Source organism: Metapseudomonas resinovorans DSM 21078, assembly GCF_000423545.1.
Lineage (GTDB): Bacteria > Pseudomonadota > Gammaproteobacteria > Pseudomonadales > Pseudomonadaceae > Metapseudomonas > Metapseudomonas resinovorans.
This window is the reverse complement of the sequence record NZ_AUIE01000037.1, coordinates 1-53,379: the sequence shown is the minus strand read 5'-3', so window position 1 is coordinate 53,379 and position 53,379 is coordinate 1. Positions and strand designations below refer to the sequence as shown.

Below are 53,379 nucleotides of genomic sequence, written 5' to 3'. Positions count from 1 at the left end.
CCAGAAACCATCCTGGCCCGCTTCATACACCACGACCACTCTGGCGGACGCCGGCAACGCCCAGAGCGCGCGCGTCTCCGCGATCGTTTGCACCACCTGCTCCAGGCGCGCCAGGGGCTGCGGTGCGTCGACTGTCTTCAGCCGGGGGTTGCGCCGGGCATCGCTCAGCGCCACTTTCCAACTGGCCTTGGCCAACTCCAGCGCCACTGCCAGGACCGGTTCATTCGCACTATGCTGTTCAACGTAGGCCGTTCGCATGTCGATTCCTCCTCTGGGCCAAACCTTCTATCCCCCGGATTAAGAATCGGCGTGCGGGCGGCCTTTGCATAGGATCTACAAGGTTTGTGTTCTGCTTCGAGTAATTTTGTAGGAGCGAATTTATTCGCGAAGGGCGGTGAATCCGAGCCAGCAAGCCACAACTGCGAATCGGAATTGACCAGTCCGAGATTTGATGTGTACGGTACACACCAAGGCGCAAGCCATGGAGTGCAAGGATGCGAAGTCGGGAGTTGATCAAATTGATCGAGGCGGATGGCTGGTTCGAGGTGGATGTCAAAGGCAGTCATCACCAGTTCAAGCACCCAGCCAAGAAGGGCAGGGTTACGGTGCCTCACCCCAAGAGCGATTTACCGGAGGGGACTGTCCGCAACATTCTCAAGCAGGCAGGCCTCAGATGAAGCCCAGGTCCAGCAACAGCAATCAGATGGTGGAGTTCATGAAATTTCCAGTTGTACTTCATAAGGACCCTGGTTCCGACTACGGCGTGACGGTTCCGGATGTGCCTGGATGTTTTTCTGCCGGTGAAACCGTCAGTGAGGCGCTGGACAACCTCACGGAGGCGTTGGCCCTGCATTTCGAAGGGTTGATGGCGGATGGTGAACCCATTCCCCAGCCGCAGGAAGTGGATGTTCATCTGGCCAATCCTGACTATGCCGGCGGTGTCTGGGCGGTCGTGGAGTTCGATACCACGCCATATCTCGGCGCTTCCGTACGTTTCAATGCGACCATGCCGGAGCATCTGTTGCGTCGCATCGATGAGCGGGTGAAGAACGATAGACGTTACGCTTCGCGCTCCGGCTTTCTGGCCACCGCTGCATTGCGGGAGTTGCAACATCCGCATTGAGGATTGAAGGGCGAACCTGCGGTTCGCTTGGCGATTGAAATCGCCCCTACAAGGTTCTCGCCATGGGTTTCGTGCTCCAAAAAACAAAGGCGCCTTTCGGCGCCTTTGTCGTTTCCGCTTCAGACCCTCAGAAGTCCCACTTGGTGGTGAGCATCAGGTTGCGCGGTTCGCCGTAGAACACGGTGGAGAAGTTGCCCATGCCGGTGTAGTACTCCTTGTCCAGCACGTTGTTGGCGTTGAGGGTCACGCTCAGGTGCTCGTCGTGCTGGTAGCGGGTCATGAGGTTGACCAGGGCGTAGCTGCCTTGCTCCAGGATGGCGTTGTCGTTGAGGGCGGGATTCCAGATCTGCGCGTAGAAGCCGCTCTGCCAGTCCACGCCGCCGCCCACGGTGAATTTGTTCAGCTCGCCGGGAAGGCGGTAGGTGGTGAACAATTTGACCAGGTGCTCGGGCTTGGTGGCCGCCAGGGGGAAGCCGAACACGCGCTGCTCGTCGGCGTCGCGGGTGCGGGCATAGGTGTAGCCGGCGGTGATGTTCCAGCCGTCCATGACTTCGCCCACGACTTCCAGTTCCAGGCCCTTGGTGGTGGCGCCATCGATGGCGCGGTAGATGTCGATGAACTCGGGGTTGGTCTCGACGTACTGGGCGAAGTTGTCCTGCTCGATGCGGAAGAAGGCCAGGGTGGCATTCAGCTTGCCGTCGAAGTAGGCCGCTTTCAGGCCGGTCTCGTAGGCGTCGCCTTCGACCGGTTCGAGGGTTTGCAGGTCAGCGTCCTTGAGGGACTGCGGCTGGTAGATCTTGGTGTAGCTGGCATAGGCCGAGTAGACGTCGTCCAGGTCGTAAACGATGCCCGCGTAAGGCGTGACCACACCGTGCTGCTCGTAGCTGGAGCGGTTCAGGCGCGGGGTGCCGTCGAGGTTGTCGTGCTTCTCGTCGTACTTGAAGTCGCTGACGCGGGTGCCGAGGATCAGCGACAGGTCGTCGGCCGGCTTGAAGCGTGCGGCCAGGTAGCCACCGTTCTGGCGCTGGTTGATCTCGTAGTCGCCGATCTTCGGGAAGCCCTGCTTCGGGTAGTTGCCATCCCAGTCGTAGATGTTGCCGGGGACTTCCACGAATGCCGAATTATCGAAGTCGTCGCCGGTGGTCTTGGCGGCGGCGGTGGTGAAGCCGGCCACCAGCTCATGCTCGCGGCCGAACAGCTCGAAAGGGCCGGAAACGTTCACGTCGAAGGTGTTCTGGACGCGCTTGCCTTCCCAGTGGCCCCAGTAGAAGAAGGCACCTTGGCCGGTGGCCGGGTCGGGGTTGCCGCCGCTGGCGGAGCCGAGCAGGGTGTCGTGCTCGTTGCGCATCTGGTTCACGTTCACCTTCAGCTTCCAGTCGTTGGCCAGGTTCTGTTCCAGCGAGGTGAAGTAGGTGTAGGACTCGAAGTCGCGGCGGCTCCAGTCGGTGCCGGGGTTCCAGGAGCGGCTGACGTCGATTTTCGAACCGTCGGCGAAGTACACCGGGTTGCCGGTCCAGGAGGTGCCGCGCGGGCTGACGTTCTGGTGGTCGATGCCGAAGGTCAGCAGGGTGTCCGGGGTCAGGTCCCACTCGAGGATGCCGTAGGTGATGTCCTTCTTCTGCGAGTAGTGGTCCAGGTAGGACTGGCGGTCCTGGTAGGCGCCGACGAAGCGGCCGCGCACGGTGCCTTCGGTGTTCAGCGAGCCGGAGACGTCGCCCTCGGTGCGGTAGTTGTCCCAGGAGCCGGCCATGCCGGTGATGGAGGCCTGGAAGTCACGGGTCGGGCGTTTGCGCACGAGGTTGACGGTGGCCGACGGGTCGCCCGAGCCGGTCATCAGGCCGGTGGCGCCCTTGATGACCTCGACGCGGTCGTAGATGGCCATGTCGACGTGGGTCGTGCCCTGGTCGTAGACGCCGTCATAGATGGTGTTGACGCCGTCGTACTGGTAGTTGGTGATGGCGAAGCCGCGGGCGGAGAACTCCATGCGGTCGCTGTCGTAGGCTTGCACCGATACGCCCGGAGTGTGCTTGAGCACGTCGCTAATGCTGGTGGCGTTCTGGTCGTCCATCACCTGGCGGGTGACCACGCTGACCGACTGCGGGGTTTCGCGAATCGACAGCGGCAGCTTGGTGGCGGTACTGGTCGCGCCGGTGGTGTAGGAGCCGGTGCCTTCAGTGGTTTCGCCGAGGCCGGTGCTGTTGATGCTCGTGGGCGCCACTTCCAGGGCGCTGCTGTCGCTGGGGGAAACCAGGGTCACGGTGTTGCCGTCGACGCTGTAGCGCAGGCCACTGCCGGCAAGGACGGCGGCCAGCGCCTGGGCGGGCTCATAGTTGCCGCGCACGCCCGGGCTGCGGCGGTTGGCCACGTCGTTGGGGCTGTAGAGGATCTGCAGGTTGGCCTGCTGGCCCAGTTGGCGCAGGGCACCGGCGAGGGACTGCGCGGGAATGTCCAGGCTCACCTGCTGGGCTTGCACCATGGCCGGGAAGGGCAGGGTCAGTGCCATGCCGAGGGAGGCGGCCGCCAGGTTGCGCTGCAGGGTGCGGTGCATCAGCAAGGCTTTGGTGAAGGGGGACAACGTGGGTTTGAAAGGCATCTTCCTGATCTCGATTCGTTGTTGTGTTGGCAATTGCGTTTCGTTCTTGTTTGGAATTAAACGAACGAGGCAGGAAAAACCGGAATGGATTCGCGAGAAAATCTTCGGACGGGTCCGCAGGCCCGATCGAACAGAGCAGGCCTGCGGCGGCGGGAGGGTCAACTGGAAGGCAGGATTTCGCCGTCTTCAGCGCTCGTCTGGCGTTGCGCCTTGTTCTGCAGGGAACGCACGCGGGCCGCGCGTTTACGCCACCAGATGATCACGCCGGTGACCGATAGCATGGCGATCACCACGCCCATGGCGGAGATCAGGATGCGCCCCGGCAGGCCGAGGATACGCCCGGAATGCAGGGGCAGCTGGGCCTGCACGAAGATGTCGCCGGCGGTGCCTTTCCAGGGTTGGCTGTCGCCCAGCAGGCTGCCGTCCTGGCCGTCGAAGTAAAGCGCTGCCGGCCCCACGCCGCCGTCACCGTGGTCGCCGCCGGGGTGGTAGAAGCTGACGCCGTAGATACCGAACTGACGTGCATAGAAGATGCTGCCCACCGGTTCTTCCCAGCCACGCCGGGTGGCTTCCGCCTTGGCCGTGGCGATGGCCTCGGCGAAGCCCAGGCGCGGTTCGATGGGCTGGTTTTCCGGGGTTTCCTCGCGTTTGTCGAAGGGGCCGGGAGTGACTTCGGTGACCAGTTGCATCATCGGGAAGAAGACTTCCCGATACAGGTTCAGGGAGAACGCGGTGAACGCCAGGATCAGCAACAGCACCCAGGTCCAGAGGCTGAAGGCGCGGTGCAGGTCGAAATTGAGCTTGTAGGAGCCGCCGCTCCAGCGCACGTTCCACGCCGGCTTCCAGCGCTGCCACCAGGACGGTCCGCTGGCGGCTTTGCTGGCCTTGACGGCGGCCTGGCGGCGGCGTGCGGGCAGGGTCAGGTAGAGGCCGACGAAGCAGTCGAGGGTCCAGACGATGGCGACTATACCCAGCAGCCAGAGGCCCCAGTGGTCGATGCCCCAGAATTCGGGAATGTGCAGGCTGTAGTGCAGTACGTAGAGGAAGGACACCAGGTTCTCGCTGGTCACCGGCCAGACCGCGCCCCATTCGCGCTTGCCCAGTTCCGCACCGGTCACGGGGTCGACGAAGACCTGGTTGTAGCCGAGCTCGAAGGGTTTGCCTGTGGCCGGGTCGACCCGGCCCGTGACGCCCAGCTCCAGGGATTCACCCGGTTCCGGTGCCAGCGGTACGAAGGTAACCACCGCACGCGGATCACGGGCCTCCGCCTGGCGCGCCAGCTCCAATGGGTCCATGGCCGGCCCCTGGCTGCTGACCTGGGTCAGGTGAGGGTTGAGCACGTCATCCAGCTCGTGGTCCCAGGAGATGATCGCGCCGGTCAGACCGGTGATGAACAGGAAAACAGCTGTGGCCAGGCCGGCCCAGCGATGAAGGAGGGTGGCGAAGGAACGCATGGGGAATCCGAATTTTTCAGGGCTTGTCTGGTAAGGACGGATGAGAACGGCGAATCCGCCAGGGGAGGTGTAACGAGGTGTTTCGGGGGCGGGCGCGGGGCGGTTCCTTGTAGGGGTGAATTCATTCGCCAAGGGCTGCGAAGCAGCCCCAGGAACCTCATGGCGGACCTTCGGCCCTACACCAGCTCTGCAACGCCTTCGGCACTCACCACCTTCCCGCTCTCCAACCGCAAAAGATGGTCCGCCACATCGAAATACCGGTCGTCGTGGGAGATGACGATGATGGTCTTGCCCAGCGCCTTCAGCTCCGGAAGTAGCTCGGTGTAGAAGATGCGGCGGAAGGTCGGGTCCTGGTCGGCGGCCCATTCGTCGAACACCAGCACCGGGCGTTCCTCGATCCAGGCATTGACCAGGGCCAGGCGCTTGCGTTGGCCGGTGGAGAGATCGGTGGTGCTGAAGGTGCCGTCCTGCACCTGGACCTTGTGGGCGATCTCCAGCCGTTCCAGGTAGCGGCTGGCGTCTGCCGGGATGGTGCCTGTGCCCTGGATCAGGTCATCGAACAGGTAGTAGTCGGCGAAGACGGTGGTGAACAGTTGGCGGTAGTCGTCGCGATTGGCGGCGTCCACCGGCTTGCCGTCCAGCAGGATCTCGCCGCCGGTGGGCGCATAGAGGCCCAGCAGCAGCTTGATCAGGGTGGTCTTGCCGCAACCGTTTTCGCCGACGATGAAGAGGATGTCGCCCTGCTTCAGGGTCAGGTTCACCGGGCCGAGCTGGAAGGGCGCGGCGCCCTCGGCTGGCGGGTAGGCATAGCGCAGGTCGCGCAGTTCCAGGCTGTGCACGCGGCGCGGCGCGGGGTCGGTCGCGGCTTCCAGCAGATGAGGCTCAGGGGAGGAGAACTGGCTGTTCAGCTCGGCAATGCGGCGGAAGGCGATCTGCGCCCGGCCCACGACGGGCAGCACGCCGATCAGGTGCTCCAGGGGGCCCTTCATGTACAGCAGGATCAGCACGAATCCGCTGATCACCGCCTTGTCCGCCGCTGGCCAGAAAGACTGCACCAGCAGGGCGATGGCGATGACCACGAAGAACAGCATCGAGCCCAGGCTCTTGGCGATCACGTAAGTGTTGATCGAGCCGATCTGCAGTGTGCAGATGCGCTCGGCGGTGCCCTGGATGTTCGCTTCATGCATGCGCAGGCGGCGTGGGCGGTGGATGCGCAGTTCCTTGGCGCCTTCGGCGATGCCTCGATAGTGCTTCTGCAGCAGGTCCTCCGCTTCGCGGGCGTCGTTGAAGCCCTGGAAGGCACGGGCCTGGGCGGCGTACTGGATCAGCGAGCCGATGGCGATGGCCAGCAGGGTGATGAGGAACATCGGCAGCGAGAGCATGGCCAGGTAGCCCAGGCAGCCGAGGGTGACGGTCAGCGAGATGGCCAGCGGCGCGAAGGAGAAGGCGAAGTCGCTGATGGTGTCGACGTCATGGGTCAGCACTGGAATCAGGCGGTGGGTACGGTAGCGCTCGATCTGCTGGATAGGCGCGGAGAGCACCTTGGCGCCGAGTTCCTTGCGCAGCCTGGCGATGATGTGCTGGCCGACGTAGTTGCTGCCGATGTCGGAAATGATCGAGCTGGCCAGTGCCAGTACGCAGAAGCCGGCGAAGGCCAGCACCAGGGCGTTGCTCATCCCGCCGTCGGCATGCAGCCCCTTGTTGATAGTGGCCAGCAACGCGGTGACGGACAGGCCGCCGACCATGCCCAGCAGGGTGGAAACCAGCACGACGGGCCAATAAGGCCTGAGGAGTTTGAACAGTTCGCCGACGGCGCTGGGGGAGCGGGTGGTCATGGGGAGTCCTCGATGGCCAAGGCAATGGCTGACACAGGGGAAGACGAGCGGGGAATGGGGGGATTTAGGTGGTGTCGGCGTGGCAGTTCACTGTAGGGGCGATTTCAATCGTCCCCTACAAGGAATATGTGAAGGCTTACAGCTCCCGGGCCACACGGAACCCGATCCAGTCGCCACGGTCGGTGGGGTAGGCGTTATTGCGGTTGCCGGAGCGGGAGAAGATCGGCGGTTCGCCCCAATCGTTGCCACGGATTTGCACCAGCTCGCATTGTTCGTCCATCCAGGCGCTGCCGTCGTTCGGGGCGCCGTTGTAGCTGTCGTGCCAGCAGTCGGCGACCCATTCGTAGACGTTGCCGTGCATGTCGTACACGCCGAAGGCGTTGGGCTCGAAGCTGCCCACCGGGGCGGTGTAGTTGTAGCCGTCCGCCGCGCCGTAGACGTTGGCATGCTTGGCGATGCTGTAGGGCTGGCCTTCATCGAAGGGGAAGGGGAACGGGCCTTGGCTACCGGCGCGGGAGCCATACTCGCGCTCGGCCTCGCTGATCATCCGGTAGTGTTTGCCGGTCTGCTTCGACAGCCAGGCGACGTAGGCCTGCACATCGGGGTAGCTCATGCACACCGCGGGCTGGCGCGGACCTTGTTCATAGCGCGGTTTGCTGGCGATGCATTCGCGGCCGGGGCGGGTGTCGCCATCGGCGATCTTCACCTTGGTGGCCTTGAGGTAGGCGTCCCATTCCTCTGCCGTCACCTGGAAGCGGCTGATGGCGAAGGGTTTGGCGAAAGTCACGGTTCGCAGCGGGCCTTCGTCGGGCTGGCGGCCGACTTCGCTGTCCGGGGTGCCCATGGAAAAGCTGCCGGCGGGCAGCACCACCATTTCGGGGCAGTGCTTGCAGTCCTTGAACACCTGGCCGGGCTCGGCCTTGGCATTGGCCTGGGCGCCGCTGGCGGCGGTCGCCAGCAGACTGGCGAGAAGCAGGGTGGAAGTGCGCATGGAAAGTCCTAGCTGGAAAGTGATCAGGAAAGCTGGGGAGCGAGGATCGTCATCACCTGTCCGATCTCCGCCTCGTTGTTCAGCAGGCTAGGCGCAAGGCGCACCACGGGGCCGACGTCGCGCTCCACGGCATCGGCGATCACGCGGTTCTTCATCAGGTGGTTGGCCACGCTGTCGCAGTCGCGCCCCTGGACGCGGAAGAAGGTGAAGCCAGCGGAGAAGTCCGGGCTGGCCGGGGTCACCAGTTGGACCTTGGGGTATTCCAGCAGGCGCTGCTTGAGGTGGCTGTTGAGCTGGTGGATGCGCGCCTGGACGTCGGCCTTGCCCAGTTGTAGGTGCAGTTTGAAGGCCTCGCCCAATGCCAGGCGGTGCTCGAAGGCGTGGTAGCCGCCGGGGGTGAAGAGGGTGCCGAAACTCTTGCCTTCGGTGAAGGTCGGCACGCTGGGGGTGATGCCTTTCGGCTGTTCGGAGCGGGCGACGATGATGCCGGTGCCGCGCGGGCCGAACATCCACTTGTGGGCGCCGGCGATGAAGAAGTCGCAGTTCAGGTCGGCGAAGGTCGCGTCTTCCACGCCGAAGCCGTGCACGCCGTCTACCACGTAGATGATGCGGTCCTGCTCGTCGCGGTTGCGGTTGGCCTCATGCACCAGCTTGCCGATCTCGCCGATGGGCAGCTTCACGCCGCTGCCCGATTGCACCCAGGTCATGCCCAGTACGCGGGTTTCGGGGCGGATGGCGCCGGCGATGTTGCCCAGCACTTCATCGAGGGAAATCTTCTGCGGGTCCTTGAACAGGGTGATGTTGCGCACCTTGGTGCCGGCGCGCTGCTGGCGGTATTCCAGGGTGGTGTAGGCGGAGTAGTGTTCGTGGACGGTGGTGAGGATTTCCTGGTCCGGGCGCACCTGCACGCCGCCATAGACCATCGCCAGGCCTTCGGTGGTGCTGCCGATCAGGGCGACCTGGCCGGGGCGCACGCCGAGGTAGCGGCCGACTTCGGCACGCACGGCGTCTTCATGTTTCCAGACTTCTTCGCGGTGCCAGTCCACCACTTCGCCGGGGTTTTCGTCGAAGCGCTCGCGCAGGCGCGCGATGGCCTCGCGCACCGGGCGCGGGTGGGAGGCCAGGAGGAAGTTGGAGAAGTGCAGGTAATTCGGGTCCAGCTCGAACAGCGCGCGCAGGTCAGTCCACTTGTTGCCGGTTGCGGCAGGCGCGGCGGCTCCGGCGCGTTCGGCGACGGGCATCAGCGGCAGGCTGGCGGCGAGCAGGCCCGCCTGCTTGAGGAAGGTACGGCGATCGGTCATGACTGCGTCCGATTGAGAGGGGATCAGGGATGGGCGGCGACGGTGGCGAGCCTCTGCACCTCGCCCCAGACGCGCAGGAAGTTGCCGCCCCAGAGCTTGGCGATGTCCTGGTCGGAGTAGCCGCGGGTGATGAGTTCGGCGGTGAGGTTGCGGGCTTCGCTGGCGTTCTCCCAGCCGATTACGCCACCGCCGTCGTTGAAGTCGGAGCTGATGCCGACGTGGTCGATGCCGACCTTCTTCACCGCGTAATCGATGGCGTCGACGTAGTCCTTGAGGGTGGCTTTGGGCTCTTCTTCGAGGATGCCGTAGAGGGCGCCGGCGTATTCACCGAACTTCTGTTCCGGCCAGATGGCGATCACCGGGTCGGCGGGCATCAGCGCCTGGTTGAGGTTTTCCAGGGGCTGCAGGCCGTGTTGCGCACGCAGTTCGTTGAGGCGTTCGCGGGTTTTCTGGGTCAGCGGCTTGAGGTAGGTGGGGAAGGCCACGACCTGCACCACGCCGCCGGTGTCCTTGATGGCTTTGAGTTCCTGGTCGCTGAGGTTGCGGTCGATATCCACCAGGCCGCGCACGGCGGAGTGGGACGCGATGACCGGCGCGCGGGTGAGGCGGGTGACTTCTTCCACGGCCTTGCGCGACATCTGCGACACGTCGATCACTACGCCCAGCTCGTTCAGCCGGCTCACCGCTTGGCGGCCGATATCGGAGAGGCCGCCGAGGGCGTCCGGGGTGTCGTTGTAGAAGGGCATAGGGCGCGAGGAGTCGGCCCAGTCGTTGTTGGCCACGTAGCTGAAGCCGAAGATGCGCATGCCGCGCGCGGCCCAGTGGTCGAGGCGGCTGATGTCGTTACCCAGCGGGTAGGCGTTGAGCATGCTGATGACGATGGCGAACTTGCCCTCGCTGGCCAGGCGCCGGAAGTCATCGGGGGTGTAGGCGATGGCGGCCTGGTTGGGGAAGTCGCGGGCGATGCCGGTGATGATCCGGTAGCGGGTTTCCTGCTCCTGCTGCGCTTCGGGCAGGAAGGCCGGCGTGGGGCGATGCGGCGCGTTGGGGCCGTTCCACAGTTCGGGCCAGGCGAATACCGTCAGCGCCGCGCCGGAAAGACGGCCACGGGCGGCCTTGGGCAGGTCGAACTGGGTGCCGCTGTCCTTGTCGGCTTCCGAGCCGGGGGTGCCGTAGTCGATGGGCACGTTGATGTGGCTGTCGAAGGAGAGGATGCGCTCCTGCAGTTCATTGGCGTGCTTCATCACCTTGGGCGGGTAGGCGGGGCCTTCTTCCAGCAGGTACTTCTGGCCGAAGAACAGGCCCGCGGCCAGGGCCGGGACGAACAGGGCGACGCCGGTCAGCAGGAGTTTTCTGGAGCGGAGCATGGTTCCCTCGATGATGGACGCGTTATGCATCAGAACGCGCGAGGGGCGTGGAAATTTAGCTCAGCTCCGTAGGATGGGTAGAGCCTGAGAAACCCATCGCCAGGCTGTGATGGGTTTCGTTCCTCTACCCATCCTACGCTTCGGCCCCGCTAAATTTCGCGGATGGCGACTCGTCCTTGCCTTGATAGGACACGGCTCACGAGGATCGACGACAGGTTATGCGCTTCACCAGACGACGTTTCATGGCAGGCGTGGCGGCCACGACCGCCGTGGTAGTAACCACTGCCATCCATGCCTGGCACCAGGATCGGGAGCGCAAGGAGGCGGCGAAGCTGACGCCGGACGAAGCCAGTCTGACCCTGCCGGAAACCACCGAGAGCCACCTGGGCAACCGCTTGCGCGGCAGCTGGCGTTTCCGCGTGGTGGATGCCGTGCTGCCCGGCCTGACCGGTGAGTGCGAGCTGCTTCTGGATGTCGCGGCGGCCGGTCGTTCCATTCGTGGCGTGTTGCGCATCCCCGATGGCAAGACGTTCCAGGTTCTGGGCGACCTTTCCAGCAGCCAGCAGACTCGCGTGCGCTGGCGCCTGGCCGAGGATGGCCGCCCGGCAGCCTATGAATGCACGGCGTTGCTGGATGAGGTCTGGGGTGCGTGGGCGAGCGACGGCAGCAGCGCGTCGCTCAGCGGCCGTCTGGCCTGGCTGGATGAGCCCATGCGCACGCCGCTGAAATTCCTGGCGGTGAAGCAACCCTTCCCCGAAGCCCGCGAGCGTATTCCGTTGCAACCGCAAACGCTGGCCTGGCTGGTATCGCCGGGCCACCGGCTGTTCCATCAGCTCTGGCACGCTTCGCGGGACAAATGGGACGACCTCGACGACGACAAGCGCAACGCCCTGCGCGGCCTCGGCTGGCAGCCCGGCCCGCTGGGGCAGGAGCGCGATGCCCGTGGCAAGGCCAAGCACCGCAATGGCTCCGGGGTGGATTTTCTCTTCATGCACCGGCACATGCTGATGGCTGCACGCAGGCTGCAGCCGCTGCCGTCCTGGACCAGCCTGCCGCTGCCGCGCCAGTACATCGGCTATGGCCTGGAGGATTTCGCGGCAAAGACGGTGAACCACGACGGCTACGCCGTGCCGCCGGCCTGGGAAGCGCCCGAGGACGAGGAGTTCAACAAGTGGCTGCTGGATATCAAGAGCAACGAAGCCTTCCACGCCAACTTCCAGATGTGGGAAGCGCAGTACCAGGACCCGGAGTACCTGGCGAAGCTCAAGCTCGGTGAGTTCGGCTCGCAGCTGGAGCTGGGCATGCACGATTGGCTGCACATGCGCTGGGCTGCGGTCACCCGCGACCCGTCCAACGGCATGCCGGTGATCTTCGACCGCGACCCGGTGGACTTCTCGCCGCGCTGGTTCCGCGCGGAGAACGACTACCTCGGCGACCCCTTCTCGTCCCATGTGAACCCGGTGTTCTGGTCTTTCCACGGCTGGATCGACGACCGCCTGGAAGACTGGTTCCGCGCCCATGAACGCGCCCATCCGGGCGAGGTGGTGCGTCGCGAAGTGAACGGCGTGCCCTGGTTCGCGCCGGGCAAATGGGTGGAAGTGGACGAGCCCTGGCTTGGTCCGACCAGCCATGGCTGCGGGCAGTGGTTGCACGACGCCGAGATGACCACGGTGGAGACCGATATCGAGACCATGAAACTGGCCATCCGCATCGCCTTCAGTGCGGACCAGGACGTGCCCGACCTGCTCAAGCGCGCGCCACGGCGGCCGTTCTATGCAAGGAGCTTGGGGCGGACGGTGTAGCACGCTTTTCGCAGGATGGACCACGCTTCACCGGTCCGCCAACGGTGCCAGATGTGGCACCGATGGTGGACGTAATAAGCGACGTCCACCCTAGGTGCTGCGAAACCCATCAATCCGCGCCGGTGGGTTTCGCTTGGCTCTACCCCGTCCTACGGGGTGTTTGGAGCTGGGCTCCATCCCCCGCCAAGCGCCCGGTACAGGCTCACCGACGCTTGCAACCGGGCCTGCTGCAATTGTGCTTGCTGGTCCTGGGCCTGGAACAGGGTGCGCTGGGTCTCCAGTACGGTGAGCAGCGTTTCGGCGCCGGCTTCGTAGCGCGTTTGCGCGAGGTCGAAGGCGAGGCGCGCCTGTTCCACTTCTTCGCCTTGCCAGCGGCGTTGCTGGTCGAGCCCGTCGGCACTGTTGAGGGCTTTCTCCACGTCGGCCAGGGCGTTGAGGATGGCGCTGTTGTAGGTTCCCAGCAGCTCGTCCTGGCGCGCCTTGGCGCGGTCGCGCTCGGCGGTCAGGCGACCGCCGCTGAAGATCGGCGCGGCCAGCCCGGCGGCCAGGTTGTAGTAGGGGTTGCGCATCAAGTCGTGGAAATGGTCGGCACCGCTGCCGAGGCTGGCGGTGAGGGTCAGCTTGGGCAGCATGGCGGCGCGGGCCACCTTGAGGTCACCGTCGGCGGCCACCAGTTGCGCTTCGGCGCTGGCGATATCCGGGCGACGGGTGAGCAGGTCGCTGGGCAGGCCGGCGGCGATGCCGGGGTTGTTCAGGTCTTCGAGTCGGCCGGTCAGCTTCAGGTCCTGCACCGGCTGGCCAAGCAGCACGGCCAGGGCGATCTGCGCTTCCCGTTGTTGCTGGGCGAGCAGGGGGAGCTGGCGTTTCTGCGCCGCCACCAGGCTGCGTTGCTGGGCCAGTTCCAGTTGCGTGGCGGCACCGGCGGCATGGCGGGACTGCACCAGGTCCAGCACCTGCTCGGCGTTGGCCAGGTTCTGCCGGGCAATCTCCAGTTGCTGCCCGAGGGCCAGCGCCTGGATGTAGGTGCTGGCTACGCCGGCGCTGATGGTCAGCTCCAGGGTGGCGCGGTCCGCCTCGCTGGCGCGCAGACGTTGCAGGGCGGCGTCGCGGGCGGCGGCGTTGGCACCCCAGAAATCCACTTCGTAGCTGGCGCTGAGCGCGGCGCTGAAGTAGTCGATGCGTTTGTCCTCGCCGCTGGCGTCCAGCTGGCTGTAGCCGTCGCCGCTGATCAGGCCCTGGCGGTTGGCGTCGAGGTTGGCGTTCAGGCTCGGCAGCAGTGCGGCACCGGCGATGCGCGCCGAGGCTTCGGCCTGGCGTACGCGGGCCATGGCCGCTGCCAGGTCCTGGTTGGCGAGGCGGGCCTGTTCAATCAGGCGGCCGAGTTCGGCGCTGTGGAAGCTTTGCCACCAGTCGGTGCTTGTACGGGCGGCTTGCGGGTCGTTGGGGCCTTGCCAGGCCGCTGGGGCAGTGATGCCGCTTTCGGGCTTTTCCAGGGGCGAGCCGCAGGCGGCCAGGAGAACGCAAAGGGAGAGCAGGGTAAGGCGTGGCTTCATCGGGTTCATTCGCTGGAAAGGGCCACCACGGGCGCCAGTTGTGCGGCCTTGCGCGCGGGCATGTAGCCGAACAGGACGCCGGTGAACAGGGCGCTGCCGAAGGCGCCGAGCACGGCGGGCAGGGAGAACACCAGGGCCACGTCGGCCAGGTGCAGGGCGCCGCCGATCAGCATGGCCAGGACCAGGCCCACCAGCCCGCCGATCAGCGTCAACATCACGGCTTCGGTGAGAAACTGGCGGAGGATGTCGCGCTGGCGGGCGCCGGTGGCCATGCGGATGCCGATTTCGCGGGTCCGTTCGCGCACGGTCATCAGCATGATGTTCATCACGCCGATACCGCCCACCACCAGGGAGATGGCGGCGATGGCGCCGAGCATCAGCGACAGGCTGTTCCGTGTGCGCGCCTCGGCCTGGATCATCGCCGCGTCGTTGGTCAGCTCGTAGTCGCGAACGCCCCGGTGCAGTTGCAGCATCAGGGCGTCGATGGCCTGCTCGGCTTCATGCACGCGCTCGGAGTCGGCGGCGGCGATGATGACGAACTCCGGGTTGGGCTGGCCGAACAGGCGCACGCTGGCGGCGGAGTAGGGCACGACGATCTGGTTGTCGGCGTCTTCGTCGCCGGAGCTGGCGCCTTTTTCCGCCAGCAGGCCGATGACCTGGAATGGCGCGTTGTTGATCAGGATGTAGCGCCCAAGCGGGTCCTCACCGTTGCGGAAGAGTTTCTCCTTCACCTTCTTGCCGATCAGCGCCACGGCGGCGGCGCTGTTTTCGTCGGCCTGGGTGAAGAAGCTGCCTTCCACCGCTGGCCAGTTGAGGATGCGCGGGAAGTCGACGCCGTTGCCGCGGGTATAGGCCTGGTGGTCGACGTTGCCGTAGCGCACGACGGTATCGCCACCGTTGACCGGCATGATCATCTTTACCTGGGGCAGGCTGGCCAGCGCCTCGACGTCGGCCAGGGTGACGATGCCGGCCGGGCTGCGCGGGGTTTCGGACAGGCCCGAGAGGTAGATGAGGTTGGAGCCGAAGGCGCCCATCTGGTTCATCACGGCGCGCTTGCTGCCTTCGCCCACCGCCAGCATGACCACCACCGAGGCGACGCCGATGACGATGCCGAGCAGGGTGAGGGCGGTGCGGAAGCGGTTGACCCACATGACGCGCCAGGCTGCCTGCATGGCTTCGCGGATGTCCGCCAGCAGGGAGGCGCCGCCGCTGTCGCCGCGCGCCAGGCGTTCGGCCATGGCGTCGGTTTCGACTGCTGGCGCGACGGTGTTTCCACTGTCGCTGAGGATCTGCCCGTCGCGAATTTCGATGACCCGCCGCGCCCGCGCAGCCACTTCGCGGTCGTGGGTGATGAGGATGATGGTGTGGCCGAGGTCGGCCAGTTCGTCCAGCAGGGCCATGACTTCGGCACCGCTGTGGCTGTCCAGCGCGCCGGTGGGTTCGTCGGCGAGGATGATGTGGCCGCCGTTCATCAGTGCGCGGGCGATCGACACCCGTTGCTGCTGGCCGCCGGAAAGCTGGTTGGGGCGGTGGTCCATCCGCTGTTCGAGGCCGAGTCGGGCGAGCAGGTCGCTGGCGCGCCGGTGGCGCTGCTCGGCCGGGGTGCCGGCGTAGATGGCGGGAATCTCGACGTTTTCCCGTGCCGAGGCCGACGGGATCAGGTGATACCCCTGGAAGACGAAGCCAAAGGCCTCGCGCCGCAGCCAGGCCAGTTGGTCGTCATCGAGGTCGGCGACGTCCTGGCCGGCGAAGCGGTAGCGGCCGTCGCTGGGACGGTCGAGGCAGCCGAGGATGTTCATCAGGGTGGATTTGCCCGAGCCTGAGGTACCGACGATGGCGACGAACTCGCCAGTGCGGATGGACAGCGAGACGCCGCGCAGCACTTCGGTCTGTGGCGCGCCATTTTCGCCGCCGTAACGTTTGCGGATGCCTTCGAGATGGATCAGGGGTTCGCTCATGGCGGGCTTCAGCCTTCGTTGGCGGCGGGGCCGACCAGCAGTCGCTCGCCTTCTTCCAGGCCGGACAGTATCTGGATGCGCAGGCGGTCGCGCACGCCCGTGCGGACTTCCCGTGCCTTCGGTTCTCCGCGACTGTCGAGCACGCGGGCGAGGTAGGTGTCGGGCTTGCCGTCGATGGCTTCCAGGGCGCCAAGGGGCACGCTGAGGGCGCCCTTGGCGCTGGCGGCAACGAAAAACACCTGTGCGGTCATCTCCGACAGCAGGGCGTGGTCGTCGTTGTCCACGTCCAGCAGCACGCTGTAGAGCACCACGCGGCCGCTGCTGGCGCCCTGGCCGGTGCCGCTGACGGGGCTGCCACCGCCCTGGTTCATCTGCTCCAGCGGACGTGGCGGCACCGGCAGGATCTGCCGCACCTTGCCCTGCCAGCGCCGGCCTTCGCCGCCGAGGGTGGTGAAGTAGGCGGTCATGCCTGGCTTGACCCGGCCGATGTCGGCTTCGGACACCTGGGCCCAGACGGTCATCGGTGACAGCCTGGCGATGCGCATCACCAGGGGCGTCTGCTCCAGCGCGTTGAGAGTCTGGCCGACGCGGGCGTCAAGGGCGACCACGGTGCCGGAGAGGGGGGCGTAGATGCGGGTGTAGCCGAGCTCCGCCTCGTCGCTGCGCAGGGTCGCTTCGGCCTGGCGGATCTGTGCCTTGAGCATTTTCAGCTTGGCCTGGGTGGCGCGCAGTTGGGCGTTGGCGGTTTGCACATCTTCATCGCGGGTGGCACCGCTGCGGGCCAGGTTGGCCTGGCGCTGGTGCTGCTGGCGCGCCAGGTCGTGCTGGGCCTGCTGTTCTTCCAGCTGCGCCTTGAGGCTGTCGATTTGGGCGTGGCCGGCATCCACCTTGGCGCGTTGGGTGGAGGGATCGATCTCCAGCAGCAGTTGGCCTTCCTTCACCTCGTCGCCCACTTCCACATGCAGGCGCAGGACCTGGCCCGACGCCTGGGCGCCGACGTCGACGTAGCGACGCGGTTGCAGGGTACCGAGCGCGGTGACGCTGCTTTCGAGGTCTGCGCGGGTGACGGCGACCGTGGCGGGCGGAGCATCACCGGAGGAGAAGGTTTGCCAACCGGCCAGGGCCAGTGCGGTTGCGATCAGGGGAACGGTCAGGGCCCAGGCTTTGGTGCGGCGACTTCTCATGCATCAGGGGTCCGGCGGCGGGGTGGGATTGGCGCATCCCTGACTGAACGAGCCGGGGAAGAGGGAATTTAGGGCTTCAGCGACGGTTTTCCTGCGGGGGCGATTTCAATCGCCAAGGACTGCGCATCAGTCCCTTGAAGCCGCAATGGCAGACCTGCGGTCTGCTTAGCGAATGAATTCGCCCCCACAGGGTTTTCGCCCCCACAGGGTTAGTGTCACAGGTCGATTCAGCGCAGGCTCAGTACCGTGCTGCCTTCCTGGTTCTTGCTGATCTTCAGCGGCAGGACCTTGGGCAGGGTGTTGACCAGGCCGTGGATGTCGCGGGTGTTGTAGATGCCGCCGACGCGGACCTGGGCGGTGGCCGGGTCGGCCAGCAGCACGGGGCGGTCGAGGTAGCGGTTGATCAGCGGCAGGGCCTCGGCAAGGCTCATGTCGTCGAGGATCAGCTTGCCGTCGCGCCAGGCGAGCGTGGCGGATGTATCGGCCGGGCCCACGGCGGGCAAGTAGTCCTGTGCGTGGTAACGCGCCTGCATGCCGGGGGTGAGGGTGCTGCCCTGGTTGCGCTGGCGGTCGCTGCTGACCCGTACCGAGCCTTCGGTGACGGTGACCACCACTTCGTCCTGGTATTTCCAGACGTTGAAGCGGGTGCCGGTGACGGTGATGGTGCCGCTGGCGGCGCTCACCACGAAGGGGTGCCGGGAGTCATGGGCGACATGGAAGTAAGCTTCGCCCTGGCTCAGCGACACGCTGCGCTGGTCCTTGAAATTGGCGTAGGAGAGGCGGGTGCCAAGGTTCAGGTCCACTTCGCTGCCATCGGGCAGGACCACATGGCGACGGCTGTTCTCGGCCTCGTAGCGGCGGTAGTCGTTGGGGACCAGGCCGAGGCTCCAGCCGGTGTAGCCGGCCACCGGTAGCACGAAGAGGGCGAGGGCGGCGGCTACCGCCATCCGGCGCAGGCGGCCGCTCTGGCGTGGGGCCGGTTTGGGGAACTCGATGATCGATGCCGGTTGCGCAGCCAGGGGGCTGCGGCGCTTCGGCAGCTCGGACGAGATGTCCCAGATTTCCAGCATCTCGGCGAATTCGCGGGCGTGGTCAGGGTCCGCGTCGACCCAGTGCTGAAACGCCAGGCGCTCCTCGTCGGTGCAGTCCTGATCGTGCAGGCGCATGCACCAGTAGGCGGCATCCTCGGTGAGCTTTTCGCCCCTGGAGGTGGCGGGCGGTGGCGTGTTCATAGGGGAGTCGATCCGTTGCGGGCCTGGTGGCGTGGCAGTTAAATCAGTGGTCAGGCTTCAAATGTTGATGAGAATTATTATAAATTTGTGCGGGTACCAAGTGCCAGTACCGGGCATTGTTCACATTTTCACAGGTTCGAGGAAGTCCACCGGCGGCGCGGCGGGGAAGTGATGTTGGAGTCTTACTACCGGGAACTGGTCAAGTACCTGACGTCGACGCTGGGAGATCGCCATCTGGCCTCCGACGTCGCGCATGACGCCTATTTGCGGGTGCTCGAACGGACGCGCCAGGATGCGATCGAGCAGCCGCGCGCCTTCCTCTATCGCACCGCCATCAACCTTTCCATCGACGAGCATCGTCGCAATCTGGTGCGCCGCAACGAGCCCCTGGAAGTCCTGGAGCAGGAAGAGGGACCTCGGGTGCATTCGCCGCAGGTTTCGCTTTACCAGAAGCAGCGCCTGGACATGGTCGAGCGTGCCCTCGATGAACTGCCGGCGGTGTGTCGCGATGCCTTCCTCCTGCGCAAGATCGAGGGCCTGGGCCACAACGAGATTGCCGAGCGGCTGGGCATTTCCAAGGGGATGGTGGAAAAGCACATCGTCAATGCGATGAAGCATTGCCGCGTGCGTATTCAGGAGTGGGAGGTGTAGGGGCGATTTCAATCGCCAAGGTCGGCGTAGCACCCCCGAAACAGTACGAAGGGCAGGCCTGCGGCCTGCATGGCGAATGAATGCGCCCCCACAGGAAGATCTTCCCCGCGCCCCGCTAAATTTCCGCAGACACGTCTCGTTACTTCTGAGCACGCATGCCGACGGCATGCCCCTGGCGCCTGGCCCGGCTCATGACTCAGAGGACTACGAGATGACCCCGATGCACACCCCGACCGACCTAGATGTGATCGGCATAGGTTTCGGCCCTTCGAACATCGCCCTGGCCATTGCGCTGGAGGAGCTGTCTGGCGAGCACGGCGCGTTGCGCTCGCTGTTCATCGACCGCCAGGCCGACTACCGCTGGCACGGCAACACCCTGGTGGCCCAGAGCGAGCTGCAGATTTCCTTCCTCAAGGACCTGGTGTCCCTGCGCAATCCCACCAGCCCTTACTCCTTCGTCAACTACCTGCACCAGCACGGCCGTCTGGTGGATTTCATCAACCTCGGCACCTTTTACCCGTGCCGCATGGAGTTCAACGACTACCTGCGCTGGGTCGCCGGGCATTTCACCGAGCAGGCCAGCTACGGCGAGCACGTATTGCGTGTGGAGCCGCAGCTGGCAGGCGGCAATGTCGAAGGCCTGAAGGTGATCTCCCGCGATGCCAATGGCCGCGAGGTTGCCCGCAGCACCCGTTCGGTGGTGGTCAGCGTGGGTGGCACACCGCGCATTCCGGCGCCATTCGCCCACCTGAAGGGCGACGCGCGGGTATTCCACCACGCCCAGTACCTGGAGCGCATGGCCACGCAGCCCTGCGTCAATGGTGCGCCCATGCGCATCGCCATCATCGGTGGCGGCCAGAGCGCGGCCGAGGCCTTCATCGACCTCAACGACAGCTACCCCGGCGTCAAGGTGGACATGATCCTGCGCGGCTCCTCCCTCAAGCCGGCGGACGACAGCCCCTTCGTCAACGAAGTCTTCTCCCCGGAATTCACCGACCTGGTGTTCCGCCAGCCCATCGCCGACCGCGAACGCATCATCAACGAGTACCACAACACCAATTATTCGGTGGTGGACCTGGACCTGATCGAGCGCATCTACGGCATCTTCTACCGCCAGAAAGTCTCCGGCCTGCAGCGCCATGCCTTCCGTTGCCTGCGCAAGGTGGAGAAGTCCGAAGCCAGCGACGCCGGCATCGCCATCACACTGCGCAACAGCGCCAGCGGCGAGGTGGAAACCCATGTCTATGACGCGGTGGTCCTGGCGACCGGCTACGAACGGCAGATGCACCGCGAATTGCTGGCGCCGGTGGCCGAGTACCTCGATGAGTTCGAGGTGGGCCGCGACTACCGTGTGCAGGCCGATGAGCGTTTCAAGGCGGCGGTCTACATGCAGGGCTTCTGCCAGGCCAGCCATGGCCTGAGCGACACGCTGCTGTCGGTGCTGCCGGTGCGCGCCGAGGAAATTGCCGAGTCGCTCTACCAGTACGCCGGCAAGCGCCGCAACGCGCTGCCGCGCGCCGTGCGGCCGCTGCAGGCGTTGGGTGGGCTGCTGGAGTCGGTGGGCTGACAGCGAGTGTCTTGGGTGGCGATTGAAATCGCCCCTACGAGGCTGGGTGACTTCCTTGTAGGGGCGAGTTCATTCGCCAAGCGGACCGCAGGTTCGCCCCAACGCGCCGATCAAAGCGTGTAGTTCGCCAGCTCCCGTGCAATCAGCAATCGCTGGACCTCGCTCGATCCTTCGTAGATCTGCGTGATGCGCGCGTCCCGGTAGTACTTCTCCACCGGGTAATCCTCCAGGTAGCCGTAGCCGCCGTGGATCTGGATGGCGCTGGAGCACACCTGCTCGGCGATTTCCGAGGCGAACAGCTTGGCCTGGGAGGCTTCCGACAGGCAGGGCAGGCCGGCGCTCTTCAGGCGGGCGGCGTGGAGGATCATCAGGCGCGCGGCATTCAGGCGCGTCTGCATGTCCGCGAGCAGGTTGCCAATGCTCTGGTGCTCGATGATCGGCTTGCCGAACTGCACCCGCTCCCGCGCATAGCCCAAGGCTGCTTCAAAGGCTGCGCGGGCGATGCCGAGAGCCTGGGCGGCGATGCCGATGCGGCCGCCCTCCAGGTTCGACAGGGCGATGGCCAGGCCCTTGCCGCGCTGGCCCAGCAGGTTTTCCGCGGGAATGCGGCAGTCGCTCAGGGTCACGGCGCAGGTGTCCGAGGCCTTGATGCCCATCTTGTGCTCGCTGCGGTCGACGTTGAATCCGGGGGTGTCGGTCGGCACCAGGAAGGCGGACAGGCCGCGCTTGCCCAGTTCCGGATCGGTCACCGCGAAGACGATGGCGAGCTTGGCGCGCTTGCCATTGCTGACGAATTGCTTGGCGCCATTGATTATCCACTGGCCGTCGTGCAGTTCGGCGCGGGTGCGCAGGTTGTGCGCCTCCGAGCCGGCCTGGGGTTCGGTGAGGCAGAAGCAGCCGATAGCGGCGCCGCTGGCCAGCTCCGGCAGCCAGCGGTCTTTCTGGGCCTCGCTGCCGTAGTTGAGGAGGGGGCCGCAGCCGACCGAGTTGTGGATGCTCATCAGCGCGCCGAGGGCGCCGTCGCCGGCGGAGATTTCCTCCACCGCCAGGGCATAGGCCACGTAGTCGATGTAGGTGCCGCCCCATGCCTCCGGCACCACCATGCCGAGCAGGCCCAGATCACCCATCTGTTGCACCAGCTCATCATCGATCCAGCCGGCCTTTTCCCAGGCCTGCGCGTGCGGCGCCACCTCGGCACGGGCGAAATCCCGCGCCATGTCGCGGATCATCCGCTGCTCTTCGGAGAGTTCGAAATCCTGCATCGTGATGCTCCCGGACGGCTGGTCAGCCGTCCTGCCGGTAGAGTTTGATGATGGCGGAAAAGTCCAGGCCGCCGTGGCCCTGCAGGCTGAAGCTCTGGTAGAGCTGCTGCGCCAGCGCGCCGAGGATCACCGGCTGGCGCGCCTGGCGTGCGGCTTCGGTGGCCAGGCCGAGGTCCTTGAGCATCAGGTCGCTGCCGAAGCCGCCGCTGTAGCCGCGCGAGGCAGGGGCGTTTTCCAGCACGCCGGGGAAGGGGTTGTTGATTTCCGAGCTCCAGCAGCGGCCGCTGGAGGTGTTGAGGATGCCGGCCAGCACCTTGGCGTCCATACCCAGGGACACGCCCAGGGACATGGCTTCGGCGACGCCGATCATGGAGATGCCCAGCAGCATGTTGTTGGCCACCTTGGCCACCTGGCCGTTGCCGGTGTCACCGCAGTGGACGATGTTGCGGCCCATGGCGCAGAGCACCGGATGGGCGCGGTCGAAGTCCGCCGCTTCGCCACCGACCATGAAGGTCAGGGTGCCGGCCGCCGCGCCACCGGTGCCGCCGGAAACCGGCGCATCGAGCATGGGGTTGCCCTGCTTGCGGGCGGCGGCGGCCACTTCGCGGGCGCTGTGCGGATCGATGGTGGAGCTGTCGATCAGCAGCACGCCCTTGGCCACATTGGCCAGCAGGCCGTCTTCGCCGAGGTAGACAGTTTTCACGTGCTGCGCTGCCGGCAGCATGGTGATGATCACGTCGACGCCCGCGCGGGCCACGGCGGCGGGGGAGTCAACGGCGCGGGCGCCGGCCTCCACCAGTTGCGCCACCGCCAGTTGCGACAGGTCGAAGACGTGCAGCCGGTGACCGGCCTTTGCCAGGTTGAGGGCCATGGGGCCGCCCATGTTGCCGAGTCCGATGAAGCCGATATTCATAGTCCGTTCTCGCTTGCAGGTTTTATGGGTTGGTTCGAGCTGCGCGTGGCCCAACGACCCCGGTGTTCGGGAACGTTGGGTTTCGCTTCGCTCTACGCCAACCGACGGGGCGGTGGTTATTTGAGGGTGATGGTGGTGTTGACCGCGCCGCCCACTTCGTCTTCGTCGAACCAGCGCGAGGTTACGGTCTTGGTCTGGGTGTAGAACTGCACCACTTGCTTGCCGTAGGGGCCGAGGTCGCCGAGCTTGGAGGCGCGGGAGCCGGTGAAGGAGAACAGCGGGACCGGTACCGGGATCGGCACGTTGATGCCCACCTGGCCGACATCGATCTCTTCCTGGAAGTGCCGCGCGGCGGCGCCGGAGCGGGTGAAGAGGGCGGTGCCGTTACCGTTCGGGTTGGCATTGATGAAGGCGATGGCCTCGTCCAGGCTGGCGGCGTTCACCACGCAGAGCACCGGCCCGAAGATCTCGTCGCGATAGATGCTCATCTCCGGGGTGACGCCGGCGAAGATGGTCGGGCCGACGAAGTTGCCGCTGGCGTAGCCGGTCACCTGCGGGTTGCGGCCGTCGAGTACCAACTGCGCGCCTTCCCGCTCGCCCGCAGCGATCAGGCTGCTGACGCGGTCCAGTGCGGCGCAGGAGACCACCGGGCCGACATCCGTACCCGGCTCGACACCGGCACCGATCTTCAGGCTCCTGGCTTTTTCCACCAGGTCCGGCAGCCAGGTCTGTGCCTCGCCGACCAGGATCACCACCGAGAGCGCCATGCAGCGCTGGCCCGCCGCGCCGAAGGCCGCGCCGGCGAGGTTGTTGAGGGTCTGCTGCTTGTGGGCGTCGGGCAGGATGATGGCGTGGTTCTTGGCGCCCATCATGCACTGGGCGCGTTTGCCGTTGGCGGTGGCGCGGTTGTAGACGTGGGTGCCCACCTTGGTCGAGCCGACGAAGGATACGGCCTTGATGTCCGGGTGGTCGCAGAGCAGGTTCACCGCGTCGACGCCGCCGTGGATGACGTTGAGCACGCCGGCCGGAATCCCGGCTTCGATGGCCAGTTCGGCCAGGCGCATGGTCACCATCGGGTCCTGCTCGGACGGCTTGAGGACGAAGGTGTTACCGGTGGCGATGGCCATGGGGAACATCCACAGCGGAATCATCGCCGGGAAGTTGAAGGGGGTAATGCCGGCACACACGCCCAGGGGCTGGTTGAGGGTGTAGGTGTCCACGCCGTTTGCGACGTTGTTGGCCAGTTCGCCCATCTGCAGGGTGCCGATGTTGGCGGCGTGCTCCACGACTTCCAGGCCACGGAAGATGTCGCCCTCGGCGTCCGGCAGGGTCTTGCCCTGTTCGGCGGTGAGCAGGGCGGCCAGCTCCTTCATGTTCTCGCGGATCAGTTGCTGGTACTTGAGGAAGATGCGCGCGCGGGCGCCGATGGGGGTCTTGCGCCAGGTCTTGAAGGCTTCCCTGGCGCTGGCCACGGCGGCGTTCATTTCGTCTTCAGTGGCGAAGGGCACGCGGGCCAGGACTTCCTGGGTCGCCGGGTTGACCACATCGCGCCATTGGCTGGTGCGGGACTCGACCAGCTTGCCGTCGATCAGCAATTTGACGGTGGGGATGGCGGTGTTCTGGCTCATGGTTCCTATCCTGTCGTGAGTGAATCGTCAGGGCGAGGTCGCCCGTGGGGCCGATGGTTCGGCCCCGGTGAATGGGGTGGGGGTCAGCGAGCGGTCTCGGTCCGCAGGGCCGGGAAGTCTTCCTCGAAGAACTCCAGCTCGGCTCGCGTGTGGTCCTGGCGGCGCTGCAGTTCGATGCGGCGCAGCTCGACGCGGCGGATCTTTCCGGAGATGGTCTTGGGCAGTTCGCTGACAAACTCCAGGCGGCGCACCCGCTTGTAGGGCGCCAGGTGTTCGCGGGCGAAGGCGAGGATCGCCTCGGCCAGGGCGGGGCTGGGAACATGGCCCGGCGCAAGGATGAGGAAAGCCTTGGGCACGGCCAGGCGCACCGGGTCCGGGCTTGGCACGATGGCGACTTCCATGACGGCGTCATGCTCGATCAGGGCGCTTTCCAGCTCGAAGGGGCTGATGCGGTAGTCCGAGGACTTGAACACGTCATCGGCGCGGCCGACGAAGGTGATGTAGCCCTCGGCATCGCGGGCGGCGGTGTCGCCGGTGCGGTAGTGGCCGCCACGGGTGACTTCGGCGGTTTTCTCCGGACTGTCTTCGTAGCAGGTCATCAGGCCCAGCGGGCGCGGGTCGAACTGCAGCGCCACTTCACCTTCCTCACGCGGGTTGCCGTCGGCATCCAGCAGCACCACGCGGTAGCCGGGCAGCGGGCGTCCCATGGAACCGACCTTGAGTGGCTGGCCGGGGGTGTTGCCGATCAGCGCGGTGGTTTCCGACTGGCCGAAGCCGTCACGCAGGGGCAGGCCCCAGGCTTGCCGGATGTGTTCGATGATCTCCGGGTTCATCGGTTCACCGGCGCCCACCAGCTCTCGCAGGCTGAGGCGCGAGCGGTAGGCGGCGAGGTCTTCCTGCACCAGCATGCGCCACACGGTGGGCGGTGCGCAGAGGCTGGTGACGCTGTGGCTGGCCAGGGTTTCCAGCAGGCCGCGGGCGGAGAAGCGCGGGACGTCATAGATGAATACGCAGGCACCGGCGTTCCAGGGGGCGAAGAAGCAGCTCCAGGCGTGCTTGGCCCAGCCGGGGGAGGAAATGTTCAGGTGGACGTCGCCGGGCTGCAGGCCGATCCAGTAGAGGGTGGAGAGGTGGCCCACCGGGTAGCTCTGGTGGCTGTGCAGCACCAGCTTGGGCTTGGAGGTGGTGCCGGAGGTGAAGTAGAGCAGCAGCGGGTCGGTGGCGAGGGTGGGGCCTTCGGCCTCGAATTCGCCGGAGCAGGCGAGGGCGCCGGCGTGGCTGATCCAGCCCGGTACCGGCTCGCCGACGCAGAGGCGGGTGTAGTCACCGGCCAGTCCGTCGAATTTCTGCACGTTGGCGCTGCCGGCGATCACATGGCTGACCCGGCCCCGGTCGAGGCGGTCGCGCAGGTCTTCCGGGGTGAGCAGGGCGGTGGCGGGGATGACCACGGCGCCGATCTTGAAGGCGGCCAGCATGATCTCCCAGAGCGCGACCTCGTTGCCGAGCATCAGCAGGATGCGCTCGCCGCGTTGCACGCCGAGCTGGCGCAGGTGGTTGGCGACGCGGTTGGAGCGGGTCGACAGGTCCTGGAAGCTGTAGCGCTGCTCGCGACCCTGGTCGCCGACTATCCAGAGCGCCGGGGCGTCGTTGCCCTTGGCCATCACATCGAAGTAGTCCAGCGCCCAGTTGAATTCCTTGAGCTCCGGCCATCTGAACTCGCGCACGGCGGTGTCGTAGTCGGTGCGATGGGCCAACAGGAAGTCGCGGGCGGTGACGAAGGGATGCCGGTTGTCGCTCATGGTCGCCTTTCCTTTGTTGTTGTCTGGCGGGCTGGCCCTGGAAGCTGGCCAAGGTGCGTTGGACCGAGTATAGGTAGGCACAAATACGCCTTGGAATAGCCAAAAAAGCCGGTTCGATATGCAAAAAAATCCTACCCTGGTCGGGCGCCTGAACTGGGACGACCTCAAGTACTTCCTCGAAGTGGCGCGCGCCCGTACCGCCAGCACCGCGGCCCGGCGCCTGGACGTGGACTACACCACGGTTTCGCGGCGCATCCGTGCCCTGGAGCAGGGCATGGGCGCGCTGTTGTTCGAGAAATCACGCAATGCCGGGTTCGTCCTGACACCCGAGGGGCAGCGCCTGCTGAGCTATGCCGAGTCGCTGGAGAGCACCCTGCAGGCCGCCTGCGAGCAGGTTTCGGGCACCAGCCTGGCGCTGTCCGGGCATCTGCGCATCGGTTCCACCGAAGGTTTCGGCTCGTACTTCGTCACTGCACAGATGAGCCGCTTCCAGGACCGCTACCCGCACATTTCGGTGGACATCCTGCCGGTGCCGCACTTCATCAGCCTGTCGCGCCGCGACGCGGACATCGCCATTGCCCTGGAGCGCCCGGAGCGGGGGCCTTACGTCTGCTCGCGGCTGTGTGACTACCGGCTGCGGCTATACGCGACGCCCGAATACCTGGAGCGCCAGGGGCCGATCGAACGCCGCGAGGACCTGGCCGGGCGGGCGTTCGTCACCTACGTCGATGACCTGGCGTTCAGCCCGGAGCTGCTCTATCTGGAGGACGTGATCCCCGGCGCGGTCAGCCATCTGCGCAGCACCAGCGTGATCGCCCAGTACCACGCGGCGCTGCAGGGCCGGGCGATGGCCATCCTGCCGTGCTTCATCGCCGGGCCCGACCCGCGGCTGGTGGAAGTGCTGCCAGGGCAGGTGGAAGTCACGCGGCAGTTCTGGATGTACTACCGCGAGGACCTGCGCAAGCTGAAACGCATCGCCCTGGCGGCCGAGTACCTGCGCGAAAGCGCCGAGTACAACCGGGCGTTCCTGCTGGGGGAGAGCAAGGAGATGCGGTTTCTTCCGGCCTGACGCACAGTGCGAAATCGCTAGCAAGCTAGCTCCTACAAGGGATTCCAGGACCTTCAGCACTTTACGCAGACATAGCCATTTCAATCGCCATGCAGCCCGAAGGGCTGCCCAGTCGGTAGCCCGGCTGTTTGCGACGGTGCTCCCGCCTCAGGGCAGGCGCATGGCACCGCGCACGCTGCCCAGTACCATCCGCTTCATCAACTCCAGCCCTTGTTCCGCCGGCAGGCCGCTGGCATCCAGCCAGGCCGGCAATTGGTTGAGCAGGGACACGATGCTGGCCACGGCACCGCGTCCGGCGACATCCAGGGGCTGGCCGACCAGTTGCTGCAAGGGCTCCAGCAGGGCGGCTTCATAGGCCTGGCGCAGCGCGCGGGCCTGTTCCAGGCGCTCGCCGGAGAGGCAGCGGGCTTCAAGCTCGGCCAGGCGGAAGTGCAGGCCCATGGGCTGATGCAGGGCGAGGTGGGCGTCGATCAGCGCGGCCAGGCACTTGGCTGGGTCGCGGTGTCGGCGGGTGGCCAGGGCAGCATTGTCCAGCAACTGCTCGTAGAGCTCTTCGATGAACTCGAACAGCAGGGCTTCCTTGCTTTCCACGTGGTGGTAGATGGAGCCGGCCTTGATGCCCAGCTGTGCCGCCAGGTCGCGCATGCTCACCTGGCCGTAGCCCTGCTCGGCGAACAGGGCCAGTGCCAGGTGACGGTTCTCCAGGTAACGGGAGCGGCGGGCGGTGGTGGCGTCGAGCATGGCGGTGGCCCTCGCGAATGGCGTGCGCCGGCACTCTAGCCAGCGTGGACGGCGGGGCCTAGGTCCTGAGCGCTCCGCTACATTGGCGTTTTTTTCCATTGATCGCACATGAAGGCCGTCAGCAGGACAAAAGTGACTACGCATACGAACTGAATACTTGAAATAGTTCGGATCAGGAGTAGAGTTGAAAGCATAGTCATTCACCCAGGAGACGCCATGAGCAGCCCTGCCCGCCATGTCATTCCAGACCTCCAGAGCGGCGAAGCCGGCCGCGTGGCCCTGAAGTTCTTCTTCAACCTGATGGACAAGTGGGGTTGCTCCAAGGAGCAGCAGCGCACCTTGCTCGGCTCCATCGGCAACACCACCTATTTCAGCTACAAGAAGCTGCCCAGCGTGCGCCTGCCGCACGACACGCTGGAGCGGATCTCCTACCTGATGGGCATCCACAAGTCCCTGCGTATCCTCTTCAGCAACCAGGAAGCGCGTGCCTACGAATGGGTGCACAAGCCCAACAGCGCGGCACCCTTCAACGGCCGCAGCGCCCTGCAGTACATGCTCGGTGGCCAGGTGGTGGATGTGGCCGATGTGCGCCGTTACCTCGATGGAGTGCGAGGCTGATGACCGAGGAGTTGCTGGTGGAACGGATTCCCGAGTGGAGCAAGGCCTATCGCCTGGTCAACAGCGCCTTCCCGCCCATTTCCGTATTCGAAGACACCCTCGATCCCGATGAGCTGGAGCTGGCCTACGCCATCGAGGCCATGACCAACGACCGCCTGCGCGACCAGGTGGGGGAGATTTCCCGCGTTGCCCCCGAAGACCGTGTCAGTGGCAGCGGCTCCACCGTGGTGATGGCCGTATTCACCCATATCGGTCGCGCCAGCCGCTTTACCGACGGCAGCTTCGGCGTCTACTACTGTGCAAGCTCCCTCGACGCGGCCATCGCCGAAACCCGTTACCACCAGGAGCACTTCTGGCGTGCCACCCGGGAGGCGAGCATCGAAATCACGCTACGGGCCTATGTGAACAAGGTGGTCAGCCCGATGCTCGATGTGCGCGACCGGGTCGAGCTGCATGACCCGGACATGGCCAGTTACGGCACCAGCCAGGCCTTCGGCGGGCTTCACCGCAATGCCGGCAAGTGGGGGCTGCTGTACAACAGCGTGCGCCTGCCCGGCCACGAGTGCGTGGCGGCCTTCCGCCCGCCTGCGGTCAGCCTGCCGGTGCAGGGCGCGCACTTCCGCTATATCTGGGACGGCCGCACACAGAGCATTTCCTGTGTCTTGAAGGTCAGCCCGGTCGGCTAGCCACCAGTGGTTTCGGCAATCAGCTCGTCGATGACCGCCACCAGCGCCTGCTGCCGGGGCAGGCCGGACTGCAGGGCTTCCCGGTAGCGCAGTAGCTGCCGGTCGGCGCTACTGCCGTAACGCAGCACATGCCGGCCACGGACGAAGGCCTGGTCATCGCCCTCGGACTCGGCGAGTTCGCCAAAGCAGGCGTACGCCCTTGCCAGCCAGGCCCCGGCGGAGAGGCTGGCCTCGCCCGAGCCGTCGAGGTACATGCCGTGGATGCCGAAGCGCATGGCGCGCCAGTGGTTCTCCTTCAGGACCAGGCGTTGCAGGGGGGCGTCTTGCAGGTCGCCGTCGTCCTGGACCATGGCCCAACTGACCAGGGCGCGGAACAGGGCGACGATGCACAGGGCGTCTTCCACCGAGGGGCAGGCATCGGCCGCGAGGAGTTCCAGGGTGGGAAAGCGCGGCGACGGGCGAATGCACCAGGCCAGGTCGCCTTCGCGGCGTATCGACCCCGAGGCCATCAGCCACTGCAGATAGGCGTTGAAGGCAGGCTCGTCGGGGAAGTGCTCGGGAATGCCCTTGTGCGGCCACTCGGCGCACACTGCCTGGCGGTAGCTCATCAACCCGGTTGGGCGGCCGTTCCATAAAGGCGATGAGGTGCTCAGCGCCAACAGCAGCGGAAGCCAGCCCAGTACCCGGTTCATCACCTGGATGCGGTCGATCTCCAGCGGCACCACCACGTGCACGCGCATGCCGCAGACCAGGCTGCGGTGAGCGATCATCCGCTGGTCTTCGAAGAGCGGTTGGTAGTGCGGGTCATCCGACGGCACCTGCACATGCCAGTCGGCGAAGGGGTGGGAGCCTGCACAGAGTGGCGCCAGCTGATGCTCCCTGGCGATGGCAGCCAGGCGCGTACGTTTCTCCAGCAGGCAAGCGCGGGCCTCATTGATTTCCAGCAGGGTCGGTTGGGCCATGTCCAGGCACACCACGCTCTGGAACATTTCCTGGCTGAAGCCTTCCCTGAACGCGTCCCGTGCCGCCTCGAGAAATCCATCCGGCAGTTGCGTTGGCAGGTTGCGGCTGCGTGTGTCGACCAGGAAAAAGCTTTCCTCGACGCCGAACACGGGTGCTAAAGGATCGTTGGGCATGCGGGCCGCCTCGAACTTGCCTTATGGCAAGTGACGTACCCGCTGAGGCAGGTTTCAAGGACCGTTTGTCTGCAAAGGCTCTGCAACGGGGTTGTCATTGTGTTGGAGGAAGCTTTCCGATGAATAGCCGCCCAATGACATTTACGTGGCGAGTTTCCCTGCTAGGTTTTTCAGTCCGGCCACTCGATTGGTGGGGAGGACTGAGAATGAATAATTTGATGCTTCGCCAGGTTGAGGACACCTTGAACAAAATGAGCGTCACCTTTCAGTTCGAGTGCTTGTGGGAGCCCGATGGCAGTTGTTCCATCACCCTGCGCAACCAGCACCTCGCCATCCCTCGGACCAAGATCGCCGGCATCAGCCAGCGCGAGCTGCGGGACGAATCCAGCACCCAGCGCCTGGGCCTGGAATTGATGGACCGGCTCCTGGACGACTGATGAAGCGCGCATCCCGTTCGCCGAGGCTGCAGGTCCTGCACCAGCCTTCCGGCAAGAACCCCAGGTCGATCGAGCGTGCCGCCATCTTCATGGTGATCGGCATGTTCATGTTGGGCGTCTACGGCCAGTACGCTGGCCAGGGGCCGGGCAGCGTCGCCCTCAGGAGCAAACCGGCCAAGACACCGGTGTTCGAGTTCCAGCGCCTGAGCGCCAACCCAGCCGAACGAACGGCATCGTCCGGCCAGCGACCGCAGGAAAGCCGTACCGGCCAGGAACAGCGGTTGTAGGGGCGAATTCATTCGCCATGTCTGCGCTAGCTATTGCGAGAGATTTACCATCGGGCCAAGAGCCTTGTAGGAGCTGGCTTGCCAGCGAAACGGGGCCATTCGCTGGCAAGCCAGCTCCTACGGGCAATGCAGACATAGCCAACTCATGCGCCGGCCGAAGAGCTGCCCTTGGGTTTGCGGGGACGCTGCGCATCCCTTGGCGAATGAATTCACCCCTACAAAGAACAGCAGACGCCCTCAAACCACCAGACACCCCGGCAGATGCCGGGTCCAGCCGCTGGCCTGTTCATAGGCATGGGCCAGTTGCAGCACGGCGAGGTCCGCCTGGTGTGGGCCGATGATCTGCAGGCCCATGGGCAGGCCGCGGCTGTCGAAGCCCACCGGCACGTTGGCCGCCGGGCAGCCGGAGAGGGTGGCGGGGATCACCACTTCCATCCAGCGGTGGTAGGTGTCCATAGCGACGCCCGCGATCTCCTTCGGCCAGTGCCGGGTCTTGTCGAAGGGGAAGACCTGGGCGCTGGGCAGCAGCAGGTAGTCGTAGCGTTCGAACAGTTGGCAGATGGCGCGGTACCAGTCGGTGCGAGCGGCGGAGGCGCGGGACACGTCCATGGCCGACAGTCGCAGGCCGTTCTCCACTTCCCAGATCGCTTCCGGCTTGAGTTGCTCGCGCCTGGCCGGGTCGGCGTAATGGCTGCCGAGTGAGCTGGCCACCTGCCAATGGCGCAGGGTGCGCCAGGTGTCCCAGAGCCTGGCCATGGAGTAGTCGGGACGGGCCTCGTCGATCTGGCAGCCGAGGGATTCGAAGTCCTTGAAGGCTGTGCGGCACAGGTCCAGCACGCCGTGCTCCATGGGCAGGTAACCGTCGAAATCACCTAGCCAGCCGAGGCGGGCGCCCTTGAAGTCATGGTCCAGCGCACCGGCGAAGTCCTGGCTGCCTGCGCTGATGGACAGCGGCGAGCGCGCATCGCCCCCGGCCTGTACCGAAAGCAGCAGGGCAACGTCGCGGGTATTGCGACCCATGGGGCCTTCGTAGCCCAACTGGTCGAGGAACAGGTCGGCGGCATCATCGAAGGGCACCCGGCCCTGGGACGGGCGGAAGCCGATGATGTTGTTGAACGCCGCCGGGTTGCGCAGCGAGCCCATCATGTCGCTGCCGTCGGCCACCGGCACCAGGCGCATGGCCAGCGCCGCCGCCGCGCCGCCACTGCTGCCGCCAGCGGTACGGGTCGGGTCGTAGGCGCAGCCGGTGGCGCCGAACAGCGGGTTGTAGGTTTGCGAGCCGAGGCCGAATTCCGGGGTGTTGCTCTTGCCGATGATGATGGCGCCGGCGGCTTTCAGGCGTTCGACCATGATGCCGTCGCGGTCGGGGATGTAGTCCTTGTACAGTGGCGAGCCGAGGGTGGTGCGGATGCCTTGGGTGAGGGAGAGATCCTTCACCGCATGGGGCAGGCCGTGCATCCAGCCCTTGTAGTCGCCACGGGCAAGTTCAGCGTCGCGCTGGTCGGCCTCGGCCAGCAGTCGCTCGGTGGGCTGCAGGCTGACCAGGGCATTCACCCGTGGATTGAAACGTTCGATATGGGCCAGGTAGTCCTGCATCACCTCGCGGCAGGACACCTGGCGCTGGCGGATGTGCAGGGAAAGCTGGTGGGCTGGCAGTTGCACCAGCTCACTGAGGGGTTCGTTCTTGCTCATGATCCTGCCTTGGGCAAACGGCGGGTTGCGGAAGGCCCCGCCCGGTCGGGCGGGGCGGGCGGTTCAGCGCATCAGGTTGGTCCAGACGCGGTCGGCCAGGCGGATGGCGCCTTCGCCACAGGTCTTGCTGAAGAGCACCTTGGTGCCGTCAGGGATGTGCAGTTCCGGGGCATCTTTCAGGCTGGCGTCCAGGTAAGGCTCCACGCCTTTGACCGGGCTCTGGTGCTTGAGGAAGTTCTGCGTCAGTGCGGCGTTTTCCGGCTGGCTGAGGAAGGCGATGAAGCGCTTGGCGCTATCCGGGTTGCGCGCGCCCTTGGGGATCACCAGGTTGTCCACCCAGGCCATTACGCCTTCCTTCGGATAGAGGTAGCGCAGGCTCGGTTTCATTTCGCGAGCGCGCATGGACGAACCGCCCCAGAACAGCGACATGTCGATCTCGCCCGAGGCGAGGTTCTCGCGTATGGAGCCGGCCTTGGAACTGTAAGTCTTCACGAAGGGCTTCTGTGCCTTCAGCAGGTTCAGCACCTGCTGCATCTGCTTGGGGTCTTCGCTGCACAGGGGAATGTCCAGGTAGACGCTGGCGGCGTCGATCACTTCGCTGGCTGAGTCGAACATGTTGATCTTGCCCTGCAGCTCGGCCGGCGGCTGGAAGAGTAGCGCCAGGCTGTCGGTCGGGCCCTTGTAGGTGCCGGTGTCCACCACGACGCTGGTGGTGCCCCAGATGAAGGGCACGGAGTAGGCGCCTTCCGGGTCCCAGGTGGGTTTCTTCAAGTTATCGACGATGCCGGCGTAGTAGGGCTGTTGCACCGGGTCGAAGCGTTCCAGCAGGTTCTCCTGCACCAGGATCGGCACGAACTGGTGAGAGGGGATGGCCACGTCGTAGCCGGTGCCACCCTGCTTGAGCTTGGCCAGCAGGGTTTCGTTGGAGTCGTAGGAGTCCACGGTGACCTTGATGCCGGTTTCCTTCTGGAACTTCTCGAGGATCTGCGGCGAGAAGTAGCCGCTCCAGCTCACCACGTTGAGTTGGCCGTCGGCCTGGGCGGACAGGCTCAGGCCCAGCGCCAGGCCGGCGCCCAGGGTTTTCATCACTGCATTCATGGGTTGGCTCTCCAGTTCAGTGTTTTTTCTTGCCGAGCAGATAGGACAGGGTCACGAACAGCACGGAGACCCCGAGGATCAAGGTGGAAACCGCATTCACGTCGGGCGTCACGCCCATTCGCAGCAGGCCGAAGATGAAGATCGGCAAGGTGGTGGTGCCAGCCTGGGAGACCATCATCGAGATCACGAAGTTATCCAGCGAGACGATGAAGGCCAGCATCAGCCCCGAGACGATGCCCGGCATCAGCAAGGGCAGGGTGACCTTGCGGAAGGTGCGCCACTGGCCGGCATAGAGGTCGGCGGCGGCCTGTTCCAGGGACAGGTCCATGTCGTCGAGCCGGGCACGGATCGGCAGGTAGGCGAAGGGGATGCAGAACACCGTGTGGGCGATGATCAGGTTGCCGTAGCCCAGCGACAGGCCGAGGGTGGAGAACAGCGCCAGGGTGGCGACGCCGACCACGATCTCCGGGAGCACCAGCGGCAGCATGATGGCGCCGATGGACAGGCGCATGCCCTTGAACTTCGCGCCCCGCGAGGTGCCCAGCGCCGCCAGGGTGGCGATGGCGGTGGCCGCCAGGCTGGCGCACACGGCGATCAGCAGGCTGTTGCCGGCGGCCTGGCGCAGCGCCTGGTTGGCGAAGGCGGCGCGGTACCAGTCGAGGCTGAAACCGGTCCAGATGGTGGCCGACTGGTTGGCGTTGAAGGAGAAGATCACCAGCACCAGGATCGGCGCATAGAGGTACAGGTAGAACAGGAAGCTGAAGCTGCCGAAGCCGGGAAACTCCTGGACGCCCAGGCGGCGATTGCTCAACAGGCGCAACATCAGACACCTCCACGAGCGGCGCGCTGGCGCTCGGCACGCAGCGCATAAACGGTCAGGACCAGCATCACCGCGGCCATCAGCACCAGCGACAGGGCCGCGCCGAAGGGCCAGTTACGGGCGTCGCTGAACTGCCGGAAGATCAGGTTGCCGAGCATCATCTTCGTCCCGCCGCCGAGCAGCTCCGGGGCGATCATGGCGCCCAGGCAGGGCACGAAGGTGAGGATGGCGCCGGCGAGAATGCCCGGCCGGGCGATGGGCAGGACGACCTTGCGCAGGGTGCGCACGCGGCCCGCATACAGGTCCTGCGCGGCTTCCAGCAGGCGCATGTCCATCTTCTCCAGGCAGGCGTAGATCGGCAGCACCACGAAGGGCGCGTAGGTGTAGACCAGGCCGAGCAGCACCGCGCCGTCGGTGTAGAGCAGCTCCAGCGGCTGGTCGATCAGGCCCAGGCCCATCAGGCCGGTGTTCACCACGCCGGTGCCACGCAGCAGCAGGATCCAGGCGTAAGTGCGGATCAGCAGGTTGGCCCAGAAGGGCACGGTGATCAGGAAGATCAGCAGGCCACGGCGGTGGGGCGGCTGCATGGACAGCCAGACCGCGACCGGGAAACCCACCAGCAGGGTGATGAGGGTGGTGGCGGCAGCGATGCCCACCGAGCGAAGGGCGATCACCAGGTAGGAGTCGGCGAAGGCCAGGCTGTCGTCAAGTTGGCGCTCGAACAGCAACGACAGGTAGGACTCGGTGCTGAAGACGCGGTTGACCCCGCCGTAGGGGTTGGCCTCCATCAGCGAATAGGCGACCACGATCAGGATCGGCAGGATCAGGAACAGGCCGATGGCGACCAGCGCGGGCGACACGCCGAGGAAGCTCTGCATGGCCTGGCGGCGCGCAAGCATGGCGCCGGGCGCAAGGGATGTCGGGTTCATGGCAGTTGACCGTTGGCAGGTGACGGGTTCAATCCAGCAGTACGCTGGCGCTGTCTGGATCGAGCAGCAGGGCGGCAGCTTCGCCGGGGCGGAAGCGCTGGCCCTGGCCGCCACGGTTCGGCGTACGCACGGTCAGGCGGCTGCCATCGCCGAGGCTGACGTGGTAGTGCAGGTCGGTGCCGAGGTAGACCTGGTTGTCAACGCGGCAGGGAATGGCGCCGCTCTGGGCCGGCTCCACCAGGTGCAGGCGTTCCGGGCGAATCGACAGGCAGACGTCCTGGCCAGGCTTGACGCCTTCGCGGGCGGCGGCGCGGAACGGCTTGCCGCCCGGCCCCTGGTAGATCGCCTGGGTGCCGTCTTCCTGCAGCAGCCGTGCCTCGATGAAGTTGGTTTCGCCGATGAAGTCCGCCACGAAGCGATTGCGTGGCTGCTCGTAGATTTCGTCCGGGCGCCCGACCTGCTGCACCTGGCCTTCGGAGAGCACGGCAATGCGGTCGGACATCGCCAGGGCTTCTTCCTGGTCGTGGGTGACGAAAATGAAGGTGATGCCGGTGCGCGCCTGGATGCTCTTGAGCTCCTCGCGCATGGCCTGGCGCAGCTTGAGGTCAAGGGCCGAAAGCGGTTCGTCCAGCAGCAGGACCTTGGGATGCGGCGCCAGTGCGCGGGCCAGCGCCACGCGCTGTTGCTGGCCGCCGGACAACTGACTCGGGCGGCGTGCGGCGAAGCGTTCCATCTGCACCATCGCGAGCATCTCGCGGACCCGCTCCGCCACCTGGGCGCGGCTCATGCGCTTGCCCATGGGGTGGGACTCCAGGCCAAAGGCGAGGTTCTCCGCGATGGTCATGTGGGGGAACAGGGCGTAGTGCTGGAATACGGTGTTGACCGGCCGCTGGAAGGGCGGCAGGTCGGCGATGTTCTCGCCGTAGAGGAGGATTTCCCCGGCGCTGGGGAACTCGAACCCGGCGATCATCCGCAGCAGGGTGGTCTTGCCGCAGCCGGATGGGCCGAGGAGGGTGAAGAACTCGTTGTCGCGGATATCCAGATCCACGCTCTTCAGGGCTACCGGCCCGTTCTGCGGGTCGCCGTACACCTTGCGTACCGAACGAACCGAGACCGCCGCCGCAGGCAACGGGACATGCACAGCATTCATCACTACTTCTCCTGTTCCCCGTGGTTCGGGCGGCCGCGTATGCTGGCGGACGTTCCGGGCCTCGGGCTTTCGATTGTTGTTCTAGGCAGTCCCGGCAATGCCGGGGCAACAGGGAGTTGATCGGGCGAGGTTGTTGTTCTTCGCGCCTCGGGGCCGATCATCTGGCAGGGGGAGCGGCCTATAAAGCTCAATTTTCTTACATGTGCTATTAAAAAAACTAACATCAGAAAGGTGCCGTGCCGCCCATGTCCATCCGCCGTTTGCCACCCCTCAACGCGGTGCGCGCCTTCGAGGCTGCCGCCCAGCTGGGCAGCTATGTTGCCGCGTCGAAGGCCCTGCATGTCACCCAGCCCGCCATCGGCCGTCATGTGAAGTTGTTGGAGGAATGGCTGGGGGTGCAGCTGTTCAACCGTACGCCGCGCGGCGTCGAGCTTACGCCGGCTGGGCGCCAGTACTACGCGCGCATCAGCTCCGCCCTGGCGCAGATCGCCGATGCCGGCGACGAGGTGGCGAAGAAAGGCGCAGTGCGCTGGCTGAAGATCCTCGCCGTGCCGGCCTTCGCCAAGCGCTGGCTGACGCCCAAGCTGGAAGCCGTCAGCCGCATGCGGCCGGGGCTGAAGATCGTCATCGAACCCAATTCCACCTTCACCGAAGTCGACGGCAAGAGCGCTGACCTCGGCATCGTCTACGGCATGCCGGGGGATTACAGCAGCGCGAGTACGATCCTCATGCAGCCAAGGGTGTTCCCCGTGTGTTCACCGGAATACCTGGCCCGCACCGGGCCGATCGAAGGTGCCGAATACCTCGCCCGCCACGACCTGATCCACTACGACAGCGAATGGTGGAACCTCTGGTTCGCCCGTGTCGGCGTAGAGGTGCAGGTGAGTGCGGACGTGCTTTACGTCAGCAACGACTACGTGCTGTCACTGGCCGAGGGTGGCCGAGGCATCGCCCTGGCCAATGAGGTGCTGGTGCGCCAGGAGCTTGAGAATGGCGTGTTGGTGAAGGCCGTGGATGTGGACGTACCGCTGGAGAGTTACCAACTGCTGACGCCGCCAGGGCCGGTGTCGGCGGATGTGGAGTGGTTCAGCCAGTGGATTTCCGCAGCCTTGCGGGAGGATTTTCCGGAGTCGTTCGCCGGGAATGCGGGGGCGAGCTCCTTGTAGGATGCGGCAGTGCATCAGCAGCGTAGGATGGGGAGAGCCTGCGAAACCCATCGATTACGGTGATGGGTTTCGCTTCGCTCTACCCATCCTACGAGTCTTCAATCAGCCCCTACAGGATGCCGCCGTGCCTCAGAACCGCTCGGCCTGCACCAGGTAGCGCCATTGCCCGACCGGCACCTTGCCCATGGGTACGCCGCCGATCCGAATGCGCTTCATGCCGACGACCTTGAGGCCAACGGCGCTGCAATAAGCGGCGATCAGGCCCGGTTTGGGGTTCTTCAGAGCGAAGCGCAGGTGGGTTTCGTTTTGCCAGCTTGCCTTCACTGGTGGCAGGTCCTGGCCTTTGACCTTGATGCCCCGTTTCAGGCGGTCGAGGCCCTTGTCCAGCATCGTGCCGCTGACTTCGACGACGTATTCCTGTTCCAGCTTGTTCGCGTCTTCGTTGAGCTTGCGCAGGGCTCGCCAGTCCTGGGTCATCACCAGCAGCCCGCTGGCGCCCGGTTGTAGCGGCAGGGTGGTGGTCAGGCGAGCGAAGTGGCTGCGCAGCAGGCGCACAGCGGCGCGGTCTTCCGGCCATCGGCTTTCAGGGTTGAGCACGCGTTGGGCGGCTTCGAAGGACAGGCCGGCGGGCTGATTCAGTAAAAGCGTCACCGGCTCCTGCGGATCGGGCGTGGCACCAGGGAGTAGAGCGACTGTCTGGCCTTCAACCTTGAACTGCGGCTGTTCGACCACCTCGCCATCGACCGTCACCCAGCCGCCCTCGATATAGAGCTCCGCCTCCCGGCGCGAACAGCCGGTGAGTTCGATAACGCATTTGGACAAGCGGACGGGGTCGGTCATTGGGGGCAGCCAGTGGAGAGGAAAGGGCGCAATGGTAAACCCATTGGGCCGGCTCGGCACGGGCGGCGGCTTTTACTGTGGGGGCCAATGAAAGCGCCCCCCACAGGAAGCTTCGTCCTTGTCAGGGTTTCTGGCCCGGCCAACCCGCCTGGTGCAGCGCCTTGGTCAGGGTTTCGACGTCCAGCCCCGGTACCCGATGGCCGTTGCCTTCGGTGGTGGGCGAGGCCAGCATCGCGTTGATGATGGCTTCCTCCACGGCTTCGGCGGCGGCGAGGAACAATTCGCTGATGTGGTCATTGTTGACCATGCGCAGGTTGTCGCAGGTCGGAGCACCCTTGGCCTCGTAGGCGGGTGCCGGCAGGTGCTGGTTGCCGGTGGAGAAGGCCACGAAGATGTCGCCGCTGTGATCTTCCGTTCCGCCACCGGTTCGGGCCAGGCCGATGCTGGCGCGCTGGGCGAGGCGCGTGCACTGGTGCGGCAGCAATGGCGCGTCAGTGGCCAGGCAGACGACGATCGAGCCCATGCCGGGGTGCGGCAGGCGGGCCTTGAGGAAGGGTGAGTCCACCTGCTCCATGTAGCGGCCCACCGGGTAGCCATCGACGCGCAGCTCTTGCCGGACACCGTGGTTGGCCTGGACGATGGCGCCGACCGTCCAGCCGCCTTGCTCGGTGCTCAGCCGGCGCGAGGCGGTGCCGATGCCTCCCTTGAACTCATGGCAGATCATGCCGCTGCCGCCGCCCACCGCGCCTTCGGTCACCGGGCCATCGACGGCATTGCCCAGGGCCTGGGCCACATGCTCGATACGCACGTGAAAGCCGTTGATGTCGTTGAGCAGGCCATCGAAGGTTTCCAGCACCACCGGCATGTTCCAGTACAGCCGGCCATCCTGGGGTTGCTCCTCGCGGTCCAGGGCAATCAGAGCGTCCCGCACGGTGCCCACGCTGTGGGTATTGGTGAAGGCGATCGGGCTGGTCAGCAGGCCGGCCTCGCGAATCCACTCAAGGCCGGTAGCATCGCCGTTGCCGTTGAGGATGTGGACGCCGGCGAAACAGGGCTGCAGGTTGGTCGAGCCCGGGCGTGGTTCGATCACCGTGACGCCGGTCTGGATATCACGCCCTTCGGCTGTGCGGCCGCGTATATCGCAATGGCCGACCCGCACGCCGGGTACGTCGGTGATGGCATTGAGGGGGCCAGGTTGCAGTTGGCCAAACTGGAGTCCGAGGTCGCGGGCACGTGGTTTCATCGTTTTACTCATGGCAGGTAGTTACAGGAAAGATGGAGGGTTGAATCACTGGCCACTCTTCACCTTGCTCCAGACGCGTGTGCGCACGCGCTCGGCTTTCTTGGGCAGTGGCTCCAGGGTGAACAGCCTGGCCATGGCCTCGGCTGGCGGATAAACGCTGGGGTCGTTGCGGGTGGCTTCGGCGACCATCGGCGTGGCGTTGCGATTGCCGTTGGGGTAGCTGAGAAAATCGGAGATCGGTGCGATGACTTCCGGCCGCATCAGGTAGTCGATGAACGCCAGGCCCTGATCGGGGTGCGGCGATTGCTTGAGCAGCACCAGGGTGTCGAACCACACGGGCGCGCCTTCGGTCGGCAGGCTGTATTCGATCTTCACGCCGTTCGCGGCCTGTTCGGCGTTGGTCCTGGCTTCCAGCATGCCGCCGGACCAGCCCAGGGCTACGCAGATGTTGCCGTTGGCCAGGTCGCTGATGAACTTCGATGAGTTGAAGTAGGCGATATGGGGGCGCAGCTTGAGCAGCAAGGCCTCGGCTTTCTTGTAGTCGTCGGGGTTGGTGCTGTTGGGCGGCAGCCCCAGGTAGTGCAGGACGATGGGCAGTACTTCGGAAGGCGAATCGAGCATCGCCACGCCACATTGGCTCAGCTTGGCCAGGTTCTCCTCCTTGAACAGCAGGTCCCAGGAGTTCACCGGGGCCTGGTCGCCCAGCACGGCGCGGACCTTGTCGACGTTGTAGCCGATGCCGTTGGTGCCCCAGAGGTAAGGCACGGCGTAGCGATTGCCGGGATCGTTGACGGCCAGCTTGGCCAGCAGGTCCTGATCCATGTGCTTGAAGTTGGGCAGCCGGGACGGGTCCAGGGGCTCCAGTACGCCGGCCTGAATGAGGGTTGGCAGGCTGAAGTTGCTGGCCACCACCACGTCGTAGCCGCTGCCACCGGTGAGCAATTTGCCTTCCAGCATCTCGGCACTGTCGAAGGTGTCGTACACGGGCTGTATACCGGTGTCGCGCTTGAAGTCCGCCAGGGTGGTCTGGCCGATGTAGTCGTACCAGTTGTACACGTGGACGGTGGGCGCGTCGGCTGCGGCGGTCGACAGCCACGCCGACAGGCAGGCGCCGAATCCGAGGTTGAGGTACGAGCGGTGACGAAGCATGATGCGGCACTCCTGGCCCCTGGCAGGCCCTTGGTGGTCGAGGGTTCCGAGGCTAGAGGTCTGAGGCGTTGCTGGACATTCCCATCACGGGTTATGCGAAAGGGGTAGAGCGTGGAAGCCTTGTTGAGAGAACTGCCGGTGCACCAGGGGCTGGCGCGCATGTTTGGCAGCCTGGGGCAGGAAGGCTTCTGGCGCAGCCTGGTGGATACGCTGCGGCTGCTGGTTCCCGTGGACAACGCGCTGGTGGCACTGATGCGCCCGGGCCGGGTGCCGCAATTGCTGGCCGACTTCGAGTTCCGCGGCGGGCTGGACGAGCGCGAGGACCTGGCCGATTACTGCGCCGGCCGCTACCTGCTCGACCCCTTCTACCTGGCCGCATGCAACGGCATCGCTGATGGCCTGCACCGCCTTGAATCCGTTGCACCTGACCAGTTCCTGCAAAGCGAGTACTACCTGAGCTACTTCCGCGCCGTGGTCGGTGGCGGCGAGCTGCAGTTCATCTGCAACCTGGACGATGCCGTGCTCAGCCTCTCGCTGGGACGCGAGCAAGCCTTCGCCGACCACGAACATGGGCGCTTGCTCTGCGTGCGTGATTGGGTGCTGGCGGCCATGCGCAGGCACGTGCAGATCATGCCTCCGGAGGGGCCGGCGAACGAAGAGATGGCCAGCGACCTGGCCTCCATCCTGGGTCGATTCGACGCGCGCCTGACCGAGCGCGAGATGGATACCGCGCGGTTGATTCTCCAGGGCTTTTCCAGCAAGGCCATTGCCCAGCGCATGGGGATTTCACCCGAGACGGTGAAAGTGCACAGGCGCAACCTCTACAACAAACTCAACGTCAGCGGCCATGCCGAGTTGTTCGCGCTGTTGCTGCATCCGCATTGAGGCCTGTGCTGGAGAGGGCGATCACACCCTTTGGCCGTAGTCGCGGTGTACCCTTGTGCGGTACAGTGGCACAAATCCTAAGAATTTGACTCATGATCAAAAGCTTCAGGGAGGCATGGCTGGAAGCGTTCTTCGTTCGTGACGAACACGCTAAACAGATTCCAGCCGATATCAGCAACCGGCTGTTTCGAAAGCTACAGCTGCTGGACGATGCCACGACTGACAGTGACCTGCGCATTCCACCGAGCAATCACTTCGAGAAGCTAGTGGGCAAGTTGAAGGGGCTGCATTCCATTCGCGTCAATCAGCAGTGGCGATTGGTGTTCGAGTGGGATGGGGACAAAGGCGAAGCGTCGGGGGTGTACCTCGACAATCACTCCTACCGATGAGGTGAAGCATGATCATTACCGAACGTAAGCCGGTGAGCGTCGGCGAGATGCTCACCGAAGAGTTCCTCGAGCCCATGGGCATTACCCAGGGTCAACTGGCAGAGGCCATGGGTGTTCAGCGCAAGCTCGTCAACGAACTCTGTAACAACCGCCGCGCCATCACGGCGGACACGGCGTTGATGTTGTCCCGGGTCTTCGGCAACTCGGCCGATTTCTGGCTGAACCTGCAGCGTCGCAATGATCTGTGGGAAGCACTCAACTCGCCTGACCGCCGGGCCAGGATCGAACGCGCAAAGCCTCTTCCTCATCGGGCAGCCTGATCTGTCCGGGGACGATGACCTGACTCCCCGACACTTGGAGGATCCGTAATCCCTTTACCGGGAGGATATTTCGGGCGCTCTGGGCTTTACTTGGCAATCGTCCCCACCACAGGCTTGGAGGCCGAAATGATTCCCGCAAAAGGACTTCTATTGGCGCTCAGCGCCACCAGCCCATTGGCCATGGCCGACTCCGGCCCATCCTTCGACTGCGCCAAGGCCCAGGGCGTCGAGCAGCAGGTATGCAAGAGCGCTGACCTGAGCCTTCTGGACCGCCAACTTTCGGATGTCTACAAGAAAACCCTGGCCGCGACCGACGCGGCGACCCAGAAGCGACTGCGTGCCGAACAGCGCGGCTGGCTCAAGGGTCGCGATGAGTGCTGGAAGGCGGACGATCAGAACCAGTGCCTGACCCTGAGCTACCAGACGCGTCTGGTGGAGCTGCAGATCCAGTCCGGCTCGGTGATGGCGCCCAAGGCCGTGGAATTCATCTGCGGGGATAACAGCAAACCCTTCACCGCTGCGTTCTATAACAACCTCGAGCCCACTGCAGCGGTGTTCACCTACGGCAACGACCAGACCATCGCCATCAGCCACCCCGCCGCCAGCGGTGCCCACTACAGCACCGACGGCATGGATTTCTGGGAGCACCAGGGCGAAGCCAAGGTGACCTGGTATGGCACTGAAATGACCTGCAAAGTGGCGCGCTGAGCCTATTCGCTAGGTCTGCGCTAGCTGTTGCGAGAGATTTACCATCGGGTCAAGAGCCTTGTAGGAGCTGCCTGCAACACGTAATGCAGACATAGCCAGCCTAATCCCGGCCTTTCGTCGTCAGCTTGTCCACGGCTCGTTGCAGGCGCTCCAGACCTTCGTGCAAGTGGCGCAGGGCTCGTGGTGGTCGTGCCCCCCGAATGCCCCGTCTGCGTACAACTCCCCCCTCCCTGAACGTTATTGGCCCGCGCGCAACGTGAGGGCCTGGGATATGTACTGCATCGCTCGTCCATTCGATTAAGACAGGTCCACACTTCACGCAGATGCCGGTTGGATTCGTTTTCTTCAGCCATGCTCGTGTCCTCGGCAACTCGGTTGACGACTGGACGGCAGGAATCCTCGTCTGATCCAAAATGCACGGGGGCGTAGTAAGGCAGGTGGATGGGGGACGAACGGTGCGTTAAACCCTTCGCATGCGGTTGTACTGCGAGCCAATACCTGCCGACCGATCCGTGGGGGAATCTGGAAAGTGACAAGGAGACTGCCCTGAGCGGCGATTGCGAGCATGCCGCAGCGGGTCGTTATCGACTCAAGGCGAATGCACAAACAAGCATAAATCTGCTTTCCTTCTCCCCTGAACCTCACAGGCGCGGGGCCTGGACTTGACTGGACGGCCCCTGAGAACCCGACCATGCCCTTTATCGATGACCTGGCCTTTGTGCTCGCCTTCCTCGCCGTGATTGCCTGCGGGTTGATGGGCGGGCTGTTCTTCGCATTCTCCAACTTCGTGATGCAGGCGCTGGCGCGCATTGCGCCGGAAGCCGGCATCGCCGCCATGCAGGCCATCAACCAGACGGTGCTCAACCGAGTCTTCCTCGCCATCTTCCTGGGCACGACTGCTGCCTGCGCGCTGCTCACGCTCTACACCTTCGTGCATTGGGACGTACCCGGTACCTTATTCCTGCTCGTCGGCAGCCTGATGTACCTGCTGGGTAATTTCGGCGTCACGCTGGTGTGCAACGTCCCGCGCAATAACGCCCTGGCAAAGCTGAACGCGGGCAGCCCCGATGCCGTCGCCCCGTGGCGCGACTATGTGGAGCATTGGACGCGCTGGAACCACGTTCGAGCCGGTACCGCCCTGGCGGCTTCGGCGCTGCTGATGGTGGGACTGTTCCTGATGCTGGCGATGGATTAGGCCTTGCCCGAAGTCGTCCCTCGCTTGCTCTGATCCACCGGTTCCACAGGCCGGTTTCGGCCAGAACCAGAGCCTTGGCGGCGATGCCGTGAACGAAGGCCTGCTCCTCTTGATAGGCCGACAGCCCGCGTCGTCAAACGGATCTCACCCATTTGCCGTGCCCCGGTATTTCTGCTGGGATGCCACCTTTATTTCTGTAGTTGAGGAACCCCCCCATGGCCTCCTTTGAGCAACTCTTTGCCATCGGTGAACGCTTTGACGCGTTCGTCGGCCGCGGTCTGCCGGCAGAAATCGCCGCCGTGCAGGCGGTGCAGCGCAAACTGGCCGAACCCGGCGCGCTCAGCGAAGCAACCCGGCAGCGCCTGCAGGCCGTGCAGGGCCGCTACCACCTGCTGGTGGCGGGTGAGATGTGGTGCCCGGACTGCCAGATCAACGTCACGGTCATGGATTTCCTGCATCGCTTGCAGCCGCGCGTCGATCTGGCCGTGATCTCCAAGGGGCGCGCGGAGGACGATTTGCAGGAGCGCCTTGGGCTGGAACGCATTCAGATCCCCCTCGTGGCGGTGCTGGACGAACGCTTCACGCTGGTTGGCCGTTTCATTGAACGGCCGCAGGATGTGATCGCCGGTGGCGATGCCATGAAGCCGGACTATCGGGCCGGGAAGTACCTGGAAAGCACGGCGCTGGATCTCCTGGCGATATTCGAGGCGGCTGAGGGGCGTGCGGGCAATTAGCCCCGGGCAACGCCAACCGTGCCACGCGAACAAAAAAGCCGCCCCGGCTTTCAGGCCGGGGCGGCTTTTATGTAGCTCGCGATGCACTAGGCGAGCGGTGCATCAATCGGCGATCACATTCAGTGCGACGTCGATGTTGCCGTGGGTGGCTTTGGAGTACGGGCAGATCTCGTGGGCTTCCTTGGCGATTGCCTCGGCGACTTCGTGCGGTACGCCCGGGAAACTGACGTTGAAACGAGCCTGGATGAAATAAGCGTTACCGGTCATGCCCAGGTCTACTTCGATCTCGACGGCCAGGTCCTTCGGCAGCACCACTTTGCGCTGCTGGGCCACGAGCCCGATAGCGGCGATGTAGCAGGCCGACCACGCACCGGCGAACAGTTGCTCGGCAGTGGGGTGGGGCAGGGTTGCGTCGAACTGGAGTTCCGAGTTCGCGCTGCCGCCACGGGGGGCCGACAGTTTGATGTCGAGGCGGCCGTGGTCATTACGTGACGCGCCTTCGCGGTGGGCTACGGTGGTGTGGGTCTTGCCAGTGAAAAGGACTTTTTCGATCTTGGTGGTCATGGGGAGTTCCTCATTGCTTCGTGTGCTTGAGCGGTTGCCGGGTGGTGGTTTTGCTTTGTGATCGCATTCGATTAAATCGTATACGATGGAGAAATGTTTGCGCACAAACAAAATGGCGTCAATAGGCGGGTGCCTGCATCTGGACGAACGGTTGCCCTTACGTCGATGAGTCAGTTGGGCCGGGGTGTTCGCTGACCGCCCGTTTCGGGGCCCCAGGACGGAGGCACTCGACGAAAAGCCCGCCATAATGGCGCCCCGTCCGTTTGTCCACCTGAACAGGCTGTCTACCGATGTCATTCGCCGAGTTGTTTCTACTGGGCATTCCCGCCGTCCTGCTGACGGGCATTTCCAAAGGAGGGTTCGGCGGCGCTCTGGGGGGCATCGCGGTGCCGCTGCTGGCCCTGATGATGCCGCCCACCCAGGCGGCGGCGATCATGCTGCCGATTCTCTGTATGGCGGATATCACCGGTCTGCGCCGCTTCTACGGCAAATGGGACCCGCGCAACCTGAAGATCATGCTTCCTGGCGCATTGCTCGGTGTGCTGGTGGGCACCCTGAGCTTCGGTCTGCTCAGCGAGCGGCTCATCGGTCTGATGATCGGCGGCATCGCCATCGTCTTCTTCCTGCTCAACGTGCTGAACGCTGCCGCGGCCCAGGCGCCCAGTGCACCGAAGGTGGCCAAGGGCACTTTGCTGTCGGGCATCGCAGGCTTCACCAGTTTCGTCGCCCATGCGGGTGGTCCGCCGATCATGATGTATCTGTTGCCGCAGCAGATGGACAAGGTGCGCTACGTCGCCACGGTGAATTGCTTCTTCCTGCTGACCAATGCCATCAAGCTGGTGCCCTATGCGCTGCTTGGGCAGTTCACCACCACCAGCCTGACCGCAAGTCTCGCCCTGGCGCCCATCGTGGTGGTCGGGGTGTGGCTGGGTATCTGGTTGCAGGGGCGGGTGAATCACGCCTGGTTCTATCGCATCGCCTGGGCGGGGTTGCTGCTGACAGGCATCCAGCTGTTCGTGCAGAACTGGTAGACGGTTGCACGGTGCAGGGGTAGCGTTCCGCTCTTTTCCAGGGAAGAACGGAGTCTTGCCTCATGAGTGATTACCTCGAACTGAACAAGGTCAACTGGGACGAGCGTGCCCCCCTGCATGCCGCGTCCCGTGACTATGCCGCCGAGGCGTTTGCCAGCGATCCGGGTTACCTGTCGGATGTGGTGCGCTTCGACCTGCCGCGACTGGGCGATATCACAGGCCAGAACGGTGTGCATCTGCAGTGTCATATCGGCACCGACACGCTGTCCCTTGCCCGCTTGGTCGCACGGATGAGCGGCCTCGATTTCTCCCCAGCCTCCCTTGAGCAGGCGCGCTTGCTGGCGTGTCGCTGCGGGAAGGAAATCGGCTTCGTCGAATCCGACGTCTACGCAGCCGACCAGGTGCTGCCGGCGGGTACGTTCGATCTCGTCTACACCGGCATCGGCGCGATCAACTGGCTGCCGCGCATCGACGAGTGGGCGCGTGTGGTGTCTGCCTTGCTCAAACCGGGCGGTCGGTTGTTCATGCGTGAAGGGCACCCGATGCTTTGTGCGGTAAACGAGGCGCGGGAAGACGGGCTGGTCATCGAGTACCCCTATTTCGAACGGGCCGAGCCCATGGAATGGGACGACGACAGTACCTACGTGGAAACCGACGCCAGACTGACCGCGACCCGGTCCTATGAATGGAACCATGGCCTGGGCGAGGTGGTTACAGCGCTGCTGCGGTATGGCCTGCAGCTCACCGCCCTGGAAGAGCACGACAGCATTCCCTGGGAAGCACTGCCCGGCCGAATGGTGCTGGACGAGGCGGGCGAGTGGCGGCTGGAGCGGGACCGTTGGCGGTTGCCGCTGAGCTACACCCTGCAGGCGGTTAAGCGAGGGTAGGGGCAGCCCTGCGGTTGAATTCGCCCCCACAAGGAAAACAGGCAAAAAAAGGCCGCCACGGTGCGGTCAACTTACGGGGGGAGGTGGCGACCGTGGCGACTTCAATTGTCCTCTGCAAGGGGACAGTTTTACGGTAGTCGATGTCAGGAAAACGTGCGTCGGTATTCCGTCGGAGTCCTGCGTTAGATATTCCACCAATCATCAGGCTCCCAGTTGGCGCGGAACATTGCCCCCCCAAGTCTGTTCAGCCCAGGAGTTGGCGAAGCTCCTCGGACATTGGCATCGGCTTGAAGGCGCTGACTCTGGCCCGGCCGGTGTTACCCAGGGGGACCCAGATTCGCGAGAAGAGCAGGGCGGCGGGCATGCGGAAGGCCTGACCAATCACCTCGCGAAAATCGCCCTGCTGCCAGCCGGCCTTCAGCATCAGCCAGTGGCTGCGGGTATGCAGCAACGGCAGGCGTTGGCTGAGGATGTGGGCGCGTTCCAGCCAGGGGTAGGCGCGTTGCGGATCTTGGGCGGCGAGGGCGTCGCAGGCCTGCTGGAAGGCCTGTTCGATGGCGATGTGAAGTTCGGTTTTCATGGGGTGTTCCTGCAAGGGGAGGTGACGGCAGTGAACACCCTGTAGTTACTTCAGGGTCAAGTGACCTTCAGCGGGACGGGAGGACGGCGTGAACTGCGCACCGTGGCGGGATGCAATCGTAGGATGGGTGGAGGCCACGATACCCATCAAATTGCGGCCGATATGGGGGCACGGCCTGGTTCAATCCGCGGTCGTTCGTTCCTCAAGCCCGTCGCGCATAGTTCACCGTCAGCCTCTCACACTGATGCCCGTCCGTTTCCCCCGTGCGTGGTAATCCACCGGCCCGTGAACCGCGCGAGAATCCCCTCGAACGCCCCTGATCCCGCCAGCCCTTCGGACGAGGGGTGGCTAGTGCTGCTCCCCGGCTCGCTTGAGTAGCTTCTTGCAGCGCTCGGACAGGTGTATGACGCGCAGGTGTTTGCCGGCCTTGGCATAGCGTTCGCGCAGGGTCTTCAGCGCGGCGATGGCCGAGTAATCGACGAAGCTGAGATGGCGGCAGTCCAGGGTCACCTGGTGCGGGTCGTCGGCGGGGTCGAACTGGTTGAGGAAGGGAGTGGTGGACGCGAAGAACAGCGTGCCGTGAAGCTGGTAGAGCTTGCTGCCGTCGGCTTCGACGTGGCTGTCGGCATAGAGTTCACGGGCGTGGTGCCAGGCGAAGTTCAAGGCGGCGATGACGATGCCGCAAAGAACGGCAGTGGCCAGGTCGGTGAAGACGGTAATGACGGTCACGGCGCCGATCACCAGCACGTCGTTCAGTGGCACCTTGCCCGCCACCCGCAGCGAGCCCCAGGCGAAGGTCTGCTGGGCCACCACGAACATCACGCCCACCAGTGCTGCCAGCGGAATGCGCTCGATCAGCGGCGAGAGGAACAGCACGAACAGCAGGGTCATCACCCCGGCGATCACCCCCGAGAGCCGGCCACGGCCGCCGGAGCTGAGGTTGATCACTGTCTGGCCGATCATGGCGCAACCGCCCATGCCACCGAACGCGCCGGAGACGATGTTGGCCGCACCCAGGGCCACGCACTCACGGTCCGGGTAGCCGCGGCTCTCGGTGATCTCGTCGGTGAGGTTCAGGGTCAGCAGGGTTTCCAGCAGGCCCACCAGTGCCATCAGCACGGCGTAAGGCGCAATGACCTTGAGGGTTTCCAGGTCCCAGGGCACCTGCGGCAGGGCCAGCGTGGGCAGGCCGCCAGCAATGTGCGCCATGTCGCCGAGGGTGCGGGTCGGCAGGCCGAGCAGGTAGACCAGAAGGCCGACGCTAAGGATCGCCACCAGCGCGGGCGGCACGGCGCGGGTCAGGCGCGGCAGCAGGTAGACGATGGCCATGGTCAGTGCCACCAGCCCCAGCATCAGGTACAGCGGAATGCCGCCCAGCCAGTCTTCCCCCGTCTTGAAATGCTCCAGTTGGGCCAGCGCGATGATGATCGCCAGGCCATTCACGAAACCGAGCATCACCGGGTAGGGCACCATGCGTACCAGCTTGCCGAGGCGCAATACCCCGAACGCGATCATGATCACCCCGCCCAGCAAAACGGTGGCCAAGAGGTACTGCACGCCGTGTTCCACCACCAGCGCGACGATCACCACCGCCATCGACCCCGCCGCACCGGACACCATCCCGGGTCGACCGCCGAACAGCGCAGTCAGGGTGCAAATGATGAAGGCGCCGTACAGGCCCATCAGCGGGTTGAGGTGGGCGACCAGGGCGAAAGCGATGCATTCGGGAACGAGGGCGAACGACGTGGTGAGTCCGGCCAGGACATCGGCGCGCAGACGGGCTGGTTTCATGGTGTACCTGAGCTGTGGACCGGCGGGTACGGTCGCGAGGGATGACAAAAATAGGGGGGCGAATGTTACGGAAACAGGGACCATCCGACCAGCGATCAGGTACTCGGGGCGTTCTCTCAGTGTGGTATTGAGTTGGTGCTGTTCCGATATTATCGTATGCGATTTATGGCCTGCTCCTTCCGGGCAATGGCCATCGTCCCAGGGAGAAACACATGAAACCCAGCAACAAGGCGGCATCCGCAAAGCCCGCACCACTCTCCGACTTTCTGTGCTTTGCGGTCTACTCCGCGAACCTGGCTTTCGGAAAGGCTTACAAACCCGTTCTCGAGCAGCTTGGGCTCACCTACACGCAGTTCATCACCATCGTAGCGCTGTGGGAGCAAGACAATCAGACCGTTGGCGGACTGGGTGAAAAGCTGTTTCTCGAATCGAACACGCTCACGCCCATCCTGAAGAAGCTGGAGGCAATGGGGCTCGTTCAGCGGCAGCGAGATCCTGAGGACGAACGTCAAGTGCGACTCAGTTTGACGAGCCAGGGTCGAGCACTGCGTGAGAAAGGACTGGAAGGGAGCCTCAGCCAGGCGACCGGCCTGGAGCCGGAAGCGTTCGAGCAGATCCAGAAGGCGATCGTGGCGCTACGCGACAATCTCATCAAAAGCGTCAAGTAGGCCCGTGCCCGCGCACGGGACTGCTCAGCAACGCCGTCGGATACCCCGATGGCGAAGCGGCACGTGGCTTGACGTCCATAGCCGGTCTTCGGCCCGCATTAAATCGGAAGCCCTGCTGCCAGCATCTTGTCGCGGAGCTCAGCGGCACGGGCTGGCGGTACAGGGTGCTGGTGGATACGCCATCTAACTCCGCGATCACGGCCACCTGGGCGACTCGCTCTGGGCTTTTCTTCGGCAAACGGTCGAGCCGTTGCCGCAATTGCATCAACGCGTCGTAAGGGATGGCGCTATGCCGCCCGCTGGGCATTGCGTTCGCCTCGGTCAAATAGTTGTAGAGCGTCGAACGACCGATGCCCATCACGCGAAGGATTGTGATCCACCGCGCTGATGATTCTGACCTTGCGCCTGATCTTTCGGACTTTTCCTATTTACTTGCGGCACGCCACCCGCAGAGCCTTGGACTAGGCACCTGGCTTAACACCCGACTGCGGGTGAGCCAGTGCCCCATCGTCAATGGAAAGGCCCGCACCATCCACGTGCGGTGTCTCGTAGAGAGGGAATTCAGTGGCTACCGGATATTTCATTCGCCTGGGCGACAAGACCACCTGTGGTGGCACCGTGCTGGAAGCAGATACCCGCGTCATGATGTTCGGCATTGCACATGCTCGCCAGGGGGATCGGGTTTCTTGCGGCAAGGATGGCAAGGTCTACCGAATCATCGGCGGCGTCTCGTTCATCAGCAGTCATGGGGCTCCAGTGGCAGGCACCTTGGACAGTTTCAGCGGCTGCCCGTGCCGGGCCAAGCTGCTGCCGTCGTTGTTCACGGCGACCTACCAATCGGATCGTGGTGGCGCCAAGACCACGACAAGGCCCGCTTCAGCCCCTGTCGTGGCAGCGGCGCCGCTTGCTGCGACGCCTTTGAGCGCCGTTCCCAAACCGACCAGGAGCAGCCTGCTGGAAGAGGAGGAAGAAGAGGAGGAGCTGGAGGACGCTGGCATCGTGCTGCGCCTGGGGCTGTTCTTCGACGGCACCGGTAACAACCAGGCCAACAGTGCCGCCACGGAGGGCTGTTATGCGGTCAGCCTGGGCATGTCGCAGGAGGCCGGTGAGGATATTCGGCAATACTGTGCCACCTACGGCTTTGACGGCGAAGGCAACACGCCGGACAACAGCTACGGCAACGAGGCCAGCAACGTGGCGCGCCTCTATGGCCTCTATCCAGACGATACGCTCGTACAACTGCCGCCAGACCCCGAAGAGGCCTACGTCCCCGTATACATTGAAGGCATCGGTACCCGCAGCGGGCTGGGCGACTCCCTCTACAGCCAGGGCACTGGCCAGGGAGAGACCGGCGTGGTGGCACGGGTCGAGCAGATGCCGGCCCTGGCTCTAAAGCAGTTGGATCGTTTCAGAGCCACGAATCCCCAAGCCAAGATTCGTCGGATCGAGATTGACCTGTTCGGTTTCAGTCGTGGCGCTGCTGCTGCGCGACATTGTGCCAACGACCTGCTCAAGGGGGCGAACAGTTTGCTGGCCCGCTCGCTGCCCGCTGGCGCGCCCCTGTTCGCAACCGGGTTCGCGTGGCGTCATCGCAGCGATTTTGTCCTCAACTTCATTGGGCTGTTTGACACCGTGGCCGGCATTGTCTCGCTCCTTGATGGCGACTTCAGCGCGCACGATGCGAACAACCCTGGACTTGAACTGCGACTGGCACCGAACATGGCGCGCCAGATAGTGCACCTGGTGGCCCGCGATGAGTATCGCCACAACTTCTCCCTTAACCAGGCCACACTGGATATCGAGTTGCCCGGTTGCCATTCGGATATTGGCGGCGGCTACCTGCCCTTGGCCCGGGAGAAGCTGCTGTTGAGCAAGCCAGACAGCAGCTTTGAACTCGATCAGCTCGCCAACGAGCGCAGTGCTGCCTTTTCGCGCACCAAGTTGCGCTTCTATCAGGAGGCACCCCACTGGCTGACCTTTGTGCCGCCCGAGGGGCTGGATATCGTCACCTGGTCGGTGCCCACCCGACGCCGTGCACGCGATACCCAGGCGGAAAAGCGCGTGTACGCCGCCATCGCCAGTGAGCGGGAAGTGCGCGGCGAACTGTCGCTGGTGTACCTGCGCATCATCCGGGAGTTGGCAGTGCGTGCCGGAGTAGCATTTAGAGCGGTACCCAGTACTCAGGCCTTTGCCTTGCCCGCCGAGCTGCAGCCCATCGCCGCCAAACTCCAGGCTTTTGCCCTGCGCGAAGCGTTCACGCCGCTGACCGCCGAGGAAGAAGCACTGCTGCGCCGCCGCTACATCCACCTCTCGGCAAACTGGAATGCCGCCAAGGGCTGGAACAACAGCGTGC

At 64.7% G+C, this 53,379-nt stretch carries 49 protein-coding genes and 1 pseudogene; 21 read left to right on the top strand and 29 right to left on the bottom strand.

Annotated features, from left to right (window positions below; genetic code table 11):
• A partial coding sequence (locus G559_RS0121460) for a hypothetical protein (RefSeq protein WP_028630218.1) occupies nt 1-258 on the bottom strand: 258 nt, incomplete at its 3' end.
• Between the two features lie 236 nt (nt 259-494).
• Between G559_RS0121460 and G559_RS0121455 the strand changes: the two genes are divergently transcribed.
• Both G559_RS0121455 and G559_RS0121450 read left to right on the top strand, forming a co-directional pair.
• Nucleotides 495-677, top strand: a complete 183-nt coding sequence (locus tag G559_RS0121455; protein WP_016492210.1) for a type II toxin-antitoxin system HicA family toxin — start codon at nt 495-497, stop codon at nt 675-677.
• A gap of 38 nt (nt 678-715) precedes the next feature.
• Nucleotides 716-1,123, top strand: coding sequence for a type II toxin-antitoxin system HicB family antitoxin (locus G559_RS0121450; protein WP_028630217.1), 408 nt, complete (start codon nt 716-718; stop codon nt 1,121-1,123).
• 127 nt (nt 1,124-1,250) lie between these two features.
• Here G559_RS0121450 and G559_RS0121445 read toward each other — a convergent pair whose 3' ends face one another.
• The 6 genes from G559_RS0121445 to G559_RS0121420 all read right to left on the bottom strand — a co-directional run bounded on the left by G559_RS0121445 (nt 1,251) and on the right by G559_RS0121420 (nt 10,664).
• Nucleotides 1,251-3,716, bottom strand: coding sequence for a TonB-dependent siderophore receptor (locus tag G559_RS0121445; protein WP_081668134.1), 2,466 nt, complete (start codon nt 3,714-3,716; stop codon nt 1,251-1,253).
• Nucleotides 3,717-3,874: 158 nt separating this feature from the next.
• Complete coding sequence (locus tag G559_RS0121440) at nt 3,875-5,170, bottom strand: PepSY-associated TM helix domain-containing protein (RefSeq protein WP_028630215.1); 1,296 nt, start codon at nt 5,168-5,170, stop codon at nt 3,875-3,877.
• 176 nt (nt 5,171-5,346) lie between these two features.
• A complete protein-coding gene (locus G559_RS0121435) occupies nt 5,347-7,005 on the bottom strand; it encodes a cyclic peptide export ABC transporter (protein WP_028630214.1) in 1,659 nt (552 codons plus the stop codon).
• 136 nt (nt 7,006-7,141) lie between these two features.
• On the bottom strand, nt 7,142-7,996 hold the full coding sequence (pvdO, locus tag G559_RS0121430; RefSeq protein ID WP_028630213.1) for a dihydropyoverdine dehydrogenase: 855 nt from the start codon (nt 7,994-7,996) through the stop codon (nt 7,142-7,144).
• A 23-nt stretch (nt 7,997-8,019) separates the two neighbouring features.
• A complete protein-coding gene (gene pvdN, locus G559_RS0121425; protein WP_028630212.1) occupies nt 8,020-9,297 on the bottom strand; it encodes a pyoverdine-tailoring periplasmic protein PvdN in 1,278 nt (425 codons plus the stop codon).
• 23 nt (nt 9,298-9,320) lie between these two features.
• A complete protein-coding gene (locus G559_RS0121420) occupies nt 9,321-10,664 on the bottom strand; it encodes a dipeptidase (RefSeq protein ID WP_028630211.1) in 1,344 nt (447 codons plus the stop codon).
• Between the two features lie 218 nt (nt 10,665-10,882).
• Here G559_RS0121420 and pvdP point away from each other — a divergent pair, with 218 nt between their 5' ends.
• Complete coding sequence (gene pvdP, locus G559_RS0121415; protein WP_028630210.1) at nt 10,883-12,466, top strand: pyoverdine maturation tyrosinase PvdP; 1,584 nt, start codon at nt 10,883-10,885, stop codon at nt 12,464-12,466.
• Between the two features lie 149 nt (nt 12,467-12,615).
• Here pvdP and G559_RS0121410 read toward each other — a convergent pair whose 3' ends face one another.
• The 4 genes from G559_RS0121410 to G559_RS0121395 form a co-directional block, all read right to left on the bottom strand.
• The gene (locus G559_RS0121410) at nt 12,616-14,019 is read right to left on the bottom strand and encodes an efflux transporter outer membrane subunit (protein ID WP_028630209.1); all 1,404 of its coding nucleotides are present in this window, start codon (nt 14,017-14,019) and stop codon (nt 12,616-12,618) included.
• 5 nt (nt 14,020-14,024) lie between these two features.
• The gene (locus G559_RS0121405; RefSeq protein ID WP_028630208.1) at nt 14,025-15,977 is read right to left on the bottom strand and encodes a MacB family efflux pump subunit; all 1,953 of its coding nucleotides are present in this window, start codon (nt 15,975-15,977) and stop codon (nt 14,025-14,027) included.
• A gap of 8 nt (nt 15,978-15,985) precedes the next feature.
• Nucleotides 15,986-17,161 (bottom strand): efflux RND transporter periplasmic adaptor subunit, encoded by a 1,176-nt coding sequence (locus G559_RS0121400; protein ID WP_028630207.1) that lies wholly within the window; start codon nt 17,159-17,161, stop codon nt 15,986-15,988.
• 227 nt (nt 17,162-17,388) lie between these two features.
• On the bottom strand, nt 17,389-18,393 hold the full coding sequence (locus tag G559_RS0121395) for a FecR family protein (RefSeq protein WP_028630206.1): 1,005 nt from the start codon (nt 18,391-18,393) through the stop codon (nt 17,389-17,391).
• A gap of 171 nt (nt 18,394-18,564) precedes the next feature.
• On the opposite strand from G559_RS0121395, the gene G559_RS0121390 reads away from it, so the two are divergent.
• The gene (locus G559_RS0121390) at nt 18,565-19,044 is read left to right on the top strand and encodes a sigma-70 family RNA polymerase sigma factor (protein WP_036997687.1); all 480 of its coding nucleotides are present in this window, start codon (nt 18,565-18,567) and stop codon (nt 19,042-19,044) included.
• A 211-nt stretch (nt 19,045-19,255) separates the two neighbouring features.
• Entirely contained in the window at nt 19,256-20,611 is a 1,356-nt protein-coding gene (locus G559_RS0121385; protein ID WP_028630204.1) for a lysine N(6)-hydroxylase/L-ornithine N(5)-oxygenase family protein, read from the top strand.
• A gap of 110 nt (nt 20,612-20,721) precedes the next feature.
• Here the strand turns inward: G559_RS0121385 and G559_RS0121380 are convergent, their stop codons facing one another.
• The 4 genes from G559_RS0121380 to G559_RS0121365 form a co-directional block, all read right to left on the bottom strand.
• The gene (locus tag G559_RS0121380; RefSeq protein WP_028630203.1) at nt 20,722-21,873 is read right to left on the bottom strand and encodes an acyl-CoA dehydrogenase family protein; all 1,152 of its coding nucleotides are present in this window, start codon (nt 21,871-21,873) and stop codon (nt 20,722-20,724) included.
• 22 nt (nt 21,874-21,895) lie between these two features.
• Nucleotides 21,896-22,786: a 3-hydroxyisobutyrate dehydrogenase gene (gene mmsB, locus G559_RS0121375; RefSeq protein WP_028630202.1), complete on the bottom strand. Its 891-nt coding sequence runs from the start codon at nt 22,784-22,786 to the stop codon at nt 21,896-21,898.
• 116 nt (nt 22,787-22,902) lie between these two features.
• Entirely contained in the window at nt 22,903-24,414 is a 1,512-nt protein-coding gene (locus G559_RS0121370; protein ID WP_028630201.1) for a CoA-acylating methylmalonate-semialdehyde dehydrogenase, read from the bottom strand.
• Nucleotides 24,415-24,497: 83 nt separating this feature from the next.
• Nucleotides 24,498-26,213 carry an AMP-binding protein gene (locus G559_RS0121365; RefSeq protein ID WP_028630200.1) on the bottom strand — a complete coding sequence of 572 codons (1,716 nt, stop codon included), beginning with the start codon at nt 26,211-26,213 and terminating at the stop codon, nt 24,498-24,500.
• Between the two features lie 118 nt (nt 26,214-26,331).
• Between G559_RS0121365 and G559_RS0121360 the strand changes: the two genes are divergently transcribed.
• Nucleotides 26,332-27,282, top strand: a complete 951-nt coding sequence (locus tag G559_RS0121360) for a LysR family transcriptional regulator (protein ID WP_028630199.1) — start codon at nt 26,332-26,334, stop codon at nt 27,280-27,282.
• Between the two features lie 147 nt (nt 27,283-27,429).
• Here G559_RS0121360 and G559_RS0121355 read toward each other — a convergent pair whose 3' ends face one another.
• Nucleotides 27,430-28,023: a TetR/AcrR family transcriptional regulator gene (locus tag G559_RS0121355; RefSeq protein WP_028630198.1), complete on the bottom strand. Its 594-nt coding sequence runs from the start codon at nt 28,021-28,023 to the stop codon at nt 27,430-27,432.
• Nucleotides 28,024-28,239: 216 nt separating this feature from the next.
• Here G559_RS0121355 and G559_RS0121350 point away from each other — a divergent pair, with 216 nt between their 5' ends.
• Both G559_RS0121350 and G559_RS0121345 read left to right on the top strand, forming a co-directional pair.
• Nucleotides 28,240-28,641, top strand: coding sequence for an MbcA/ParS/Xre antitoxin family protein (locus G559_RS0121350; RefSeq protein WP_028630197.1), 402 nt, complete (start codon nt 28,240-28,242; stop codon nt 28,639-28,641).
• The gene (locus G559_RS0121345) at nt 28,641-29,327 is read left to right on the top strand and encodes an RES family NAD+ phosphorylase (protein ID WP_028630196.1); all 687 of its coding nucleotides are present in this window, start codon (nt 28,641-28,643) and stop codon (nt 29,325-29,327) included. Before G559_RS0121350 ends, G559_RS0121345 begins: the two co-directional genes overlap by 1 nt.
• Here the strand turns inward: G559_RS0121345 and G559_RS0121340 are convergent.
• Complete coding sequence (locus tag G559_RS0121340; protein ID WP_028630195.1) at nt 29,324-30,463, bottom strand: carboxylate-amine ligase; 1,140 nt, start codon at nt 30,461-30,463, stop codon at nt 29,324-29,326. The genes G559_RS0121345 and G559_RS0121340 overlap by 4 nt on opposite strands.
• Before the next feature lie 251 nt (nt 30,464-30,714).
• Here G559_RS0121340 and G559_RS0121335 point away from each other — a divergent pair, with 251 nt between their 5' ends.
• Nucleotides 30,715-30,900 (top strand): hypothetical protein, encoded by a 186-nt coding sequence (locus G559_RS0121335; protein WP_028630194.1) that lies wholly within the window; start codon nt 30,715-30,717, stop codon nt 30,898-30,900.
• Nucleotides 30,900-31,187, top strand: a complete 288-nt coding sequence (locus tag G559_RS0121330) for a hypothetical protein (RefSeq protein WP_028630193.1) — start codon at nt 30,900-30,902, stop codon at nt 31,185-31,187. The genes G559_RS0121335 and G559_RS0121330 overlap by 1 nt, the downstream gene beginning before the upstream one ends.
• 237 nt (nt 31,188-31,424) lie before the next feature.
• Here G559_RS0121330 and G559_RS0121325 read toward each other — a convergent pair whose 3' ends face one another.
• From G559_RS0121325 to G559_RS0121305, 5 genes are all read right to left on the bottom strand, one after another.
• Nucleotides 31,425-32,879 carry an amidase gene (locus G559_RS0121325; protein WP_028630192.1) on the bottom strand — a complete coding sequence of 485 codons (1,455 nt, stop codon included), beginning with the start codon at nt 32,877-32,879 and terminating at the stop codon, nt 31,425-31,427.
• A gap of 63 nt (nt 32,880-32,942) precedes the next feature.
• Nucleotides 32,943-33,977: an ABC transporter substrate-binding protein gene (locus G559_RS0121320; RefSeq protein ID WP_028630191.1), complete on the bottom strand. Its 1,035-nt coding sequence runs from the start codon at nt 33,975-33,977 to the stop codon at nt 32,943-32,945.
• Between the two features lie 16 nt (nt 33,978-33,993).
• Nucleotides 33,994-34,800, bottom strand: a complete 807-nt coding sequence (locus tag G559_RS0121315; RefSeq protein WP_028630190.1) for an ABC transporter permease — start codon at nt 34,798-34,800, stop codon at nt 33,994-33,996.
• A complete protein-coding gene (locus G559_RS0121310) occupies nt 34,800-35,726 on the bottom strand; it encodes an ABC transporter permease (protein ID WP_028630189.1) in 927 nt (308 codons plus the stop codon). Before G559_RS0121310 ends, G559_RS0121315 begins: the two co-directional genes overlap by 1 nt.
• 28 nt (nt 35,727-35,754) lie before the next feature.
• The gene (locus tag G559_RS0121305; protein ID WP_028630188.1) at nt 35,755-36,876 is read right to left on the bottom strand and encodes an ABC transporter ATP-binding protein; all 1,122 of its coding nucleotides are present in this window, start codon (nt 36,874-36,876) and stop codon (nt 35,755-35,757) included.
• Nucleotides 36,877-37,121: 245 nt separating this feature from the next.
• Here G559_RS0121305 and G559_RS0121300 point away from each other — a divergent pair, with 245 nt between their 5' ends.
• Nucleotides 37,122-38,042 (top strand): LysR substrate-binding domain-containing protein, encoded by a 921-nt coding sequence (locus G559_RS0121300; protein ID WP_028630187.1) that lies wholly within the window; start codon nt 37,122-37,124, stop codon nt 38,040-38,042.
• Between the two features lie 129 nt (nt 38,043-38,171).
• Here the strand turns inward: G559_RS0121300 and G559_RS0121295 are convergent, their stop codons facing one another.
• The 3 genes from G559_RS0121295 to G559_RS0121285 all read right to left on the bottom strand — a co-directional run bounded on the left by G559_RS0121295 (nt 38,172) and on the right by G559_RS0121285 (nt 41,274).
• On the bottom strand, nt 38,172-38,882 hold the full coding sequence (locus G559_RS0121295) for an rRNA pseudouridine synthase (protein ID WP_028630186.1): 711 nt from the start codon (nt 38,880-38,882) through the stop codon (nt 38,172-38,174).
• Between the two features lie 121 nt (nt 38,883-39,003).
• Nucleotides 39,004-40,125, bottom strand: a complete 1,122-nt coding sequence (locus tag G559_RS0121290) for a DmpA family aminopeptidase (protein WP_028630185.1) — start codon at nt 40,123-40,125, stop codon at nt 39,004-39,006.
• Between the two features lie 45 nt (nt 40,126-40,170).
• Nucleotides 40,171-41,274 (bottom strand): polyamine ABC transporter substrate-binding protein, encoded by a 1,104-nt coding sequence (locus tag G559_RS0121285; protein ID WP_028630184.1) that lies wholly within the window; start codon nt 41,272-41,274, stop codon nt 40,171-40,173.
• 111 nt (nt 41,275-41,385) lie between these two features.
• Between G559_RS0121285 and G559_RS0121280 the strand changes: the two genes are divergently transcribed.
• The 6 genes from G559_RS0121280 (at nt 41,386) to G559_RS0121255 (ending at nt 45,505) form a co-directional block, all read left to right on the top strand.
• Entirely contained in the window at nt 41,386-42,159 is a 774-nt protein-coding gene (locus G559_RS0121280; protein WP_028630183.1) for a helix-turn-helix transcriptional regulator, read from the top strand.
• Nucleotides 42,160-42,251: 92 nt separating this feature from the next.
• On the top strand, nt 42,252-42,548 hold the full coding sequence (locus G559_RS0121275) for a type II toxin-antitoxin system RelE/ParE family toxin (RefSeq protein ID WP_028630182.1): 297 nt from the start codon (nt 42,252-42,254) through the stop codon (nt 42,546-42,548).
• 8 nt (nt 42,549-42,556) lie between these two features.
• Nucleotides 42,557-42,868 carry a HigA family addiction module antitoxin gene (locus tag G559_RS0121270; RefSeq protein WP_028630181.1) on the top strand — a complete coding sequence of 104 codons (312 nt, stop codon included), beginning with the start codon at nt 42,557-42,559 and terminating at the stop codon, nt 42,866-42,868.
• 126 nt (nt 42,869-42,994) lie between these two features.
• Nucleotides 42,995-43,576 carry an MliC family protein gene (locus G559_RS0121265; protein WP_028630180.1) on the top strand — a complete coding sequence of 194 codons (582 nt, stop codon included), beginning with the start codon at nt 42,995-42,997 and terminating at the stop codon, nt 43,574-43,576.
• Nucleotides 43,577-44,267: 691 nt separating this feature from the next.
• A complete protein-coding gene (locus G559_RS0121260) occupies nt 44,268-44,771 on the top strand; it encodes an anthrone oxygenase family protein (RefSeq protein ID WP_028630179.1) in 504 nt (167 codons plus the stop codon).
• 215 nt (nt 44,772-44,986) lie between these two features.
• On the top strand, nt 44,987-45,505 hold the full coding sequence (locus tag G559_RS0121255; protein WP_028630178.1) for a thioredoxin family protein: 519 nt from the start codon (nt 44,987-44,989) through the stop codon (nt 45,503-45,505).
• A gap of 102 nt (nt 45,506-45,607) precedes the next feature.
• On the opposite strand, the gene G559_RS0121250 is transcribed toward G559_RS0121255, so the two are convergent.
• A complete protein-coding gene (locus G559_RS0121250) occupies nt 45,608-46,069 on the bottom strand; it encodes an Ohr family peroxiredoxin (RefSeq protein ID WP_028630177.1) in 462 nt (153 codons plus the stop codon).
• Nucleotides 46,070-46,359: 290 nt separating this feature from the next.
• Here G559_RS0121250 and G559_RS0121245 point away from each other — a divergent pair, with 290 nt between their 5' ends.
• Together G559_RS0121245 and G559_RS0121240 are read left to right on the top strand one after the other, a co-directional pair.
• The gene (locus G559_RS0121245; RefSeq protein WP_028630176.1) at nt 46,360-47,100 is read left to right on the top strand and encodes a sulfite exporter TauE/SafE family protein; all 741 of its coding nucleotides are present in this window, start codon (nt 46,360-46,362) and stop codon (nt 47,098-47,100) included.
• 62 nt (nt 47,101-47,162) lie between these two features.
• A complete protein-coding gene (locus tag G559_RS0121240; protein WP_028630175.1) occupies nt 47,163-47,987 on the top strand; it encodes a class I SAM-dependent methyltransferase in 825 nt (274 codons plus the stop codon).
• A gap of 244 nt (nt 47,988-48,231) precedes the next feature.
• Here the strand turns inward: G559_RS0121240 and G559_RS0121235 are convergent, their stop codons facing one another.
• Both G559_RS0121235 and G559_RS0121230 read right to left on the bottom strand, forming a co-directional pair.
• Entirely contained in the window at nt 48,232-48,567 is a 336-nt protein-coding gene (locus G559_RS0121235) for a DUF3703 domain-containing protein (RefSeq protein ID WP_028630174.1), read from the bottom strand.
• 348 nt (nt 48,568-48,915) lie between these two features.
• Nucleotides 48,916-50,358 carry a SulP family inorganic anion transporter gene (locus G559_RS0121230; protein WP_028630173.1) on the bottom strand — a complete coding sequence of 481 codons (1,443 nt, stop codon included), beginning with the start codon at nt 50,356-50,358 and terminating at the stop codon, nt 48,916-48,918.
• A 212-nt stretch (nt 50,359-50,570) separates the two neighbouring features.
• Between G559_RS0121230 and G559_RS0121225 the strand changes: the two genes are divergently transcribed.
• On the top strand, nt 50,571-51,026 hold the full coding sequence (locus G559_RS0121225) for a MarR family winged helix-turn-helix transcriptional regulator (RefSeq protein ID WP_028630172.1): 456 nt from the start codon (nt 50,571-50,573) through the stop codon (nt 51,024-51,026).
• 154 nt (nt 51,027-51,180) lie between these two features.
• Here G559_RS0121225 and G559_RS31180 read toward each other — a convergent pair.
• Nucleotides 51,181-51,333: pseudogene (locus G559_RS31180) on the bottom strand (helix-turn-helix domain-containing protein); the annotation flags it as partial.
• A gap of 257 nt (nt 51,334-51,590) precedes the next feature.
• Between G559_RS31180 and G559_RS29175 the strand changes: the two are divergent.
• On the top strand, nt 51,591-53,379 hold a 1,789-nt coding region (locus G559_RS29175), incomplete at its 3' end, for a PAAR domain-containing protein (RefSeq protein ID WP_036997683.1).

Excerpts from the sequence above, each read along its gene's own strand:
- G559_RS0121385 (WP_028630204.1), top strand. The coding sequence starts at position 19,256 with ATGACCCCGATGCACACCCCGACCGACCTAGATGTGATCGGCATAGGT.
- G559_RS0121405 (WP_028630208.1), bottom strand. The coding sequence starts at position 15,977 with ATGAGCGAACCCCTGATCCATCTCGAAGGCATCCGCAAACGTTACGGC.
- G559_RS0121435 (WP_028630214.1), bottom strand. The coding sequence starts at position 7,005 with ATGACCACCCGCTCCCCCAGCGCCGTCGGCGAACTGTTCAAACTCCTC.
- G559_RS0121335 (WP_028630194.1), top strand. The coding sequence starts at position 30,715 with ATGAGCGTCACCTTTCAGTTCGAGTGCTTGTGGGAGCCCGATGGCAGT.
- G559_RS0121365 (WP_028630200.1), bottom strand. The coding sequence starts at position 26,213 with ATGAGCGACAACCGGCATCCCTTCGTCACCGCCCGCGACTTCCTGTTG.
- G559_RS0121235 (WP_028630174.1), bottom strand. The coding sequence starts at position 48,567 with ATGAAAACCGAACTTCACATCGCCATCGAACAGGCCTTCCAGCAGGCC.
- G559_RS0121260 (WP_028630179.1), top strand. The coding sequence starts at position 44,268 with ATGCCCTTTATCGATGACCTGGCCTTTGTGCTCGCCTTCCTCGCCGTG.
- G559_RS0121230 (WP_028630173.1), bottom strand. The coding sequence starts at position 50,358 with ATGAAACCAGCCCGTCTGCGCGCCGATGTCCTGGCCGGACTCACCACG.
- G559_RS0121310 (WP_028630189.1), bottom strand. The coding sequence starts at position 35,726 with ATGAACCCGACATCCCTTGCGCCCGGCGCCATGCTTGCGCGCCGCCAG.
- G559_RS0121275 (WP_028630182.1), top strand. The coding sequence starts at position 42,252 with ATGATCAAAAGCTTCAGGGAGGCATGGCTGGAAGCGTTCTTCGTTCGT.
- G559_RS0121315 (WP_028630190.1), bottom strand. The coding sequence starts at position 34,800 with ATGTTGCGCCTGTTGAGCAATCGCCGCCTGGGCGTCCAGGAGTTTCCC.
- G559_RS0121290 (WP_028630185.1), bottom strand. The coding sequence starts at position 40,125 with ATGAAACCACGTGCCCGCGACCTCGGACTCCAGTTTGGCCAACTGCAA.
- G559_RS0121450 (WP_028630217.1), top strand. The coding sequence starts at position 716 with ATGAAATTTCCAGTTGTACTTCATAAGGACCCTGGTTCCGACTACGGC.
- G559_RS0121380 (WP_028630203.1), bottom strand. The coding sequence starts at position 21,873 with ATGCAGGATTTCGAACTCTCCGAAGAGCAGCGGATGATCCGCGACATG.
- G559_RS0121445 (WP_081668134.1), bottom strand. The coding sequence starts at position 3,716 with ATGCCTTTCAAACCCACGTTGTCCCCCTTCACCAAAGCCTTGCTGATG.
- G559_RS0121225 (WP_028630172.1), top strand. The coding sequence starts at position 50,571 with ATGAAACCCAGCAACAAGGCGGCATCCGCAAAGCCCGCACCACTCTCC.
- mmsB (WP_028630202.1), bottom strand. The coding sequence starts at position 22,786 with ATGAATATCGGCTTCATCGGACTCGGCAACATGGGCGGCCCCATGGCC.
- G559_RS0121410 (WP_028630209.1), bottom strand. The coding sequence starts at position 14,019 with ATGAAGCCACGCCTTACCCTGCTCTCCCTTTGCGTTCTCCTGGCCGCC.
- G559_RS0121270 (WP_028630181.1), top strand. The coding sequence starts at position 42,557 with ATGATCATTACCGAACGTAAGCCGGTGAGCGTCGGCGAGATGCTCACC.
- G559_RS0121350 (WP_028630197.1), top strand. The coding sequence starts at position 28,240 with ATGAGCAGCCCTGCCCGCCATGTCATTCCAGACCTCCAGAGCGGCGAA.
- G559_RS0121265 (WP_028630180.1), top strand. The coding sequence starts at position 42,995 with ATGATTCCCGCAAAAGGACTTCTATTGGCGCTCAGCGCCACCAGCCCA.
- G559_RS0121250 (WP_028630177.1), bottom strand. The coding sequence starts at position 46,069 with ATGACCACCAAGATCGAAAAAGTCCTTTTCACTGGCAAGACCCACACC.
- G559_RS0121300 (WP_028630187.1), top strand. The coding sequence starts at position 37,122 with ATGTCCATCCGCCGTTTGCCACCCCTCAACGCGGTGCGCGCCTTCGAG.
- G559_RS0121240 (WP_028630175.1), top strand. The coding sequence starts at position 47,163 with ATGAGTGATTACCTCGAACTGAACAAGGTCAACTGGGACGAGCGTGCC.
- G559_RS0121245 (WP_028630176.1), top strand. The coding sequence starts at position 46,360 with ATGTCATTCGCCGAGTTGTTTCTACTGGGCATTCCCGCCGTCCTGCTG.
- G559_RS0121340 (WP_028630195.1), bottom strand. The coding sequence starts at position 30,463 with ATGCCCAACGATCCTTTAGCACCCGTGTTCGGCGTCGAGGAAAGCTTT.
- G559_RS0121400 (WP_028630207.1), bottom strand. The coding sequence starts at position 17,161 with ATGAGAAGTCGCCGCACCAAAGCCTGGGCCCTGACCGTTCCCCTGATC.
- G559_RS0121285 (WP_028630184.1), bottom strand. The coding sequence starts at position 41,274 with ATGCTTCGTCACCGCTCGTACCTCAACCTCGGATTCGGCGCCTGCCTG.
- G559_RS0121395 (WP_028630206.1), bottom strand. The coding sequence starts at position 18,393 with ATGAACACGCCACCGCCCGCCACCTCCAGGGGCGAAAAGCTCACCGAG.
- G559_RS0121390 (WP_036997687.1), top strand. The coding sequence starts at position 18,565 with ATGTTGGAGTCTTACTACCGGGAACTGGTCAAGTACCTGACGTCGACG.
- G559_RS0121325 (WP_028630192.1), bottom strand. The coding sequence starts at position 32,879 with ATGAGCAAGAACGAACCCCTCAGTGAGCTGGTGCAACTGCCAGCCCAC.
- pvdP (WP_028630210.1), top strand. The coding sequence starts at position 10,883 with ATGCGCTTCACCAGACGACGTTTCATGGCAGGCGTGGCGGCCACGACC.
- pvdO (WP_028630213.1), bottom strand. The coding sequence starts at position 7,996 with ATGCGCACTTCCACCCTGCTTCTCGCCAGTCTGCTGGCGACCGCCGCC.
- G559_RS0121370 (WP_028630201.1), bottom strand. The coding sequence starts at position 24,414 with ATGAGCCAGAACACCGCCATCCCCACCGTCAAATTGCTGATCGACGGC.
- G559_RS0121440 (WP_028630215.1), bottom strand. The coding sequence starts at position 5,170 with ATGCGTTCCTTCGCCACCCTCCTTCATCGCTGGGCCGGCCTGGCCACA.
- pvdN (WP_028630212.1), bottom strand. The coding sequence starts at position 9,297 with ATGACCGATCGCCGTACCTTCCTCAAGCAGGCGGGCCTGCTCGCCGCC.
- G559_RS0121360 (WP_028630199.1), top strand. The coding sequence starts at position 26,332 with ATGCAAAAAAATCCTACCCTGGTCGGGCGCCTGAACTGGGACGACCTC.
- G559_RS0121455 (WP_016492210.1), top strand. The coding sequence starts at position 495 with ATGCGAAGTCGGGAGTTGATCAAATTGATCGAGGCGGATGGCTGGTTC.
- G559_RS0121330 (WP_028630193.1), top strand. The coding sequence starts at position 30,900 with ATGAAGCGCGCATCCCGTTCGCCGAGGCTGCAGGTCCTGCACCAGCCT.
- G559_RS0121355 (WP_028630198.1), bottom strand. The coding sequence starts at position 28,023 with ATGCTCGACGCCACCACCGCCCGCCGCTCCCGTTACCTGGAGAACCGT.
- G559_RS0121295 (WP_028630186.1), bottom strand. The coding sequence starts at position 38,882 with ATGACCGACCCCGTCCGCTTGTCCAAATGCGTTATCGAACTCACCGGC.
- G559_RS0121420 (WP_028630211.1), bottom strand. The coding sequence starts at position 10,664 with ATGCTCCGCTCCAGAAAACTCCTGCTGACCGGCGTCGCCCTGTTCGTC.
- G559_RS0121305 (WP_028630188.1), bottom strand. The coding sequence starts at position 36,876 with ATGAATGCTGTGCATGTCCCGTTGCCTGCGGCGGCGGTCTCGGTTCGT.
- G559_RS0121345 (WP_028630196.1), top strand. The coding sequence starts at position 28,641 with ATGACCGAGGAGTTGCTGGTGGAACGGATTCCCGAGTGGAGCAAGGCC.
- G559_RS0121255 (WP_028630178.1), top strand. The coding sequence starts at position 44,987 with ATGGCCTCCTTTGAGCAACTCTTTGCCATCGGTGAACGCTTTGACGCG.
- G559_RS0121320 (WP_028630191.1), bottom strand. The coding sequence starts at position 33,977 with ATGAATGCAGTGATGAAAACCCTGGGCGCCGGCCTGGCGCTGGGCCTG.